Origin of the sequence: Micromonospora sp. MH99, from assembly GCF_021442385.1 — a bacterium.
In the GTDB taxonomy this organism is placed as follows: Bacteria; Actinomycetota; Actinomycetes; order Mycobacteriales; family Micromonosporaceae; genus Micromonospora.
On record NZ_MUZA01000035.1, the window covers coordinates 1 to 56,690 of the forward strand.

53 protein-coding genes, 1 other RNA gene and 1 pseudogene (1 of these 55 running past the window's edge) are annotated in these 56,690 nt (G+C 71.0%); 35 read left to right on the top strand and 20 right to left on the bottom strand.

Translation table 11 applies throughout. From position 1 onward, the window contains the following. Both B0E54_RS18820 and B0E54_RS18825 read left to right on the top strand, forming a co-directional pair. Positions 1 to 2,302 (top strand): DEAD/DEAH box helicase (locus B0E54_RS18820; protein ID WP_234586349.1); only part of this gene is annotated, 2,302 nt, incomplete at its 5' end. Next, entirely contained in the window at positions 2,302 to 3,216 is a 915-nt protein-coding gene (locus B0E54_RS18825; protein WP_234586365.1) for an SWIM zinc finger family protein, read from the top strand. The genes B0E54_RS18820 and B0E54_RS18825, both read left to right, overlap by 1 nt. Positions 3,217 to 3,220: 4 nt before the next feature. Here B0E54_RS18825 and B0E54_RS18830 read toward each other — a convergent pair whose 3' ends face one another. Next, the gene (locus tag B0E54_RS18830; RefSeq protein WP_234586377.1) at positions 3,221 to 3,478 is read right to left on the bottom strand and encodes a DUF3040 domain-containing protein; all 258 of its coding nucleotides are present in this window, start codon (positions 3,476 to 3,478) and stop codon (positions 3,221 to 3,223) included. A gap of 430 nt (positions 3,479 to 3,908) precedes the next feature. Here B0E54_RS18830 and B0E54_RS18835 point away from each other — a divergent pair, with 430 nt between their 5' ends. From B0E54_RS18835 to B0E54_RS18855, 5 genes are read left to right on the top strand one after another with little or no spacing between them, the layout of a single operon-like run. Further along, positions 3,909 to 6,035, top strand: a complete 2,127-nt coding sequence (locus tag B0E54_RS18835) for a DUF1800 domain-containing protein (RefSeq protein ID WP_234586380.1) — start codon at positions 3,909 to 3,911, stop codon at positions 6,033 to 6,035. 8 nt (positions 6,036 to 6,043) lie between these two features. After that, entirely contained in the window at positions 6,044 to 7,426 is a 1,383-nt protein-coding gene (locus B0E54_RS18840) for a DUF1501 domain-containing protein (protein ID WP_234586382.1), read from the top strand. Next, positions 7,423 to 8,844, top strand: a complete 1,422-nt coding sequence (locus tag B0E54_RS18845; protein WP_234586397.1) for a ferric reductase-like transmembrane domain-containing protein — start codon at positions 7,423 to 7,425, stop codon at positions 8,842 to 8,844. Before B0E54_RS18840 ends, B0E54_RS18845 begins: the two co-directional genes overlap by 4 nt. Positions 8,845 to 8,855: 11 nt before the next feature. Then, positions 8,856 to 9,470: an FMN-binding protein gene (locus B0E54_RS18850; RefSeq protein ID WP_234586447.1), complete on the top strand. Its 615-nt coding sequence runs from the start codon at positions 8,856 to 8,858 to the stop codon at positions 9,468 to 9,470. A gap of 49 nt (positions 9,471 to 9,519) precedes the next feature. Further along, positions 9,520 to 10,242 carry an FAD:protein FMN transferase gene (locus B0E54_RS18855; protein ID WP_234586546.1) on the top strand — a complete coding sequence of 241 codons (723 nt, stop codon included), beginning with the start codon at positions 9,520 to 9,522 and terminating at the stop codon, positions 10,240 to 10,242. A 384-nt stretch (positions 10,243 to 10,626) separates the two neighbouring features. Here the strand turns inward: B0E54_RS18855 and B0E54_RS18860 are convergent, their stop codons facing one another. After that, entirely contained in the window at positions 10,627 to 11,298 is a 672-nt protein-coding gene (locus B0E54_RS18860) for a bifunctional DNA primase/polymerase (RefSeq protein WP_234586548.1), read from the bottom strand. A 249-nt stretch (positions 11,299 to 11,547) separates the two neighbouring features. On the opposite strand from B0E54_RS18860, the gene B0E54_RS18865 reads away from it, so the two are divergent. The 7 genes from B0E54_RS18865 to mctP all read left to right on the top strand — a co-directional run bounded on the left by B0E54_RS18865 (position 11,548) and on the right by mctP (position 18,336). Then, positions 11,548 to 12,777, top strand: a complete 1,230-nt coding sequence (locus B0E54_RS18865) for a helix-turn-helix domain-containing protein (protein ID WP_234586449.1) — start codon at positions 11,548 to 11,550, stop codon at positions 12,775 to 12,777. A gap of 16 nt (positions 12,778 to 12,793) precedes the next feature. Next, positions 12,794 to 13,366, top strand: coding sequence for a flavoprotein (locus tag B0E54_RS18870; RefSeq protein ID WP_234586453.1), 573 nt, complete (start codon positions 12,794 to 12,796; stop codon positions 13,364 to 13,366). 130 nt (positions 13,367 to 13,496) lie between these two features. After that, positions 13,497 to 14,333 carry a Nif3-like dinuclear metal center hexameric protein gene (locus tag B0E54_RS18875; protein ID WP_234586550.1) on the top strand — a complete coding sequence of 279 codons (837 nt, stop codon included), beginning with the start codon at positions 13,497 to 13,499 and terminating at the stop codon, positions 14,331 to 14,333. Next, a complete protein-coding gene (locus B0E54_RS18880) occupies positions 14,323 to 15,060 on the top strand; it encodes a zinc ribbon domain-containing protein (protein ID WP_234586455.1) in 738 nt (245 codons plus the stop codon). The genes B0E54_RS18875 and B0E54_RS18880 overlap by 11 nt, the downstream gene beginning before the upstream one ends. 3 nt (positions 15,061 to 15,063) lie before the next feature. Continuing rightward, positions 15,064 to 16,224: a bifunctional RNase H/acid phosphatase gene (locus B0E54_RS18885; protein ID WP_234586457.1), complete on the top strand. Its 1,161-nt coding sequence runs from the start codon at positions 15,064 to 15,066 to the stop codon at positions 16,222 to 16,224. Between the two features lie 220 nt (positions 16,225 to 16,444). Next, positions 16,445 to 16,687 carry a DUF3311 domain-containing protein gene (locus B0E54_RS18890; protein WP_234586459.1) on the top strand — a complete coding sequence of 81 codons (243 nt, stop codon included), beginning with the start codon at positions 16,445 to 16,447 and terminating at the stop codon, positions 16,685 to 16,687. Beyond that, complete coding sequence (gene mctP, locus B0E54_RS18895; RefSeq protein ID WP_234586461.1) at positions 16,687 to 18,336, top strand: monocarboxylate uptake permease MctP; 1,650 nt, start codon at positions 16,687 to 16,689, stop codon at positions 18,334 to 18,336. The genes B0E54_RS18890 and mctP overlap by 1 nt, the downstream gene beginning before the upstream one ends. A gap of 83 nt (positions 18,337 to 18,419) precedes the next feature. Here mctP and B0E54_RS18900 read toward each other — a convergent pair whose 3' ends face one another. Continuing rightward, complete coding sequence (locus tag B0E54_RS18900) at positions 18,420 to 18,962, bottom strand: TetR/AcrR family transcriptional regulator (protein WP_234586463.1); 543 nt, start codon at positions 18,960 to 18,962, stop codon at positions 18,420 to 18,422. 86 nt (positions 18,963 to 19,048) lie between these two features. Between B0E54_RS18900 and B0E54_RS18905 the strand changes: the two are divergent. After that, positions 19,049 to 19,938: pseudogene (locus B0E54_RS18905) on the top strand (NmrA/HSCARG family protein). Between the two features lie 202 nt (positions 19,939 to 20,140). Here the strand turns inward: B0E54_RS18905 and B0E54_RS18910 are convergent. After that, positions 20,141 to 20,602: a MarR family winged helix-turn-helix transcriptional regulator gene (locus B0E54_RS18910; protein ID WP_234586465.1), complete on the bottom strand. Its 462-nt coding sequence runs from the start codon at positions 20,600 to 20,602 to the stop codon at positions 20,141 to 20,143. 54 nt (positions 20,603 to 20,656) lie between these two features. Here B0E54_RS18910 and B0E54_RS18915 point away from each other — a divergent pair, with 54 nt between their 5' ends. Further along, complete coding sequence (locus B0E54_RS18915; RefSeq protein ID WP_234586467.1) at positions 20,657 to 21,889, top strand: MFS transporter; 1,233 nt, start codon at positions 20,657 to 20,659, stop codon at positions 21,887 to 21,889. Between the two features lie 125 nt (positions 21,890 to 22,014). Here the strand turns inward: B0E54_RS18915 and B0E54_RS18920 are convergent, their stop codons facing one another. Next, entirely contained in the window at positions 22,015 to 22,776 is a 762-nt protein-coding gene (locus tag B0E54_RS18920) for a sulfite exporter TauE/SafE family protein (protein WP_234586469.1), read from the bottom strand. Between the two features lie 127 nt (positions 22,777 to 22,903). On the opposite strand from B0E54_RS18920, the gene rnpB reads away from it, so the two are divergent. Continuing rightward, positions 22,904 to 23,319, top strand: an RNA gene (gene rnpB, locus B0E54_RS18925) — RNase P RNA component class A. A 254-nt stretch (positions 23,320 to 23,573) separates the two neighbouring features. Here rnpB and B0E54_RS18930 read toward each other — a convergent pair. The 4 genes from B0E54_RS18930 to B0E54_RS18940 all read right to left on the bottom strand — a co-directional run bounded on the left by B0E54_RS18930 (position 23,574) and on the right by B0E54_RS18940 (position 28,930). Further along, the gene (locus B0E54_RS18930) at positions 23,574 to 27,191 is read right to left on the bottom strand and encodes a P-loop NTPase fold protein (RefSeq protein ID WP_234586472.1); all 3,618 of its coding nucleotides are present in this window, start codon (positions 27,189 to 27,191) and stop codon (positions 23,574 to 23,576) included. A 387-nt stretch (positions 27,192 to 27,578) separates the two neighbouring features. Continuing rightward, a complete protein-coding gene (locus B0E54_RS32925; RefSeq protein ID WP_374109290.1) occupies positions 27,579 to 27,761 on the bottom strand; it encodes a glyoxalase superfamily protein in 183 nt (60 codons plus the stop codon). 184 nt (positions 27,762 to 27,945) lie between these two features. After that, complete coding sequence (locus tag B0E54_RS18935) at positions 27,946 to 28,137, bottom strand: DUF397 domain-containing protein (RefSeq protein ID WP_234586474.1); 192 nt, start codon at positions 28,135 to 28,137, stop codon at positions 27,946 to 27,948. Continuing rightward, a complete protein-coding gene (locus B0E54_RS18940; protein ID WP_234586476.1) occupies positions 28,124 to 28,930 on the bottom strand; it encodes a helix-turn-helix transcriptional regulator in 807 nt (268 codons plus the stop codon). The genes B0E54_RS18935 and B0E54_RS18940 overlap by 14 nt, the downstream gene beginning before the upstream one ends. Positions 28,931 to 29,172: 242 nt before the next feature. Between B0E54_RS18940 and B0E54_RS18945 the strand changes: the two genes are divergently transcribed. From B0E54_RS18945 to B0E54_RS18960, 4 genes are all read left to right on the top strand, one after another. Next, on the top strand, positions 29,173 to 29,454 hold the full coding sequence (locus B0E54_RS18945) for a hypothetical protein (protein ID WP_234586478.1): 282 nt from the start codon (positions 29,173 to 29,175) through the stop codon (positions 29,452 to 29,454). After that, a complete protein-coding gene (locus tag B0E54_RS18950; protein WP_234586480.1) occupies positions 29,451 to 29,726 on the top strand; it encodes a hypothetical protein in 276 nt (91 codons plus the stop codon). The genes B0E54_RS18945 and B0E54_RS18950 overlap by 4 nt, the downstream gene beginning before the upstream one ends. Positions 29,727 to 29,809: 83 nt before the next feature. Next, positions 29,810 to 30,166 carry a hypothetical protein gene (locus B0E54_RS18955; RefSeq protein ID WP_234586483.1) on the top strand — a complete coding sequence of 119 codons (357 nt, stop codon included), beginning with the start codon at positions 29,810 to 29,812 and terminating at the stop codon, positions 30,164 to 30,166. After that, positions 30,163 to 30,615, top strand: a complete 453-nt coding sequence (locus B0E54_RS18960; RefSeq protein WP_234586485.1) for a MerR family transcriptional regulator — start codon at positions 30,163 to 30,165, stop codon at positions 30,613 to 30,615. The genes B0E54_RS18955 and B0E54_RS18960 overlap by 4 nt, the downstream gene beginning before the upstream one ends. A 65-nt stretch (positions 30,616 to 30,680) precedes the next feature. On the opposite strand, the gene B0E54_RS18965 is transcribed toward B0E54_RS18960, so the two are convergent. Then, complete coding sequence (locus tag B0E54_RS18965) at positions 30,681 to 33,473, bottom strand: TIM-barrel domain-containing protein (protein ID WP_234586489.1); 2,793 nt, start codon at positions 33,471 to 33,473, stop codon at positions 30,681 to 30,683. Between the two features lie 290 nt (positions 33,474 to 33,763). Beyond that, positions 33,764 to 34,621, bottom strand: a complete 858-nt coding sequence (locus B0E54_RS18970; protein ID WP_234586491.1) for an expansin EXLX1 family cellulose-binding protein — start codon at positions 34,619 to 34,621, stop codon at positions 33,764 to 33,766. A gap of 390 nt (positions 34,622 to 35,011) precedes the next feature. Between B0E54_RS18970 and B0E54_RS18975 the strand changes: the two genes are divergently transcribed. Next, entirely contained in the window at positions 35,012 to 36,238 is a 1,227-nt protein-coding gene (locus B0E54_RS18975; protein ID WP_234586493.1) for an epoxide hydrolase family protein, read from the top strand. After that, positions 36,239 to 37,180, top strand: coding sequence for a redoxin family protein (locus tag B0E54_RS18980; protein WP_234586495.1), 942 nt, complete (start codon positions 36,239 to 36,241; stop codon positions 37,178 to 37,180). It begins immediately after the preceding gene. Here the strand turns inward: B0E54_RS18980 and B0E54_RS18985 are convergent. Continuing rightward, entirely contained in the window at positions 37,167 to 38,051 is an 885-nt protein-coding gene (locus B0E54_RS18985; RefSeq protein WP_234586498.1) for a transglutaminase domain-containing protein, read from the bottom strand. The genes B0E54_RS18980 and B0E54_RS18985 overlap by 14 nt on opposite strands. 65 nt (positions 38,052 to 38,116) lie before the next feature. On the opposite strand from B0E54_RS18985, the gene B0E54_RS18990 reads away from it, so the two are divergent. Further along, a complete protein-coding gene (locus B0E54_RS18990) occupies positions 38,117 to 38,704 on the top strand; it encodes an N-acetyltransferase (RefSeq protein ID WP_234586501.1) in 588 nt (195 codons plus the stop codon). Between the two features lie 74 nt (positions 38,705 to 38,778). Here B0E54_RS18990 and B0E54_RS18995 read toward each other — a convergent pair whose 3' ends face one another. Further along, entirely contained in the window at positions 38,779 to 39,369 is a 591-nt protein-coding gene (locus B0E54_RS18995) for a GrpB family protein (protein WP_234586504.1), read from the bottom strand. 143 nt (positions 39,370 to 39,512) lie between these two features. On the opposite strand from B0E54_RS18995, the gene B0E54_RS19000 reads away from it, so the two are divergent. Continuing rightward, positions 39,513 to 40,379, top strand: coding sequence for an AraC family transcriptional regulator (locus B0E54_RS19000; protein ID WP_234586506.1), 867 nt, complete (start codon positions 39,513 to 39,515; stop codon positions 40,377 to 40,379). A gap of 9 nt (positions 40,380 to 40,388) precedes the next feature. Here the strand turns inward: B0E54_RS19000 and B0E54_RS19005 are convergent, their stop codons facing one another. Next, on the bottom strand, positions 40,389 to 40,886 hold the full coding sequence (locus tag B0E54_RS19005; protein ID WP_234586509.1) for an NUDIX domain-containing protein: 498 nt from the start codon (positions 40,884 to 40,886) through the stop codon (positions 40,389 to 40,391). 250 nt (positions 40,887 to 41,136) lie between these two features. On the opposite strand from B0E54_RS19005, the gene B0E54_RS19010 reads away from it, so the two are divergent. The 4 genes from B0E54_RS19010 to npdG all read left to right on the top strand — a co-directional run bounded on the left by B0E54_RS19010 (position 41,137) and on the right by npdG (position 44,802). Then, complete coding sequence (locus tag B0E54_RS19010) at positions 41,137 to 41,340, top strand: hypothetical protein (protein ID WP_234586511.1); 204 nt, start codon at positions 41,137 to 41,139, stop codon at positions 41,338 to 41,340. 83 nt (positions 41,341 to 41,423) lie between these two features. After that, positions 41,424 to 42,353 carry a histone gene (locus B0E54_RS19015; RefSeq protein ID WP_234586513.1) on the top strand — a complete coding sequence of 310 codons (930 nt, stop codon included), beginning with the start codon at positions 41,424 to 41,426 and terminating at the stop codon, positions 42,351 to 42,353. 86 nt (positions 42,354 to 42,439) lie between these two features. Beyond that, positions 42,440 to 43,870, top strand: a complete 1,431-nt coding sequence (locus B0E54_RS19020) for an RNB domain-containing ribonuclease (protein WP_234586515.1) — start codon at positions 42,440 to 42,442, stop codon at positions 43,868 to 43,870. A 233-nt stretch (positions 43,871 to 44,103) separates the two neighbouring features. Continuing rightward, the gene (gene npdG, locus B0E54_RS19025) at positions 44,104 to 44,802 is read left to right on the top strand and encodes an NADPH-dependent F420 reductase (RefSeq protein WP_234586517.1); all 699 of its coding nucleotides are present in this window, start codon (positions 44,104 to 44,106) and stop codon (positions 44,800 to 44,802) included. Between the two features lie 45 nt (positions 44,803 to 44,847). On the opposite strand, the gene B0E54_RS19030 is transcribed toward npdG, so the two are convergent. From B0E54_RS19030 to B0E54_RS19045, 4 genes are all read right to left on the bottom strand, one after another. After that, positions 44,848 to 45,225 carry a hypothetical protein gene (locus B0E54_RS19030; protein WP_234586519.1) on the bottom strand — a complete coding sequence of 126 codons (378 nt, stop codon included), beginning with the start codon at positions 45,223 to 45,225 and terminating at the stop codon, positions 44,848 to 44,850. A 212-nt stretch (positions 45,226 to 45,437) separates the two neighbouring features. Continuing rightward, positions 45,438 to 46,688 carry an HNH endonuclease signature motif containing protein gene (locus B0E54_RS19035; RefSeq protein ID WP_234586521.1) on the bottom strand — a complete coding sequence of 417 codons (1,251 nt, stop codon included), beginning with the start codon at positions 46,686 to 46,688 and terminating at the stop codon, positions 45,438 to 45,440. 73 nt (positions 46,689 to 46,761) lie between these two features. Beyond that, the gene (gene panB / locus B0E54_RS19040) at positions 46,762 to 47,607 is read right to left on the bottom strand and encodes a 3-methyl-2-oxobutanoate hydroxymethyltransferase (protein ID WP_234586523.1); all 846 of its coding nucleotides are present in this window, start codon (positions 47,605 to 47,607) and stop codon (positions 46,762 to 46,764) included. 175 nt (positions 47,608 to 47,782) lie between these two features. Beyond that, positions 47,783 to 49,540 (bottom strand): NAD+ synthase, encoded by a 1,758-nt coding sequence (locus B0E54_RS19045; RefSeq protein ID WP_234586525.1) that lies wholly within the window; start codon positions 49,538 to 49,540, stop codon positions 47,783 to 47,785. A gap of 239 nt (positions 49,541 to 49,779) precedes the next feature. Between B0E54_RS19045 and glnA the strand changes: the two genes are divergently transcribed. The 4 genes from glnA (at position 49,780) to B0E54_RS19065 (ending at position 52,954) form a co-directional block, all read left to right on the top strand. Beyond that, positions 49,780 to 51,129, top strand: a complete 1,350-nt coding sequence (gene glnA / locus B0E54_RS19050) for a type I glutamate--ammonia ligase (protein WP_007463316.1) — start codon at positions 49,780 to 49,782, stop codon at positions 51,127 to 51,129. Between the two features lie 87 nt (positions 51,130 to 51,216). Further along, positions 51,217 to 51,642 (top strand): DUF350 domain-containing protein, encoded by a 426-nt coding sequence (locus B0E54_RS19055; RefSeq protein ID WP_234586527.1) that lies wholly within the window; start codon positions 51,217 to 51,219, stop codon positions 51,640 to 51,642. 114 nt (positions 51,643 to 51,756) lie between these two features. Beyond that, positions 51,757 to 52,449, top strand: coding sequence for a YafY family protein (locus tag B0E54_RS19060; protein ID WP_234586530.1), 693 nt, complete (start codon positions 51,757 to 51,759; stop codon positions 52,447 to 52,449). 127 nt (positions 52,450 to 52,576) lie between these two features. Beyond that, on the top strand, positions 52,577 to 52,954 hold the full coding sequence (locus tag B0E54_RS19065; RefSeq protein WP_234586532.1) for a VOC family protein: 378 nt from the start codon (positions 52,577 to 52,579) through the stop codon (positions 52,952 to 52,954). 227 nt (positions 52,955 to 53,181) lie between these two features. Here the strand turns inward: B0E54_RS19065 and B0E54_RS19070 are convergent, their stop codons facing one another. After that, complete coding sequence (locus B0E54_RS19070) at positions 53,182 to 53,658, bottom strand: hypothetical protein (protein WP_234586536.1); 477 nt, start codon at positions 53,656 to 53,658, stop codon at positions 53,182 to 53,184. A gap of 202 nt (positions 53,659 to 53,860) precedes the next feature. Between B0E54_RS19070 and B0E54_RS19075 the strand changes: the two genes are divergently transcribed. Beyond that, on the top strand, positions 53,861 to 54,751 hold the full coding sequence (locus tag B0E54_RS19075) for a virginiamycin B lyase (RefSeq protein WP_234586538.1): 891 nt from the start codon (positions 53,861 to 53,863) through the stop codon (positions 54,749 to 54,751). A 107-nt stretch (positions 54,752 to 54,858) separates the two neighbouring features. Here the strand turns inward: B0E54_RS19075 and B0E54_RS19080 are convergent, their stop codons facing one another. Continuing rightward, complete coding sequence (locus B0E54_RS19080) at positions 54,859 to 55,794, bottom strand: LD-carboxypeptidase (RefSeq protein WP_234586540.1); 936 nt, start codon at positions 55,792 to 55,794, stop codon at positions 54,859 to 54,861. 163 nt (positions 55,795 to 55,957) lie between these two features. Here B0E54_RS19080 and B0E54_RS19085 point away from each other — a divergent pair, with 163 nt between their 5' ends. Next, positions 55,958 to 56,690, top strand: partial view of a type 1 glutamine amidotransferase gene (locus B0E54_RS19085; RefSeq protein ID WP_234586542.1) — the 5' portion only. It continues 35 nt past the right edge of the window; 733 of the gene's 768 nt are visible here — the first part of the coding sequence; it begins with the start codon at positions 55,958 to 55,960; its stop codon lies off the right edge, out of view.

Below are 56,690 nucleotides of genomic sequence, written 5' to 3' on the forward strand. Positions count from 1 at the left end.
TGCGCTGCCCGAGGGTGCCGCGACGGAAGGCGGCGATGCGCTGGCCGCGGGCGGCGCGACGGAAGGCGGCCGTCGTCCTGGCGAGCCGGTCGGCAGCGGCCCGGCCGGGTCGGCGGAGGCCAGCGAGGACGCGCCGGCCGTCGGCGCACGGTGGCGGCTGGAGTTCGGGTTGCAGGCGGCCGACGAGCCGGGGCTGCACATCGACGCCGGGGAGGTCTGGCGGTCGCACACGCTCGACGGTCTCGCCGACTGTACGGCCAGCCCGCAGGAGACCCTGCTCGCGGAGCTGGGCCGCGCCAGCCGGCTCTGGCCCGACCTGGACGCCGCGCTGCGCACCGCAGCGCCCGAGGCGATGGAGTTGGACGTCGAGGGCGCGCACCGGTTCCTCAGCGAGGGGGCCCCGGTGCTGCACGCCGCCGGTTTCGGGGTGCTGCTGCCGTCGTGGTGGCGGCGTCCGTCGGCGCGGCTCGGCGCTCGGCTGCGCGCCCGCAGCCGGACCGCGCCCGGCACGGTGGCCAGCACCGAGGCCGGAGTCGGTTTGGACGCGCTCGTCGACTACCGCTGGGAGGTCGCGCTCGGCGATCAGCCGCTGTCCGCCGACGAGCTGGCCGCGCTGGCGGAGCTGAAGACCCCGCTGGTACGGCTGCGTGGCCGGTGGGTGGAGCTGGACCCGGGTCGCCTCGCGGCCGGTCTGCGTCTGCTGCGCTCGGCCGGCGAGCTGACCGTCGCCGACCTGTTGCGCCTCGGACTCGCCGACGGCGACGACACCGAGGCGCTGCCGGTGCTGGAGGTGACCGCCGACGGGGCGTTGGGCGACCTGCTCGCCGGTGCTGTCGAACGCCGGCTCACCCCGCTCGACCCGCCGCCGGGCTTTCAGGGGACCTTGCGGCCGTACCAGCGGCGTGGACTGGCCTGGCTGGCGTTCCTGCGGTCGCTGGGCCTGGGCGGCGTGCTCGCCGACGACATGGGGCTGGGCAAGACCGTGCAGTTGCTGGCGCTGCTCGCCGGGGACCCGCCGGACGCCGGGCCGACCCTGCTCGTCTGTCCGATGTCGCTGGTCGGCAACTGGCAGCGGGAGGCCGCGAAGTTCACGCCCGGGCTGCGGGTGCACGTACACCATGGGGCGGAGCGGGCGCGGGGGGCGGAGTTCACGACTGCCGCGCACGACGCGGACCTGGTCCTCACCACCTACTCGGTGGCCGCGCGCGACGCCGTCGACCTGGCCGGCATCGACTGGCACCGGGTGGTGGTGGACGAGGCGCAGGCGATCAAGAACGCGTCGACCCGGCAGGCCGAGGCGGTCCGGGCGCTGCCGGCCCGGCAGCGGGTGGCGGTGACCGGTACGCCTGTGGAGAACCGGCTCGCCGACCTCTGGTCGATCATGCAGTTCGCCAATCCGGGGCTGCTCGGCCCGGCCGCGACGTTCCGCAAGCGGTTCGCCGAGCCGATCGAGCGGCACGGCGACGCCGAGGCCGCCGAGCGGCTGCGCCGGATCACCGGCCCGTTCGTGCTGCGCCGGCTCAAGACCGACTCGTCGATCATCTCGGACCTGCCGGAGAAGCTGGAGATGGAGGTGCTCTGCAACCTCACGGCCGAGCAGGCCGCCCTGTACCGGGTGGTGGTCGACGACATGCTGGCCCGGATCGAGACCAGCGACGGCATCGAGCGACGCGGGCTGGTGCTGGCCACCATGACCCGGCTCAAGCAGGTCTGCAACCACCCCGCCCAACTGCTGCGCGACGGCTCGGCGCTGGAGGGCCGCTCCGGAAAGCTGGCCCGGCTGACCGAGATCCTGGAGGAGGTGCTGGCGGCGGGGGAGCGGGCGCTGCTGTTCACCCAGTACGCGGAGTTCGGCGCGATGTTGCGCGGTCACCTGTCCGCGCGGTTCGGCCGGGAGGTGCTGTTCCTGCACGGTGGGCTCGGCAAGGCCGAACGGGACGCCCTGGTGCAGCGCTTCCAGTCGGCCGACGGGCCGCCGCTGTTCGTCCTGTCCCTCAAGGCCGGTGGCACCGGGCTCACCCTGACCGCCGCCAACCACGTGGTGCACGTGGACCGGTGGTGGAACCCGGCGGTCGAGGACCAGGCCACCGACCGGGCGTTCCGGATCGGGCAGCGCCGGCGGGTGCAGGTCCGCAAGTTCGTCTGCGCCGGCACCGTGGAGGAGAAGGTCGCCGCGATGATCGCCGACAAGCGCGCCCTCGCCGAGCGGGTGGTGGGCACCGGCGAGCAGTGGATCACCGAGCTGTCCACGGGTCAGCTGCGGGAGCTGTTCGCCCTGGAAGCCGGGGCGGTGGTGGAGTAGTGAGCACCGACCGGTTCGCCGACTACGGGCGACCGCGCAAGGTCGACGGCGGGCTGCGGGCGCGCAGCGCCAAGGGCGCGATCGGGCGGTCCTGGTGGTCCCGACGCTTCCTGGAGGTGCTGGAGTCGTTCGCTCTCGGCACCCGGCTGACCCGCGGCCGGTCGTACGCGCGGGCGGGCCAGGTGCTCCGGCTCGACATCGCGCCGGGCCGGGTCACCGCCCAGGTGCAGGGTTCCCGGCCCCGGCCGTACGAGGTGTCCATCGCGCTGGCGGCGTTCCCGGCCGAACTCTGGACCCGGATCGAGGACGAGTTGGCCGGGCAGGCGTTCTTCAGCGCCCGCCTGCTCGCCGGGGACCTGCCCGACGAGCTGGAGGAGCTGTTCGTGGCGGCGGGCGCCCCGCTCTTCCCGGCCGCCGTCGACGAGCTGACCCAGCGCTGCAACTGCCCCGACTTCGCGGTGCCGTGCAAGCACCTCGCGGCCACGTTCTATCTGCTCGCCGAGGCGTTCGACGCGGACCCGTTCGAGCTGCTGCACTGGCGTGGTCGCTCGCGGGCGGACCTGCTCGACCGGTTGCGCGCCCGGCGGGCCGAGGCCACCGGCACTGCGGTGTCGCCCGCGCCGACCGCCACCCGTGACAAGGACGGGTCCACATCGGACGAGGCTCCGTCCGTAGTGGACGCCCTGCCGCCGGTCGGTGCGGCCCGGGCGCTCGCCGGGCTGACGGTCACCCCCCTCGCGGAGGCGGCAGACCGCTTCTGGGCGTCGCCGGTGCCGCTGCCCGACCGGCCACCCCGGCTGGCTACCGGGCCGGATCTCCTGCTGCGCCAGCTCGGTCCGCCGGCCCCGGCCATCGGAGGGCCGGGCCTGCTGGAGCGGCTACGTCGCGCGTACCGGGCGTTCGGCCCGGGGTGAGCTGTCACGTCCAGCGGCGGCGGAACCGCCACATGATCGCCGCGTTGGCCACCAGCACCACCGCGCAGATCGCGCCGGCCAGCCGGCCGGCGAACACGGCCATCGCCGGGAGCGACGCCCACAGCACGATGGTCAACAACATCAGGTAGCGGCCCCTGCGGGCTCGGACCCGGTGGTCCAGCCGGGCGAAGAAGGCCGGGTCACTCTCCCGGAGCTGACGGGTGATCTGGTCGAACCTGCGCTGATCCTCTTTACTGAGCATGGCGCTGCCTTCCCCTCACGCGTTCAGCGGTTCGGCGGCATACCCGCTGCGGCGGCGGCTCACGCTCGCCCGCTCCTCCTACTTTTCCCAGCGTGAGGACACCTCACGTCCGGCTTAGCCGAACCTTAAGTTTGCCTGTGGTGGTGAACGGCGCGGAACGTGTCGCGTACGGCGGTGTGGTCCGATCCGTACCCGGCTGCCGCACGTCCGCCCTGCTGGGAAGGTCCGAGCCCGGCCCGGGTCGCCGGCCCGCCCCGAAGGCTGTGGTGAGGGCTGTCTTAAGTGCCCTCACCGGCGTGTTGCGCTCACCTTGAAGGCACCTGAGCGCTTGGTTACCTTGCCGTAGCAACCCCCTCAGGCAACAGTCGCCGCACCTGCCGCACCCGCTCGGTCGCAGCTTCCGGCGCTCATCAGAAATCGGGATTGGTACATGGCCGACCAGAATGTGCCACCACGTCGACCGCGGGACGACCGCGGCTGGGACGGACGCCAGCACCACACCTCGGACAGCTACGGCGACCCCACCGCGTCCGCGTCGTACGGATACGACTCGCCCCACCCCTACCAGGGCGGCTACCCGGCGCAGGGCGACCCGCGCGAGCAGTACGGCGACGGGTACGCGCACGCCGGACAACCCGCCCCCGCCCCGCGTGGGCCGCAGTGGGTCGGCCCGGAGGGTCTGGGCCGTCCGGCCCCGGCGCGTCCGGCCGGCGCCGGACTGCCCACCCTGGACGATGACGACGAGCCGGGCCGCAAGGTCGGCCGGCGCAAGGCCATTGTCGCGATCGGTGGCACCGCCGCCGTCGTGGCCGGTGGCGCGGCGCTCGCCATGACTCCGCAATTCCGCAGCCTCTTCGGTGACGAGGCGGCTGCGGACGCGACGGGCAGCACGGTGACCGACGGGACCGCGGCGCGGCCCAGCGGCCAGCAGCCCAGCACGGTGCGTACCTACACCGAGCAGAACGAGAGCTACATGGGCTCCCGGGCCGGCGAGGCGCTGAAGAAGAACGCGCCGACCGGCGGCCGGACCTTCTCCGGCCCGGCGGCTGCCGCCGCGGAGACCAAGGTGACCGTCAAGACGGTGCTCGCCAAGGACCCGATCCTGCACCTGGCCCGGCGGGCCACCTTCGGCGCGACGCCCGCCGTGGTCGCCGACATCAAGCGCCAGGGCATCGACGCGTGGATCCGCGGGCAGCTCGACCCGGACAAGATCGAGCCGAGCAAGGCCGAGCTGAAGCTCGCCGAGCTGCCCACCCAGACGCTCTCCGTCCAGCAGTTGCGCGACCAGCGCGACAAGCTCAACGACCAGGGCGCCCAGCCGGAGCGCGAGGTCGTCGACGCCACCCTGGCCCGGCAGATCTGGTCGAAGCGCCAGCTGTTCGAGGTGATGGTCGACTTCTGGAACGACTTCCTGCACGTCGCCGCCGACTTCGACGGCGGCGAGGTGTACCGCACGTCGTTCGACAAGGACGTGGTGCGCAAGCACGCGCTGGGCAGCTACCCCGAGATGCTGGTCGCGGCGAACAAGCACCCCGCGCTGCTGATCTACCTGAACCAGAAGGACTCCCGCAAGGACGCGATCAACGAGAACCTCGCCCGGGAGAACCTGGAGCTGTACTCGGTAGGCGTCGACGGTGGCTACACCGAGAAGGACGTTCGCCAGGCCGCCATGCTGCAGACCGGCCGTGGCGTCGACGACAAGGGCCAGTACGTCCTGCGCGTCAACCAGCACTACATGGGCAAGGTGAAGGTCCTCGGCTTCACCCACGCCAACACGTTCAGCATCAAGGACGTCAACAACCCGACGGCCAAGGAGATCGCCGCCGTGGACGCGGCGATCGACAAGTACATCACCTACATCGCGCTGCACCCCTCGACCGCGAAGTACGTGGCGCAGAGCCTCGCGACCCGGTTCGTCTCGGACACCCCGCCGAAGTCCCTCGTGGACCGGCTGGCCAAGTCGTACACCAGCAACAACGGCATGATCAAGCCGGTGCTGATGACGCTGTTCAGCTCGTCGGAGTTCTGGGCGGCGGTGGGTCAGAAGGTGCGCCGGCCGATGGAGTACCTGGTCGGCACGTACCGCGCCCTGGGTGTCTCGCCGGAGGCGTCGGCGAAGAACGACAACGGCGACAACAAGCGCACCCCGTTCGCCCGGGGCCTGCGGCAGATCCACGACAAGCTGCGCGAGCTGGGTCAGTACCCGATGGGCCAGCCCACCCCGGACGGCTACCCCGACGTCTACGTCGCGTGGACCTCGGCCGGCACGATGGTCAACGGCTGGAACGAGGCCGGCGAGATCGTGGCGGGCTACCGCACCGTCTTCACGTACACGGCGCCGGAGAAGCTGGTCGCCAAGCCGCCGGCCACCGCCGGGGCGTACGTGGACGCGCTCTCGATGCGACTGGTCAACCAGAAGCTGAGCACCCGGGAGAAGAACCTGATCCTCGGCGTGGCCGGCGTGCCGGCGACCGCCAAGGTCGATGCCACGTTCAACGGGGCCATCACCGCCGTCGCGCGGGCGATCCTCGCGTCCCCCCAGCACCACCTCCGGTGAGGCACCCGATGGAGAAGACTGTGTACAACTCTTTCCCCCTGCACCCCGAATGCCCCGACCTGGGGCGGCTGGCCGACAACCCGGCCGAGGCGCTGCTGCGCGCGGAGGCCGACCTGGTCGCCGCCGAGAACGCGGCCGAGGCCGACCGCTACCGCACGCTTGAGGACCTGGAGGAGGCCCAGCAGGACGGCCGCGGCGTCACCCGGCGGACGTTCGTCGCCGGTGCGGCGGCGACCGCCACCGCCCTGGCCACCGCCCAGTTCGTCACCACCTCGGCGTCGTTCGCGGCGACCAAGACCGGCACCCTGATCCACGTCTTCCTCTACGGCGGGCTGGACGGGCTGAGCCTTGTCGCGCCGGACAACGACCCGGTGCTCGCCAAGGGTCGCCCCGAGCTGTTGCTCGGCAACGACTCGCTGGCCCTGTCCCGTGGCTTCAAGCTGACCAGCGCGTTCAAGCCGCTGGAGCAGTACCTCAAGGCCGGTCAGCTCGGCTTCATCCCGGCGGTCTCCGACGAGCGGCTGTCCCGCAGCCACTTCCAGGCCGCGGACGCCTGCAACCTGGGCGGCCTGCCCAACGAGACCGGCGGCCGGGGCTGGCTGGACGGACTGGTCGACAACCTCGGCAAGGGCACCGCGTTCCGCAGCGTCGGCATCGGCAGCACGCTGCCCCGCTCGCTGGTCGGCAACAACGGCGCGCTCTCGCTGAACAACGTCGGCTCGCTGCGGCTCAACGGCGACGACAAGTTCCGGGCCGCCACCGAGAAGGCCATCAAGGGGCTCTTCACCGGGATCAACCACCCGGTCGAGGAGGCCGTGCAGGAGGGCATGGGCGCGCTGGCCACGGCGCAGAAGCTCGCCGCCAAGCCGTACCAGCCCGCCGCGGGCGTCAAGTACGAGGGCGTCGGCAACGCGTTCCAGCAGCTCGCCCAGTTGATCAAGGGCGGCGCCAACGTCCGGGTCGCCACCGTCGGCATGGGCGGCTACGACACCCACGAGAACCAGGGCACCCAGGCGGGCGGTCAGCTGCACCGCCGGCTGGGCGAGCTGGCCAGCGCGATGGCCGCCTTCTTCACCGACCTCGGCCCGCAGGCCGCCGACGTGACGATCATGGTGTCCAGCGAGTTCGGCCGCCGGGTCGGCTCCAACAAGGGCGGCACGGACCACGGCCACGGAGGCGTGATCACCGTGCTCTCCGGCAAGAAGCTGGCCGGCTCGCTGCTGGGCACCTGGAACGGCCTGGACAAGCTGGACTCCGGCGACGTGCCGGAATACAACAACATGTTCAACGTGTACGGCTCCCTGGCGCAGGGCCGCTTCGGGCTCACCAACGCCGAGGTGCAGAAGGTGTTCCCCCGCATGAAGTACGCACCGATGAAGTTGTACGCGTGACGCATTCGCACACCCACGCCGCCGGCCGCCGCACCGGGACGACCTCGTCCCGGCACGGCGGCCGGTCGGCTGCGCCCGTACCCCCGCAGATCCCGGCGCGGCGCGGACCCGGCGGCCGGCGGCTGCTGGCCGCGCTGCTCCTGGTCGGGCTGCTCGCCAGCGTGCTGCCCTGGTGGCTGGGCACTCCCGCCGGCTCGCTGCGGACCACCGCGGCCACCGTCACCGCCGCCGGCCGGATCACCGGCCTGATCGCCGGCTACCTGCTCCTCGTGCAGGTGCTCATGATGAGCCGGCTGTCGGTGCTGGAGCGGTGGATCGGCGGCGAGCAGCTCGCCCGCTGGCACCGCGACATCGGCGCGACGCTGCTGGTAGCCGTGCTGTCGCACCTGTCGCTGATCCTCGTCGGGTACGCCGACCTGCGGAACCAGTCGGTCCTGGCCGAGGTGGGCACGCTGCTGGGCGACTACGAGGACATGCTCTCGGCCTTCGTCGCCACCGGCATCATGCTCGTGGTCGGCTTCAGCAGCGTCCGGGCGATCCGTCGGGCGCTGCCCTACGAGGTGTGGCACCTGCTGCACCGGTCGAGTTATCTGGTGCTGCTGCTCGGTTACGGGCACCAGTTCACCCACGGCGCGCAGCTCTACAAGCCGGGACCGGTGCGGACCGGCTGGATCGCGCTCTACCTGCTGGTGGTCGCCGCCCTGCTCTGGGGCCGGGTGATCGCGCCACTGGCGTTCAACCTGCGCTACCGGCTGCGGGTCGCCGACGTGGTCGCGGAGAGCCCGGACACCATCTCCATCTACCTCACCGGGGAGCGGCTGGGCCGCCTGGAGATGCTCGGCGGGCAGTACTTCCGCTGGCGCTTCCTCACCCCCGGCTGCTGGTGGCAGTCGCACCCCTTCTCCGTCTCGGCCGCCGCCAACGGCCGCTGGCTGCGACTCACCGTCAAGGTCGTCGGCCGGCACACCGCCGACCTGCGCGACCTGGAACCGGGGACCCGGGTGTGGGCGCACGGCCCGTCGGGCACCTTCACCGCCGCGCACCGGGTGCGCGAGCGGGCGCTGCTGATCGCCGGTGGCAGCGGCATCACGCCCATCCGGGCCATGCTGGAGGAGCTACCGCCGGGCGCCGCCCTGATCTACCGGGCCCGTACGCCTGCCGACGTGCTGCTCAGCCGGGAGCTGGACTGGCTGGCCCAGGAACGCGACACGTCGATCTGGTACGTCATCGGCTCCCGCGACGACCCCGGCCCCCGCCAGCTGATGAGCCCGGACGGGCTGCGCCAACTGGTGCCCGACGTGGCCCGGCGCGACGTCTATCTCTGTGGGCCTCCCGGGCTGGTCGAGCAGTCGGTGCGCGCGCTGCGCCGCGCCGGCGTGCCCCGCCGGCAGATCCACCTGGCCACCTTCGAGCTGTAGGAAGGCATCGCATGCGTCGCGCGTTGTTCGCGATCACCGGACTGGCTGCCAGCACGACCGCTCTGGTGGTGCTCAAGGGCTCGCCCGGCGCCACCCAGGTCGCCCAGAACCTGCCGACCGCGCAGCCGGTCAACCCCTCCGGGCCGGGCGTCGACCCGAGCGCCGACCCGGCCGCTCCCGCCGCCGACCCGACGGGCGCGGCTCCGAAGCCGTCTGGGACCGCCGACGCGCCCACGTCGCCCAAGCCCACCAAGAGCAGCACCACCCGGCCGTCGGGCACGAAGACCACCGCGAAGGCCCCGACCGCGCCGAAGACCACCACCAAGGCGCCCCAGTCGACCACCCGCCGGGTCACCGGGCCGACTGTGGACACGGCCGAGGACTACGGGTACGTGCAGGTGCAGATCGTGGTCTCCGGCAACAAGATCATCGACGCGGTGACGTTGTCGTTGCCCAGTGGCGGCGAGTCCGACATCCACAGCGGCGACGTAAGGAACAAGTACAACGGCACCGGTGGAGAGGTGGTGCAGAAGCAGAGCGCCAACCTGAACACCGTCTCCGGCGCCACCGCCACCAGCAACGCGTACAAGCAGTCGCTGCGGGCCGCGATCGAGCAGGCGTTCTGACGTGCCGCCCGCGCTGACCCGACCCGGGCTGTGCCGGGTCGAACAGATCATGGGTACGACGATCACCCTGGACCTCGCCGACGACCTGCCGCCCGCGCGCCTGCGGGAGCTGGCCGATGACGTCTTCGCCTGGATGCGCGAGGTGGACGGCCGCTTCAGCACGTACAAACCCGACAGCGAGGTGTGCCGCTTCGACCGGGGCGAGGTGCTGCTCTCCGAGGCGTCGGCGGACCTGCGCTTCGTGCTGGAGGCGTGCGCCGACCTGTGGGGCGCCACCGACGGCTTCTTCGACGCGTACGCCACCGGGCGGCTCGACCCGTCCGGGTTCGTGAAGGGCTGGGCGGCGCAGGTCGCCTCCGACCGGCTGCTCGCCGCCGGCGCGGCGAACCACTGCGTCAACGCCGGCGGCGACGTGCGCGTCCGCGGCTTCTCGCCGACGGGGGAGCCGTGGCGGATCGGCATCCGGCATCCCTGGGACGCGATGGCGACGTGTATGGTGCTCGCCGGCACCGACCTGGCCGTGGCCACCTCCGGGGTCTACGAGCGGGGTCGGCACGTGCTGGACCCCCGGCGGGGAGCGCCGGCCGGCGGGCTGCGCTCGGTGACAGTGGTCGGCAGCGATCTCGGCGTCGCCGACGCCTACGCCACCGCCGCCCTGGCCATGGGGGCGGCGGGGATCGGCTGGCTGGACCGTCTGACGGACCACACACACGCGGTCGTCACCGACGACGCCCGCCAGTTCCACTCCACCGCGCTTCCCCTGACGGTCTAGACCCCCGCGCCCGTGTCCGCGATCTTGCAGTTTCTGTCGCTGCTTCGTCGCCTTTTGACAGGGTTTGCCGCGACACAAAGTGCAAGATCGGCGGCGTGGGGTGGGTGGGGGTGGGGTCTAGCGCAGTGGGCGATGGGTGCCGGCGGGGCGGGTGCCGGTGGGGCGGGGCCGCCCGGGGCGCGAGCCGGCCGGGCGGGTGCCCGCCCAGCGGTGCCGCCGGTGGCTGCGACGGGGCGGTTCGGTGCCGCCGGGATACGGCGATCTGTCGTGCGTGGACATCGTTCCCCCGTTCGTGGCGCGCGTTCGCGCTGTCACCTGCTCAACGAGCACCGGCCGCTCGGCGACGCTGTCGGTCACCGGATCGAATCGTCGGCCGGGGCCGGATCACCTGCCCCGGCGGGGCAGGGGCAGGTGACCCGGGAGCAGGTCGGGGGCGAGCGTCACCCCGCTGGCCAGCAGCGCCTCGATCAGGGTGTTCTGCACCAGGTAGGAGTCCGGGAGTTGCCAGCGGGCCTGCTCCGGGGCGACCGCCCAGCGGACGGTCCCCTCGGGCAGCCGGGTGGGTGGCGCCGGGATCCACGAGCCCGGCCCGTGCCGCACGACGTGGAAGCAGTGCTCCAACTCCGGTCGGAGCGCGTCGCCGGGGCGGACCAGGAACATCCACCTGCCGGTGGGCGTGACCAGCACGGGTCCGCGTACGCCGGTGCCGGCCGGGTGGACCTGCACGGCGTCGAGCACGTGCCGGCCGAGGTGGGCGGGCACCTCCAGCACGTCGAAGGTCCGTCCGGTGGGCAGCAGCACGCCGTGCGGGCGGGTGCGCCACCAGGTGGCCACCCGGGCCGGGTCGGTGGTGGCGGCCAACTCCCAGTTCTCCAGGGCGGGGTGGCAGCCCACCGTGGGGCAGCCGGCCCGACCGCACACGAACCGGCTGCGGGCGAGGCACGCGCCGGGGGTCACCTCCCAGCCGTGTACGGCGTACCGGATGGCGACCCGGCGCAACCGGACGCGTTCCAGCGGCGACAGTTCGGCGACGCGCGGTACGACGTTCCCCCACATGTGTGCCATCTCCCCTCGTCGGGCCCGGCGAACGCCAGGTCGCATGTCGAGCACCGTCACTGCCGTAACCCACGATCGTTGAGGTTGACGAACGGCTCGTGCAACTTGCACGAAAAGTACGAGGACTGGCTGTCCGGCTGACGTACAGACTGTGCGACCAGCGAAAACTGCAAGACGAACGATGGATCGCCGCACCCGCGGACATCGCCGGCACCCGATGGGTGGAGGCGGCAGGGGAGGGATGGGGAGATGGACGAGCTACCCATTGGACGGCGAGTGGCCTACTGGCGTGGGCGACGCAAGATGTCGCAGCAGGTCTTCGCCGACCGCCTGGGCAAGTCGAAGAGCTGGGTGGACAAGGTCGAGCGGGGCGTTCGCCGGCTGGACAAGTTCTCCGTCCTCTACGAGATCGCCGACATCCTGCAGATGGACGTGCAACTGCTGCTGGGCCGTGACCCGGAGCGGCGTACCGACGCGCTGAACTGCATCGACCAGGTCGAGGTGCAGGAGATCCGGGCGGCCCTGGAGCGGTACGACTCGATGAGCGCCTACTTCGACGCCGTGCCGTACCCGCCTCCGCTGGACGACATGCGCAAGGCCGTCAACCACGCCTGGCTCACCTACCAGTACGGCCGCTACGGAATGCTCACCCGGGCGCTGCCCAAGCTGCTGCGCGACGCTCAGGCGGCCGACGCCGCCTACGGGGGAGCGCAGGCGCCGGAGGCGGCCCACCTGCTCGGGCAGGTCTACCAGATCGCCTCGTCGGTGCTGCGCAAGCTCGGCGAGTGCGAGCTGGCCTGGCTGGCCGCCGACCGGTCGATGGCGGTGGCCCAGCGGGCCGACGACCCGCTGCTGGCCGGCATCGCCACCACCCGGGTCTGCAACGCCCTGGTCGCCATGGGTCGGGCCCGGCCGGCTCTGGAGCTGAACGTCCAGATCGCCAACCGGTTGGCTCCGGGCGGCAGCAACGAGGTCTCCCCGGCCCGGCTGTCCGTCTACGGGATGCTGCTGTTGCAGGGGGCCATGGCGGCGTCGCGGATCGGCGACTCGGCAAGCGTCGACGACCTGATCAACTGTGCGCAGGAGGCCGCCACCCTGCTCGGCGGCGACTACAACCACTACTGGACCTCGTTCGGCCCGACGAACGTCGAGTTGCACCGGGCCGCTGCCGCCGTCGAGCTGGGTGACGGGGGCCGCGCGGTGGAGGTGCACCAGGTACGCATCGTGGAGCCCGCGTTCAACGCGCTGCTGCCCGAGCGCCGCGCCCACCACCTGCTCGACATCGCCCGGGGGTACGCCCAGATCGGCGACGTGGCGAACGCCGGCGAGATGCTGCTGCTCGGCGATCGGCTCGCGCCGTCGGAGATCCGCTGCCGGCCGATCGCCCACGAGGTGATGTCGGACGTCCTTCGTCGCACACGTGGTGCGCCGCCTTCTCCGATTGCGGAGTTGGCTGAGCACATGGGAGTAGGGGTATGAGCGCGGAGCCGGCGTGATGACCGGCGCACCACACACCAGCGAGCACCGTGCGGTGCTCTACGTCATCGCCTGCGGTTCGCCGCTGGCCCGCCACGTCGGCCGTCTGGTGGAGCTGGCCCAGTCGGACGACTGGGACGTCTGCGTGGTCACCACGCCGGACGGCGCCAAGTTCGTCGACCAGCCGGCCCTGGTCCGGCAGACCGGCCACCCGGTGCGGACGCACTACAAGAATCCCGGCGACCCGGACGTGCTGCCGCCGGCCGACGCCATGATCGTCTGCCCGGCAACCGTCAACACGGTCAACAAGTGGGCCGCCGGCATCGCCGACACCCTCGCTCTCGGGCTGCTCGTCGAGGCGCAGGGCAAGGGCATCCCCATCGTCGCGGTGCCGTACACCAACGTCGCGATGGCCGCCCACCCGGCGTTCCGGGCCGGCGTGGCCCGGCTGGCCGACTGGGGCGTCACGGTGCTCTTCGGTGATCATGTCGTCGCCCTGCACCCACCCGGGACGGGTGAGCAGCACCTGCACGCGTTCCCCTGGCAGATGCCACTGGCCGCGCTGCGGACCGTCGCGTACCGGGCCGCCTGAGCGCCCGGCGGTCGCCTTCCCCGGGTCGACGGACCGGCGCGGCCGGGCCGGGCGTCGCCGCCCGACGGTCCCCGCGCCGGTAAGCTGGCCCGCCGTGAGCATCAGCGCATCCACCCCCACGGTGGCGGACGTGGTCGCCGAGTTGGAACGGCGGTACCCGCCGAGCTGGGCCGAGGAGTGGGACCGCGTCGGCCTGGTGCTCGGCGAGCCGACCGCCCCGGTCCGCCGGGTGCTCTGCGTGGTCGACGTGGTGCCCGAGACGGTCGCCGAGGCGCTGGCCGTCGGCGCGGACATGATCGTCGCGCACCACCCGCTGCTGCTGCGGGGTGTCTCCTCGGTCGCGGCGACGACAGTCAAGGGGCGGATCGTCCACCAGCTGATCCGGGCCGGCGTGGCGCTGTACGCGGCGCACACCAACGCCGACGTCGCGTCCCCCGGCGTCTCCGACGCCCTCGCCGCCCGGTTCGGCCTGACCGGGCTGCGCCCGTTGCAGCGGCCGGCGACCGGCTCCGCCGCCGAGGGCGACGACCGGGGCATCGGCCGGATCGGGGAGTTGCCCCGCCCGATGACCCTCGCCGAGCTGACCCGGCACGCCGCCGCCGTGCTCCCCGTCACGGCCTGGGGAGTTCGCGCCGCGGGGGATCCCGGGCGTATGGTTCGTACCCTCGCCGTCAGCGGTGGGTCGGGGGACAGCTTCCTCGGCGCCGCGACCGCCGCCGGGGTGGACGCGTATCTCACCTCCGACCTGCGGCACCATCCGGCCAGCGAGCACCTCGCCGCCGATGGTCCCGCCCTGATCGACGCCGCCCACTGGGCGACCGAACGACCGTGGCTGGACGACCTGGCCGCCCTCCTGCGAGAGGCGCCGGGCGTCGAGACGCTGGTGTCCGACCTGGACACCGACCCGTGGACCGTGCACGCCGCCGCACCCGTTGTGGACGACAAGGAGCCCGACCGTGAAGGCTGACCCCCAGGTCCAGCGCCGCCTGCTCGACCTTCAGGCGATCGACACCAACCTCGCCCAGCTCGCGCACCGCCGCCGCTCGCTGCCGGAGCGCGCCGAACTGGAGGCGCTGGCCCGGGAGCTGTCGTCGCTGGAGGACGAGCGGGTACGCGCCCAGGTCGCGGTCGACGACCTGGACCGGGACATCGCCCGCCTGGAGAAGGACGTCGAGCAGGTGCGGGCCCGCAAGGAGAAGGACCAGAACCGGCTCGCCGCCGGCACCGGCCCGGCCCGGGAGCTGGAGGCGCTCCAGCACGAGCTGACCTCGCTCAACCGGCGCCAGGGTGACCTGGAGGACGCCGAGCTGGAGCTGATGGAGCAGCGGGAGACCGCGCAGGGCGTGCTGGACGGCGTGGAGCAGCGGCTGGCCGACACCCGCGAGAAGCGGGCCACGACCGAGCAGCGCCGCGACGACGCGCTGGCCGAGATCGCCAAGGAGGAGGAGTTCAAGCGGGGGGCCCGGCAGCCGCTCGCGGCCGACCTCCCGGCCGAGCTGGTCACCCTCTACGACAAGATCCGCGAGGACACCGGGTTGGGCGCGGCACTGCTCACCGCGGGTCGCTGCGGCGGCTGCCGGCTGGACCTCTCCGGCGCCGACCTGGCGCGCATCCGCAAGGCGGCCCCGGACGACGTGGTCCGCTGCGAGGACTGCCGACGGATCATGGTCCGTACCAACGAGTCGGGCCTGTAGGTCATGGCGCCGCGCGTGGTCGTCGTCGAGGCCGACGGCGGGTCCCGGGGCAACCCGGGACCGGCCGGCTACGGCGCGGTGGTGCGCGACCCGGAGACCGGCGAGGTGCTCGCCGAGCGCTCCGAGTCGCTGGGTACGGCGACCAACAACGTCGCCGAGTACCAGGGCCTGATCGCCGGTCTGCGGGCCGCCGCCGAGCTGGACGCCGCCGAGGTGGACGTCCGGATGGACTCCAAGCTGGTGGTCGAGCAGATGTGCGGCCGGTGGCAGATCAAGCACCCGGGCCTGCGGCCGCTCGCCGCCCAGGCGGCCACGCTTGTGGGCCGCTTCGACGCGGTCCGCTTCACCTGGATCCCCCGCGAGCAGAACCGGCACGCCGACGCGCTGGCCAACGCCGCCATGGACGCCGCCGCCGGCCGACCCACCCCCCCGCCGGCCTCCCTCGGCGCACCGGCCTCGGCCAGCGCCCCGGCCGGGGGCGCCGCGACGGGCAGCGACCCGGCCACCGCGCCGGCCTCCTGGGAGCCCCGCCCGAGCTTCACCGCCACCCGCCTGATCCTCGTGCGGCACGGCGAGACCGCGTACACCGAGCAGGGTCGCTACTCCGGCCGCGGCGACGTGCCGCTCTCCGATCGCGGCCGGGCCCAGGCCGCCGCCACCGGCGCCCGGGTGGCCGCGCTGGCCCCGTCCGTCGCGGCCGTGCTCAGCTCACCCCTGTCCCGGTGTACGGCCACCGCCGCGGCGATCGCCGAGGCGCTCGGTGACGTGCCGGTCCGCACCGAGGCCGACCTGATCGAGTGCGACTTCGGGCAGTGGGAGGGGCGCACCTTCGCCGAGGTACGCCAGCAGTGGCCGGGGGAGATGGACGCCTGGCTCGCCTCACCGCGGATCGCCCCGCCGGGCGGCGAGTCGTTCACCCACGTGGCCGAACGCGTCCACCGGGTCGTCGGCGCGCTGCCGGCGGCGTACCCCGGGGAGACCGTGGTGGTCGTCTCGCACGTCTCGCCGATCAAGCTGGCGCTGCGCGACGCCCTCGCGGCCAGCGACGCCTTCCTGCACCGGCTCTTCCTGGACGCGGCCGGCATCTCGGTGCTCGACCTGTGGCCCGACGGCGGCATCGCGGTCCGCACGGTCAACGACACCGCGCACCTGCCCGCCGCCTGAGCCGCGCCCCTGCGGCGTCCGTCGCACCTCGCTGCACCGCCTGAGCTGTGGCCCTCGGGTGCCCGCTGCACCTCGTCCGCCGGCGGAACTGTCGCGCCGTTCGGCGCAGCCGGTGCGCCGTTCGGCGCAGAGCCGTCCGCGCTCTGATCGTGACGGCGGTCACAGAGTCGTAGCCTCCGGCCGTTACATCGAGTGCCACGACTCCCCGGAGGTGTGTCAGATGGCTGCACCGGAACCGGAGGCGCCCACCACGGCGCGATCCCGGGCGAAGGATCACAGCCCTTGGAACTGGTTGCTCTTTCTCCCCATCGTGGTGCCGCTGATCCCGGTGTTCTTCAACGGTGACGCGCCCCGGATCTTCGGGTTTCCGCGCTACTACTGGCTGCAACTGGCCTGGATCCTGCTCGGCGTCTCCACGACCACGCTGGTCTACCAGATGACGAAGAAGCGGGGTGAGCACTGATGTGGCGGGACCATCTCACCGAGATCATCGTCTTCTCGCTGCTGTTCCTGCTGGTCAGCGCGATGGGCTTCGTGGCCGCGCGGTGGCGGCGGCCGACGGACATGGCGCACCTCGACGAGTGGGGCCTGGGCGGGCGCAGCTTCGGCGGCTGGATCACCTGGTTCCTGGTCGGCGGCGACCTCTACACCGCGTACACCTTCGTGGCGGTGCCGGCGCTGATGTTCGGCGCCGGCGCGGCCGGGTTCTTCGCGGTGCCGTACACGATCGTCGTGTATCCGCTGGTCTTCCTGGTGCTGATCCGGCTCTGGTCGGTCTCGCACCGGCACGGCTTCGTCACCCCTGCCGACTTCGTCCGGACGCGGTTCGACTCGCCGGTGCTGGCGCTGCTGATCGCGATCACCGGCATCGTGGCCACGATGCCCTACATCGCGCTGCAACTGGTGGGCATCGAGGCGGTCCTCAAGACGATGGGCGTCACGGGTGACAGCGCCCTCGCCCGGCACCTGCCGATCATCATCGCGTTCGCCATCCTGGCGGCGTACACCTACCAGTCGGGGCTGCGCGCACCGGCGCTGATCGCGTTCGTCAAGGACAGCCTGATCTACATCGTGATCCTGGTGGCGGTCATCTACCTGCCGTACAAGCTCGGCGGTTGGGGTGACATCTTCGACGCGGCGGACGCGAAGTTTCAGGCGTCACCGAACCCGAACGACGGCATCCTGCTCAATGGCAACAACCAGTTGCAGTACGTCACGTTGGCGTTCGGCTCGGCGCTGGCGCTGTTCCTCTACCCGCACAGCATCACCGGTGTGCTGGCCAGCCGGAACCGGGACGTGATCAAGCGCAACATGTCGGCGCTGCCGGCGTACAGCCTGCTGCTCGGCCTGATCGCGTTGCTCGGCTACATGGCCATCGCGGCCGGGGTGAAGCCGCTGCCGGGAGCGTCGGCGGGCAGCGTCGACAACAACACGATCGTGCCGCTGCTGTTCGACCAGCAGTTCCCGGACTGGTTCGCCGGGGTCGCGTACGCCGCCATCGGCATCGGCGCGCTGGTGCCGGCGGCGATCATGTCGATCGCCGCGGCGAACCTGTTCACCCGCAACATCTACAAGGAGTACCTGAAGCGGGACGCCACCGCCGCGCAGGAGGCGAACGTCTCGAAGATCACCTCGCTGGTGGTCAAGGTCGGGGCCGTGGCCTGCATCGTGTTCCTCGACCCGCAGTTCTCGATCGACCTCCAGCTCATCGGTGGCGTGATCATCCTGCAGACGCTGCCGGCCGTGGCGCTGGGCCTCTACACCCGCTGGTTCCACCGGACCGCCCTGATCGTCGGCTGGGTCGCCGGCATGGGGCTCGGCATGTGGATGCTCTACCAGGTGGCCAGCCCCACCCGGAAGCACTTCGGCGGGTCCGCGTTCCCGCTGGAGAAGTTCGGCTTCGACACGCCCAAGACGATCTACGTGGGCATCGTGGCGGTGCTGGTCAACCTGGCGGTCGCCGCCCTGCTGACGCTGATCCTGCGGGCCGTCAAGGCACCCGAGGGAGTCGACGGCACCACGCCGGACGACTACTTCGCCGACGAGGGCGACCCCCGCATCACCCCCGGCGTCGACCGCGACGCCGACCCGGCCCGCGAACCGGTCGCCTGACCCGCCCCCCCCGGGCGAGCGCAGCCGCCCCGGCAGACCGTCGCGTCGGTCTACCGGGGCGGCTGCGCTTTCGCGGCGTACGGCTACGGTCGGCTCGCGGAGCCGATCCCCCGCAGGGCAAGGGTCAGCAGCTGTTCCGCCTTGGCCGCGCCCATTGGTTGCGCAGCCAGCGAGATGCCGTTGGCGAGGATCATCAGGTCGGCCATGGTGATGTCGGGCCGTACCGAACCCTCGACGACGGCTCGGCGCAGCAGTGGTTCACCGGCGGCGACGAGCGTCGCGCCGCAGGCGTCGGTCTGCTCGACGGGCTCGTTCAGGAGCGAATCCGCGAGGCCGCGGGTTGTCGTGGCGTACGCGGTGACCTCGTGCAACCAGGTCGTCAGCGCGTCGAGGGCGTCCGGTGCGGCGAGCAGGTCGCCGGCACGCGTTGCCAGGTTGTGCACACAGCCGCGGAAGACCGCCTGGAGCAGCGACCACCGGGTGGGGAAGTGCCGGTGCAGGGTCGCCGATCCCACCCCGGCGGATCGGGCGATCTCCTCCAGTGAGGCGTACGCGCCGTCGCGGGCGATCGCCTCGGCGGCCGCCGTGACGATGAGGTCGTAGTTGCGCTGCGCGTCCGCTCTCATGGTCCGCCTTGCAGAAGTGGGGTAGTCCCCCATATCGTAGCCGACGAGAAGTGGGGGACCACCCCGCTTGTTTCTCGGGAGGCATCATGGCCGTTCTCGTCATCGGCGCGACGGGCAAGCAGGGCGGGGCCACGGCCCGAGCGCTGCTCGATCGGGGCGTCGACGTTCGTGCCCTGGTCCGTGATCTGGGCGCCGACAGCGCCCAGGCGCTGCGGAATCGGGGCGCCGAGCTGGTCAAGGGGGACCTGGACGACACCGAGTCGCTGCTCGCCGCGGCGGACGGAATGGACGGCCTCTTCTCCATCCCGTATCCCGATGTGACGGACCTGCAGGGCAACGCCGAGGTGACCCGCGGCCGCAACGTCGTCGAGGCTGCGCGCCGCGCCGGTGTGTCGCACGTCGTGCACAGCAGCGTCTCGGGTGCCGGCGAGTTCCACCGCAACCAGCCCGGCTGGGCCGAGGGTCGGTGGGACAGGCACTACTGGGAGAGCAAGGCGGCCATCGACGAGATGTGCGCTCTGGTGGCTTCGCGCACTGGACCGTCCTCAAGCCCTCGACCTTCATGGAGAACCTCGTCGGCTGGTCCTACCTCTTCGGCGACTGGTCCAGCGGCACGATCATCACCGGCTTCGCCGCGGACACCCGGCTTCCGTGGATCGCCGTCGACGACATCGGGGAGGCCGCGGCGACCGCGTTCGCCAACCCGGAGAAGTTCGACGGCCTGGATGTCGAACTCGCCGGTGACCTGCTCACCATGACCGACGTCGCGGCCATTCTGAGTGAGGTCACCGGGCGCACGATCACCGCGCCCGTGCTCACCCCGCAGCAGGCCGTCGAGCGTGGCCTGCTGCCCGCCATGGTCAACGCTGTCGAGCAGATCAACGAGAACGGCAGCCCCGCCCGCCCGGAGATGACCCGGGCACTCGGCCTGCCCGCCACGGACTTCCGCACGTGGGCGCGGCGGACGTTCTCCTGAAACCCGGTCCCGTGCCAGGCGTGGGCTTCCGCGCCGGGCGGGCCCGGCGGCTTCACCGCAAGATCGTGCTCGATCGTGGTTGTAGTGGTGTTGGCCGCGCAGGAGGCCACTACAACCAGGATCTTGCGCGATCTTGGCGGGGAAGGGCTTTTCGCGCGACTGGATGGCGCGGTGAGCCAGACCACGACACCGCCACGCGGGGTCAGCGGGTGCGGTTGCGGTTCACCAGGGCCTGGTTGAGGCGGCCCAGCAGGGTTGCCAGGGAGGCCCGGTCCTCGGCGCTCCAGTCGGCCAGCATGTCGCCGTAGAGCCGGGTGCGGGCGGACTGCACGGCGGCCATCCGCTGTAGGCCGGCCGGGGTGGGGGAGATGACCGTGCCCCGGCCGTCCGTCGGGTCGGGGGTACGGGTGATCAGGCCGTCCCGTTGGAGCGCGGACACCTGCCGGGTGACGGTGGAGCCGTCCAGGTTGAGTCGGGCGGCGAGCGCTGAGACGTTCTGTGGGCCGGCGTCGGCCAGGTGGCGCAGGATGACGTACGCCGCGCGGTCGAGCACCCGGTGCTCGGCGGTGCCGGTGGCCCGCCGGGTGGCCTCGCCGAAGCGCATCAACAGGGCCACCTCGGTCTCGATCCGGCCGAGGGTGCTCGCGTCTTGGTCGTCGCTCATAGCTGTATGATACAGAATAAGTACCTGTACGATACAGCTAATTGAGGAGTCGGAGTGGATCGGCGTTCCGAACCGAACCGCAGTGCCATCTACGCCACCACGCTGGTGGCCTTTCTCGCCATCGCCGGCATCGCCGTCGTCGACCCGATCCTGCCGGCCATCGGCGAGGCGATCGGCGTTACCGCCTGGCAGGTCGAGCTGCTGTTCACCGCGTACATCGCGGTGATGGCCATCGGCATGATCCCGGCCACGCTGGCCAGCGGCCGGTTCGGCTTCAAGCCGGTGCTGATCACCGGCGTCTCCGTGGTGGGCCTCGCCGCGATCCTCGCCTCGTTCAGCGACAACATCGTGCAGCTCTCCGTGCTGCGGGGCGTCTGGGGGCTGGGCAACGCGATGTTCTTCGCCACCGCCATGGTCGTGCTGGTCAACCTGGCCGTCGACCGGGAATGGGTGGTCGGCCTCTTCGAGACCGCCCTGGGTCTCGGCTTCGCCGTCGGACCGCTGATCGGTGGCCTGCTCGGCCAGGTCAGCTGGCGGCTGCCGTTCTTCGTCTGCGGCGTCTTCATGGTCCTCGCCCTCGGCGTGGCCTCCCGCAAACTCCGCGAACCCGCCAACCGGCAGGCCCCGGTACGCGTCGGCCAGATCTTCGCCACCTACCGCCGACCGGCGTTCATCGCCCTCTGCGCGGTGACCGCCGCGTACAACTTCGTGTTCTTCGTGGTGCTCGGCTACACGCCGCTCTTCCTCGGTCTGGACATCGTCCCGCTGGGGCTCGCGTTCACCGGCTGGGGTCTCGGCCTGGCCACCGGCATCCTGGTGATCGGTCACCGGCTGGCCCACCGCATCGGCGCGGTGCAGACCGTAGGCGTGGCCATCGCCGGTCTGCTGGTCTGCATGGTCCTCTTCGCCACCTCCACCAGCACCACCGAGGCGATCGTGGTGCTCGTGCTCGCCGGCCTCTGCATGGGCCTGGCCAACGCCAACCTCACCGACCTGGCGCTCGGCCTCGGCTCCAGCGACCGGCGCGTCGCCACCGGCGCGTTCAACCTGGTCCGCTGGGGTGCCGCCGCGCCCGCGCCAATCATCTCCGGCAAGCTCGCCGAGCAGTCGCTGTCGCTGCCGTTCTGGGTCGGCTTCGGGGTGCTCGCCGTCGGCGTGCTGGTCTACCTGGCCTTCGCGCACGTCATGGCCGCCGGCTACGGCGAGCGGGTGCTGTGGTCCCGCTGGAACCGCAGCGCCGCGAGCGCCGAGAACACCGCCGAGGAACCGGTGGGCGAGGCGTACTGACGGGGCCTGCCGCCGCTGGTCCGCTGGACCGCCCAAGATCCGCGCACGTTCGGGGAAACTGCTGCCTCCGGGCTCACTGAGGCAGCACCATCCCGGAAGTTGCGCGGATCTTGGCTTGCCGCCGCTCAGTTCAGGGCACGCCAGAGCAGGTAGAGGCCGATAGTCGTACCGAACACCACGATCAGCGTCTTGAGCACCACCGGCGGCAGCCGGCGGACCAGCCGGGCGCCCGCGTACCCCCCGATCAGCGTGGCCGGCGCGACCACCGCGACCGCCGCCCAGTTCACCGGGCCGAACAGGGCGAACACCACAAGCGTCGTGAGGCCCACCAACGCGGAGAGCAGATTCTTGATGGCGCTCACCCGCGCCAGCGTCGCGTCCAGCACCAGGGCCAGGCCGGCGACCAGCATCACCCCGAGCGCCGCGCCGAAGTATCCGCCGTACACCGCGCCGAGCGCGACCATCGTCTGCACCGCGATCGTCCGCCGCCGTGGCGACAGGGCGCGAGGGTGACCGACCAGCCGGCGCAGCGGGGCCTGGAAGGCCAGGACCGCTGTCGCGCCGAGCACCAAAAATGGTACGACCAGCTCGAACGCGCGAGCCGGGGTGGCCAGCAACAGCAGCGCCCCGACGATCGTGCCCACGATTGTGGTGGGCACCAGCGTGGCCAGCGCCCGAGGGCGCGGCAGGTCCTGCCGGCTGCCCGCCACACTCGCCACGTACCCGGGGAACACCGCGACAGAGTTGCTCACGTTTGCCGGCACCGGCGGCAACCCGATCGCGATCAGCGCCGGGAAGGTGATCAGTGAACCGCCACCGGCCACCGCGTTGACAGTGCCAGCGGCGAGACCGGCGGCGAGCAGCAGCGCGGCGTGGGAGAGATCCATAGACCCACGAGGCTAGCTGTCCCCTTCTGAGCTGGCGTCGCCGGATCGTCCATGAGCTGCGCGATCTTGCCCGGGCGGGGCGGCAATACCGGCCGCACGCTCGTCGTTAGGATGGGAGCGCGACGGACGAGTCGACCGGGCGGTCGCGTCGGCGGGCTCCGGCCCGCCGCCGAGGAACGTCCGGACTCCACAGGGCAGGGTGGTTGTTAACGGCAACCCGGGGCGACCCGCGGGACAGTGCCACAGAAAACAGACCGCCGACCCCAACGGGGACGGTAAGGGTGAAACGGTGGGGTAAGAGCCCACCAGCACCCCGGGTGACCGGGGTGGCTCGGTAAACCCCACCCGGAGCAAGGCCAAGCAAGGGCCGTCACCGCAAGATGACGACCCGGCGCAGACGCTTGAGGGCTGCCCGCCCGATGTCTGCGGGTAGGCCGCTGGAGCCTGCCGGCAACGGCAGGCCGAGATGGATGGCCGCCGCCGGCGCAAGCCCTTCGGGGTACGCGCCGCGCACAGAATCCGGCGTACAGGTCGACTCGTCCGTCGCCCACTAAACCAGAGCCTCGGTCATGGCTGTAGGCTGGACGATCATTGGTGCCACCTCGTCCCTCAACGCACCTCGTCTCGGTTGAGCCGCGCTGCACGAGCCTACGACTTGATACAGGCAGTTGGCAGCGTCTCCGCTTGGACAAAGCGACGACCCAGGGTGGCTAAAACGTCAGGCTCCAGCAGTACTTCACGGTGATCCACTCCTGCTCAAGGTGCACCGGTACGACGACCGGGGGCGGAAGATTCGGTCAGCGCCCGAGTAGCTTTGTGAGGGCGCTCTTCTTGGCCACCGTAAGCAGGCCTTGGTCAGCGAGGTCCTTCGCTAAGGACTTCGACAAGGCCTTGTTGTGTTGTTTGACCCCTGCCATGAAACCTTCGCGCAATGAAAGCGTGTGACCATAGCCCGCACCTCCAGCCCATACGACGACTCTGGCCGCAGACCGCAGATCGCCGGCGACGTTTCGGGCCAATAGGTCTTCGGCCAGCTCGCTGGCGGCTTTCCTGACTTGGGTGGATACACCGGGATCGGGGGACACCCGAGCTCCTAACAGGAGTTCGATCTGCTCAGTCCTTTCGGCTTCACGAGTCTTGCTCTTGACGACAGTACGGGCATATTCGACAGCCGCAGCTCCGATTCCGGCTTGTCCGGCCGCCTGCAGTAGTGCGGCCGTGCCGTTCGTCTCGGCGACGGCCACCCAGATCCGGGTGCGGTCGTCGGTGCTCAGACCAACACAGTAGCGACTAAGGGTAAGGGGTGTGATGGCTACCTTGCCGATCAGAGAACGAACCTCGTTAGGAGCGGGCGAAAGCGCGAACCAGGCGTCAGTGATTAGCGTGGTCTGCTCTGCCTCAGGGATGCGCGCGACCTCGGCCGCCGCTGGGGCGATACCGCCAAAGACTGCTCTTACACCGAGCTTGAGCCGCAGGGTGGCTGCCTCTTCGCCATCGCCCGGCTTGTATTCGTCGATGCGAGCAGACAACGAACGAGCGGCGGCTGCTGGGAGCAGCGCACACAGCTTCACCCAGTTCGTCGTCACTGATGACGGCAGCGGAATCGTCTCCGGCACTAGCGCTAGGTCATCTACCAAGGGCTTCGCCAGCCGCGCTTCGGTTTCAGGCGTGAACAAGGCTGCAGCTATCCCGAACAGTGCTTCTTTGCGCGCCCATAGTAGCGAGGCTGCCTCGTCGTCATTAGCGGCCCCCTCCCATCCCATTGAGGACAACGTCTGCGTCAGCACTTCGGCTACCTTTTCGACGTCCATCGCAGACAGGTCATGAACCTTGGCTGCCAGTAGCGGCAACAGCGACAGAGTGTCGGGGTGTACAGCGGCCCCAAGAGAGGGCACGAGCGTGGAGGTGAACACCTCGGCAGCAAGCGCTGCAACTTCGGTGTCGTCCGTGGTTGGGATGCTTGGGAGCATGGCGGACCAGGCGGCGGTGTCTTCCATGGGGTAGTCGCGCAGGCCAAGCAGCGCGTGTCGGGCGCGCAGGACTGGAGAGCCCATCGTGGCCACGTGCTTATCCGCGTTGTCTAGAGCCCACTGACGGAGCGGAGCGCACGCGGTCGTGGACTGTGCCAACGCGAAGATTGACGACAGTAGCCTCTCGCCGTCGGGACGGGACGTGGCGGCGTCTACCAGGTCCTCGAGTCGCTGGACACCCTTGCCGGTGTATTCGGGCTTCGACGCCGGCCGGGCACGCCCGGGCGGAACCGGTGCTGGCTCGGACGTTTCGAGGTCGTTCAAGGTGTCGAGCACAAGGTCTTGTACCCGATGCCAGAGGGTCTCCGCGCTTTCGATGGGGGCCGTGCTCAGTGCTGTCAGCAACGGCTGCGGGAGGTCGCTGAACCAGTCGGCGAGCATCTCGACCAAGACCAGTGACGCATCGCCTTCCATATGCGGTAGGAGCAGCGCAAGCCTGCCGAGGAGGTCTTCTGGATCGGACTCTCGCCGAAGGCCGTCGAGGGTGTCTTTGACTGCGTCAGAGGCGCCCGACCAGCAACCAACTAGGAGAGCGCCTGGCAGGGAGTCCCTCGAGAGGGTCCTTGCCTTCAGAGCTGCGATGAGCGACGGTGCAGCCTCGCGAGCGATGACCTCGCCGTAGTCCGGGTCGACGCGTTCGATGAGCTTGCACGCGGCCTCGTAAGCGAAGACCCGGCCCGGCCCGGTCGTGTTGTCACCCTCAGTAACCAGAAGTGGGATGGCGATCACCAACGTCGACGATTCCTGGGCTTCGAACTCGGCGACCACCTGGTCGGGGGCGGTATCAGTTGCGAAGTCGATGACATCACCGAGGCGTGGGTCCCCTAGGGTTTGATGGCCCGCTGCGCCTTGGAGATAAAAGAGGTCAGGACGCGGGTCGCCGATCCCTGCGGCGGCAACCTTGGCTAGGTATGTGCCAAGATGGCGCCGTAAGGTTTCATTCGCCTGTTCAACCTGGCCCGACCGTCCCTCGGCCGCATCGGCTAGCAACTCGCCTGCTGGAGCCTCTTCCCCAGCGTCGGGGACACGCTTTGCAGGATCTGGCTCTATCGAAAGTCGCCGAACGGCGTCGTGCGCTTCGTCCGTCTGAGCACCCTCGTCTCCCCTCAAATACGCGAGGAGCCGCGGGATGCGTCGCATCTCGTCAGCAACGACGGGAAATTCTGTCTGCAGCACAGTTAGCACAGCTAACTCATGTGCTCGATCCAGCCAGGGAATTGCTCGCGCCTCGGCGATGCGCACGGTGGTCGCGTAGTTGTTAAGGAGTACCTTGACCCGCCGAGGACTTCGGACGTGGACTGGAATGAGAGCGAAGATGGCGATCTCGTAGGCCTGCTGGCTCCTGGTTCGCAACTCCTCCCAGATGCCGCCGCGTGCGTCGGCTAGATCGCGGGCGAACTTGGTCAGGGCGCGGGACCGCAGCGGCGGAAGCGCGATCTGGTGTTGGAAGATCTTGTCGAGGAATGCGCCTGGTGTTGAATAATACGGCTCGTCTTCGCGGACAGGCTTGGCCTGTGGAAGCTTCCGCAGGGCTCTTTCGAGTACCTCCCTATCGGCTGCCACGATGAATGCGCAAGCGTCCTGATCAAGGAAGGTCTTGAGGTCGATCAGGGTCGCCACGACGTCCTCAGGAGCACATCGATCGAGCTCATCGATGAAGACCACGAGCCGCTCGGGCCTGCCGGAGAGAACCTTCTTCACAAGGTTATGGAATCTCTTAGCGAACTGGTCGGCCCCGACTGGTGCGGGCTTCTTCCTGGTAGTTACGGCACCCTCAAACGCCTTGGGCCCAACCAAGACCGCCACTAGGGCCAGACCGAAAACCGTCCCGGCCTGAGGCAGGAGAGCTTTGACGGTGGCTTGGAAGTTGTCGTCCGTGAACGCCTCGGCGGCTGCGGCTTGTAAGACGACCCATAACGTGGCGACGACGGCGGCTAGCACGATACCAGCCAGCAAGGAATGCCAGTTCTCCTTCACCCATTTCGGAATGCTTAGGTGCGTCTGAGTCTGCTCTTGATGGAGGCCGTCGTCGAATTCTTCCTCCTTGCCCAAGCCGAGATCATCGGATATAGAGTCGATGAAGTTTCGCTTGAGATCTTGACCGCCATACTTCCAGGCGTCGTAGCGTGCAACCCGCACCTTCTTGCCGGCTACAGCACTCAGGTGCTTTGCAATCATCGAGTAGACACTGGACTTACCCGAACCCCAAGGCCCAAAGAGAGCAATGTTAACTGGCGACTGCGCCTTCAGCGCGATCTCGGCAACGGCCTTGGCGATGGCTTCGTGTTCAAGAAGGTCTCTGTAATCCTCGCCGAGACGATTGTCTGGAATTAAATCTTCACTTCGCACCACCTCCGCAGGTAGTGCTGTTCGTCTTCCGAACATGCGCGACCCTTCTGCGCCGCAGGGAACGCTAGACGGCGGCCACCGTTTGACATGCGAGGTGGGGCCGGGCGGGCGCGACGCAACCATGCCGTGAACATCTGTCTGCTGCGGACACACGTGAGATCTTGGTCGCAGCGTGCCATAGCGTAGACCCTGGACAACGAGTCAGCTATGTCTGGCGGTGTCCAGGAGCGATTAGTGCTTCGTTGGCCGTCCACGATCGGCCCTCGGCGGGCCCGGGGCCTGGTTCTCCTCGACCCACCCGCAGCCGGCACGCCGGCATGCGCTGACCTTCGGTTAAAGGGAACTCCCGGTGAAGGTCGTCACGTCTGTTGACGTTCGGGCCTCGACCGATACCCTATCCGGCCTCGGCCTCGGCCGTTAATGTCAACGACTGATGTCACGTCGTCGCTGCTGCATTCGGCCGGGCCGGATCGGAGTACCGCTGGCGACGGGCTCGCCTATATGTGTGTCCCCGGTGTGCTCCGACAGATGGATGTCGACATCGCCGAGGGCGATGCTCACGTAGAGGGGCAAGTCAGAGGCGAACCGGTGCTCCCACTGCTTCACGAACCAAGGCCGGCGTCCAGGTCGCGGCGGTGTTCGCGTCCGCTGTCCGGAGGACAGGCGCAAGGCGTTCGGTCATCCAGAACGTCTGGCACCGAGTCGCGATGAGTGGGCCGGTCCGATCATCGGACGTGCCCTCAGCGCTGCCTCGCACCGGCCGGCCATCGGGCTCTGCGTCCGGCGTCTATCACGGCCGCTCAATGACCTGAGCGACGAACGCCCGCCAAGCCGACGGACCGAAGGTCAGGGCCGGGCCGGCAGGGTCCTTGCTGTCTCGCACACCGACGACACCGGGCAGATTGCTTGCCACCTCGACGCAGTTCCCGCCGCTCGCGCCGCTGCGGGTGGACTTGCGCCACCGGGCGTTACTGAGGTCCATGATGGCTCTCAACTTCCTTCAGCAGGTCGATGGACTGCCGGCGCGGTAGAGCCTCGTTGCGGACGCTCTCCCACCGTGCCTGAAGCGTAGCCACATCATCGTCCTTGTCGATGACGTCACCGCCAAGCTGGTTTTCGAGGTGGCCTACCCATCCGCCCTCCTTGGAGCGGGCAAGCGCGAACGGTCCGGATAGCCCGATGTGCAGGCCGCTGGCGGCCGGTACGACGTGGACGTGAACGTGTGGAAGCTCGGCCATCGCGATGAGATGGGCGATCTGCTGAGCCATGATTCCGCCGAGATCATTACCAGTACGCCGTATCGCGCCTTCGTCCAGCACGGCGACGAACTGCGGCCGGTGCTCTCCGGTGAGGATCGCCTGCCGGCTCATGCGCGCCCGCACGCGCTGCTCAACCTCGTCGTCGGTGAGGCTTTCGTCTGTCCGCAGGACGGTGCGGGCGTAGTGCTCTACCTGTAGTAGGCCGGGAATCAGGTTGGGCTCGAAGTAGCGAAGCTGTGTCGCTTCGCGCTCAGCGTCGAGCCAGGGCAGGAACCACGACGGTGCGCCAAATTTCGTCGCCAAGCGCTCGAAGAGCCCGCCATTTTTCAGCGCCCGATCGGTGCCCTTGATGAAGTCCATCGTCAGTGCTCGGGTGCCGCTCTCCACGGCGCTGACATGCGAAGCGCTGAAACCCGCAGCCCGGCCGAACGACTCCTGCGTAATCCGGGACGCTCCACGAGCACGGCGGATCTCGCTCACGATGAAGTCCGCGAGGGGACTTGGCACGTCAGCCATTCAACGCTCCTCAAATCGGAGATCGACTACCCGAGGTGCCACATCCCGGGGTCCTGTCCGCCAGCTCCGGCCCGGACACCTGGAACGCCTTCCGAGCGTAGCGACATGGGCAGCAGAGTGTCACCAGGCGGCGCGGCCGGTAGGGACCACGAGACCCGGCGGTCGCGTTCGTAGCGGGGCCGCTCCCAACGGGCGAGCACTCACGGGAGTGGCCCCTTCCCAACCGCACCAAGGGGCAGACCATGCCCGACAACAAGCCCGAGAAGGTTGGGAAGATGAAGGCCGGGGACGTGATTCACCTGACCACCGCGGCGAGCGTGCAGTTCCTGCGCCCGATCTTCGTACGCGTCATCCGCGAGTTGCCCGAGCGGCACACGTACGACGGGTGGGTCTGGATCGAGGGCTACCAGCTCAACGCGGCGGGCGACGCGGTGGCGCGGCGCGAGTTGTACGTGCGGCGGGCGGGCGTACGGATGCAGAGCCTGCCAGCCGAACGCCGACGGGTTTCGGTGCGGGTCGGATGATCGCGCGCCCACGCCCGCACCTGCCGATGCGTCCGGCTTGGCTGTGCCGTAACTGCGCCGCGCCCTGGCCGTGCGGACCGGCTCAGCTCGCGCTCGCGGCCGAGTTCTACGGTCATTCCATCGCGCTGGCGTTCTACCTCGCCGCGTCGATGCAGGAGGCGATCCAGGACGCGTACGGCTTGGGGCTGCGTCCGAACCCGGCGGCGATGCACGCCAGGTTCCTCGGGTGGTTGTCCCTGGCCCGACGGCCTCGCCGGTCCGGTCGAGTCTGAGGTCCTGTGCGTGCCGGCGATGGTGGCCCAGTCAGGCAGTCGGGCTTGCATCCGATACCCAGGTACGGGCTTACCGTCGAGGTATGAGTGATCGCCACATCACTACTGACGACGCCTGGGTGCCGGATGCCTGCACCCTCCCGACGGCCGAGCGGCCGCTGCGGCTCGCCGAGTGGGATCGGTTCTTCACCGGCGCGGTGCGGGGCATCGACCGGCTGTCGGCGCGGCATCTGCGGTTGCAGCTCGACGGTGCCGCGCGGGTCGAGGAGGTGGCGCGGGACCTGACGGCCAGGGAGTCATCCTGCTGCTCGTTCTTCACCTTCGGCCTCTCCCGGCCGGACCCCGACTCGCTCTCGCTGGACGTCCTCGTGCCGCCGGCCCACGTCGACGTGCTCAACGCCCTCGCCGAGCGGGCCCGGTCTCCGCGGACCCGGAGTTGACCGGGTCGGGCCTGCGCAGCGGTCAACTGGCCGACGCGGCAGGGGTCAACCAGCAGACGCTGCGCTACTACGAGCGGCGGGGCCTGCTCGACCCGCCGCAGCGTTCGCCGGGCGGGCACCGGCTCTACCCGGCCGAGACGGTCACCCTGCTGCGCGTCATCAAGACCGCGCAGCGCCTGGGCTTCACCCTCGACGAGGTGGCGGACCTGCTCGACGCTGGCAGACACCGGCACCGGGGTCGATCCGACACCGGCCTCCAGGCGCGAGCGAGGGAAAAACTTGTCGAGATCGAGCAGAGGCTGGCGGACCTGACGGTCATCCGTGACACCCTGCGGGACGCCATCTCGGCCGGCTGCGACGACCTGGTCACCTGCGCCGCAAACACCTGCTGCCCCCTGCCCTTCGCGGAACTGGCGGAGCAACGTCAAGAGGGGAGCCGCGCCCGCTGAGTCCAGCCAGGCGACGAACCGGCCGGGTGGGTTGCCCCACCCGGCCGGTGTTTTCGAACGCCGTCTCAGTGCTTCTTGAACACCGGCATGGTGTCCAGGGTGGTGGTGATGTTCTGCGTGGTGCCGCCCCGGTACGTCTTGCCGGTGAAGATGTCGGTCCAGGTGTTGCCCGGCGGGAACCACACCGACGTCGTGGCGGTGGTGCCCGGCGTCGTCACCGGTGCCACCAGGTAGTCCGGGCCGTAGAGGTACTGCGAGCCGGCGGTGGCGTACGCGCCCTGCTCGTTCGGGTACGCCAGGTACATCGAGCGGACGATCGGCGTACCCGTGCGGGTGGCCTCCTTGGCGGCGGCGTAGGTGTACGGCTGCAGTTCCTTGCGCAGGTTCAGGAACTTCTTGGCCGACGCGTTGGCCGCCGGGCCGTACTGCCAGGGCAGCCGGTCACTGTGGTTCGAGTGCAGCCTGTCGATCGGCTGGAACGTGCCGAACTGCACCCACCGGGCGTAGAGGTCGTCGGGCAGCTTGGTGCTGCCCGGTTCGGTGCCCGGCTCCTGCAGGCCACCCGTGTGCCCGCCGATGTCGTGGCTGACCGCGGCCAGCCCGGTCGCGGCCGACTCGCCCGGCGTGTAGCCGACCTCCATCTGCAGCGTCGACCAGTCACTGGTGGTGTCGCCGGTGAAGTGCAGCGTGGTGCGCTTGTCGGCCCACGGGCCGGTCGCCACCGGGGTCGGGCTGCCGTAGCCGCCGGCCTGCAACGAGCCGTACGCCCGGGAGAAGGCGAAGCCGGTCTTGTCGGCGTACTGCTGGTTGATCCACGCGTCGGCGGTCACCCCGGCGAGGGAGGACTTCGTGTTGTCGCAGCACCAGTCCAGCCACCAGAGGTCCGGGCCCTTGCTGCCCTTGGGCAGCATCTCGTCGTGCAGTTGCAGGTACGCCTTGAGCTGGTCCGGGTCGCCGAAGTCGAACGCGTAGCAGTCGGGGCCGCCGTTGCAGCCGACGCGCTGGAGCTTGCCCTTCGCGGTGGCCTGCGCCTGGGCGAACTTCGGGTCCGAGCCGAGGATGCTCGGGTGGATGTTGATGCCGGTGTGCAGGCCCTGCCTCTTCGCCCAGTCGAAGAACGCCTTCGGGTCGGGGATCCGGGTGGGGTCGATGCTCCAGCCGTTCCACTTGTCCGGCGCCTTGATGTCGGTGTCGAGGACAAGCACATCCATGGGTACGCCCTCGGCCTTGGCCCGGGCCACCAAGTTCTGGAACTCGGTGGCGGTGCGGTCGTAGTACTCGGAGTACCACACCCCGTACGCCCACTTCGGCAGCAGCTTCGTGGGCCCGGTCAGGGTGGCCAGGTCCTTCAGGGCCCGGGTGAAGTCCTGCCCGTACGCGAAGACGTAGCCGTCCTGCTCCGCGGCGGGTCGGGGCTTGGTGGTGCGCAGGGCCGAGGTCGAGTCGTCGAGGAGGTACCAGCCGTCCTGGTAGAGCAGGCCCGGGGCGGTGAGCGCGGAACCGGTCACGCCGTCCAGGCCCCGGCGGTAGCCGCCGAGCGGCGCGTGCGGGGCGAGCAGCGGGGCGTCCTTGCTCGTGACGGCGACCGTGTCGACGTTGACGTTGCAACTGGCGTCCGTGGGGCACCCCAGCGTCACCGTGTTGGTGCCACGGTCGAGGTGGACCGGGACGGAAACGGTGTTCCAGTAGTCCCAGCCGCTGGTCGGCGGAAGGGTCGCCGTGACCGCCGCCGTCCCGGCCGTGACCGACATGGTGCGCGCCTGGCTCGGCTGGGCGCCGGCCTGGCCGTTGGCGTAGCGGATCTGCACCTGGTAGTCACCCGGGGACGGAACATCAGTCACGGTGAGCGCGACGGCGGCCGTGGTGCTTTCCAGGCCGGCAAGGAATCCCGTACCGGAAGCGCCGTTGTGGTCGTTCGCAGGCCGCGCGCCGCCGGTCAGGGCGCCGGTCTCGGCCTCGCCGAGGGTGCCGAAGCGCAGGGGCTGCGGCTGGGGTGCGGCCGGCGCCGGGAACGGATCACCCGGGTTGACCACCGCGAGGCTGTCGACGTTCACGTTGCCGGAGTCGGTGGGACCCCGTACGACGCTGATCTCGTGCCGACCCGCGGTGAGGTCGACAGGCACGCTGGCCAGGCCCCAGGTGTCCCAGTTCGCGGTGGGCGGCAGCGTCAGCGTACGGCCGGCGTCGCCGTCGACCGTGACCGTCAGGGTGCGGGCCACGTTCTGGCCGTCGCCGCCGGTGCTGTTGGCGTAGCGGACCGAAAGTTGCTTCGCGCCGCCTGCCGGCGCGTCGAGCGCGAACGTGGCCGAGTCGCCGGACGAGGCGAAACCTGCCGCGAAGCCGCGCCCGGTGTATCCCCGGTGGTCGGTGGCCACGCCGGGACCGTTCAGCTGTAGTGACTCGGCCTCGCAGAGCGTGCCGAACGCGCACGCCGGAGCGGTGTGGCCGGCCCAGGGCTGGCCCTGCACGACCTGCTTGCCGGTCTTGAGCCGCACCGTCAGGTTGTCGGCGGTGAACGCGCCCGAGCCGACCTGGTAGCGCAGCGTCATCTCACCTGTGTCGATGGTGAGCCAGCCGTTGTCGACGTGCTTGGTGAACCGCGTACGGGGGAAGTCGTCGCGCCCGATGGCGTTGAACGTGGCGGCGTCGGTGAACCTGCCGTCCTTCTGGTACTCGGTGCGGATCAGGGTCGGGGACAGCACCTCGAACCGAGCGTTACCCGACCGTACGGCTGTGTCCTGGCCCTTGTTGGGCCTGGCCTGCGCCGGCCCGGCCGGAGCGAGCGCCAGCCCCGTGATGAGAATGCCGGCCGCGGCGGCTGCCGTCGCGCGGCGACGCGGTGAGTTCCGATAGAGCAAGATGCGCTCCTCGTCTCATATGGAGGTAATGAGTCGATGACAACGCTGTCACTCGCCGGAAACACATGTCAACGGCCCTCGGAGGGTGTCGCTTCTCTCTTTCCCGCACCGCCCAGGCATGACCAGCAGCTCGCCTCGACGCCGCACCTGTGCCGCGTGCCGACGCCCGGGATGATCCACTCCAGGTCGGCGATCCGGGGCCATCGGGCCGCTCGGATGCCGCCACATCGGCGATCCGGAGTGGATCACGCCGCGCCGCACGCCGCGCCGCAGACGCGGGCCGACGCCGGTCAGCAGTGGGCGGCGGCGAGTGGGGCTGCGCCGGCCAGGGCCTCGACGGTCGTCGTCGGCGCGGCTGACTCCGCCACCGGCGTCGACGAGAGCGAGGGCGAGGGCGAAAGCGAGGGCGAGGGCGACGGCGGGACGGCGGCGACCAGGGAGGCCGTGCTGCGTTGGACCTGCTTCGGCGTCATGCGGATGCCCGTGGCGGTGCTCTGGTGGCCGTACACGTCGGTGACCCTGATCGTGTACGGCCCGGGGCCGATCCCGTCCTTGACGGTCCAGTAGTTGTCGACCTGGCGGGCCGCCTTGCGGAATCCGCCGCTCGACCCCTTCGCCTCGACCGAGCGCAGCGGGTTGCCGTGGTTGCCGACCTGCACGGCGAACCACCACTGCGATGCGCCGCCCTTGATCCGGAAGGTGAGGCCACCGTCGAGCGGGGGGTCCACCACCGCCCGGTACGTCACAGGCGCGATGCCCTGCGCCCGGTCGGCGATCCTGGCGAACGCCTCGTCGGAGAGGTCGATCTTGCTGGATCCGCACCCGCCGCACTGGTCCATGACCAGCACCCGGACCGTGCCCTTCGGGCCGCTGACGTCCAGGTAACTGCCGCAGGCTGCCGCGCCGGCGTACTGCGCGGCGCCGAGGGCCACGTAGAGCCGGTCCGCGGGAGGGCCCGGGAAGGAGCAGGTGCCGCCCGAGCGGCCCGCGTCGTAGAAGCTCGCAGTTCCCCTGTGGACGGTGGTGCCCGCGGGCGGCGCCGCGCAGGCCGGGGTGGCGCCGCCGCGTACGGCGAGGGTGATGCCGAGTACGGCGGCCAGAGCGGCGATCCCGGTGCCGGCTAACCAGTGCCGGACCCGCCGCTTCAACCGGGGCGTGCCGTTGTCGCCGGCCGGGGTGGCGTTCTCCGGATCGTGCCTGGTGCTGCCGTCACGGCGGCTGATGTTGCCGCACCGAGCTACGACAGCGCAAAGCCGTGGGACGGACCATCACTCGCTGGCCCGGCAAGGGTGCAGTGCGTGCGGGCGATCGGGAGGTTCGCGTCGGACAGGTCGCGAAGGCCCCGGCGCACTTCGCCTGCCGCAGGCGGACTGATCGCGGCCGTCTGCCGGTATGGCCACGACGCCCGTCGGCGTCGTTCTACGCTCCGAGATATGGCGGCGGCGTGCCCTTCTCGAAATCGGCGCACAAGTCCGGGCAGTGCCCTCACCGCATGATTCCCCTCGCGAGGCGCGAACTCAGACAGAGAGGAAGCACGCATGGCGGTCAAGACGAAGACACGTCCCGGCACCACGGAGATCCGCCCGTTCACGGTGGAAATCCCCCAGGCCGACCTGGACGACCTGAAACGACGGATCGCGGCAACGCGGTGGCCGGAAAAGGAAATCGTCGACGACCAGTCGCAGGGCGTGCCACTCGCGACGATCCAGGCCGTCGCGCGGTACTGGGAAGATGAGTACGACTGGCGCAAGGTCGAATCACGGCTGAACGCCCTACCGCAGTTCATGACCACCATCGACGGGGTGGACATCCACTTCATCCACGTGCGTTCGAAGCACGAGGACGCTCTTCCGCTCATCGTCACGCACGGGTGGCCCGGATCGGTGATCGAGCAGTTGAAGATCATTGAACCGCTCACCGACCCCACCGCCCACGGCGGCAGCGCGTCGGACGCCTTCCACCTGGTGATCCCGTCGCTGCCCGGCCACGGCTTCTCGGGCAAGCCCACCTCGACAGGCTGGAACCCGCAGAAGATCGCGACCGCCTGGACCGAGCTGATGACGCGTCTCGGCTACGACCGGTTCGTGGCCCAGGGCGGCGACTGGGGCGCGGTGATCGTGGACCAGATGGGCCTCCAGGCGCCTCCGGAACTGCTCGGCATCCACACCAACATGCCCGGCGCGATTCCGCCCGAGATCGACCTGCTGTTCCAGGGCGACACCACCGGCGCGAACAACGCCATGGGCTCGCTGCCCTCCGGCCTGTCCGACGACGAGATGCGTGCCGCCGAGGAAGCCAACTACGTCTGGAAGCACGTCGCGTACGCCCTCATGATGGCGACGCGGCCGCAGACGCTCACCGCGCTGGCGGACTCTCCGGTCGGCCTGGCGTCGTTCCTGCTCGACCACGACGCGAAGAGCCTGGCCCTGATCGCGCAGGTCTTCGAGGGCGCCCAGGCGGGCCTGACCCGCGATGACATCCTGGACAACATCTCGCTCTACTGGCTGACGAACACCGCGATCTCGGCGTCCCGCCTTTACGCGGAGAACAAGCTCTCGTTCTTCGCCGCCAAGGGCGTCAACGTGCCGGTGGCGGTGAGCGTCTTCCCCGACGAGCTGTACGAGGCCCCGCAGAGTTGGGCGGAGCAGGCGTACCCGAACCTCATCTACTACAACAAGCTCGACGTGGGCGGGCACTTCGCGGCCTGGGAGCAGCCGAAGATCTTCTCCGAGGAGCTTCGCACCGCCTTCCGGTCGCTGCGCTAGATGGCCGTGCACCTGCCCCCGTTCAACGGGGCGGTCGAGTGGCTCAACTCCGAGCCACTCGACCCCGCCGACCTGCGCGGGCGCGTCGTCCTGGTGAACTTCTGGACGCTCACCTGCATCAACTGGCTGCGTCAGGAGCCGTACGTCCGGGCCTGGTCGCAGGCCTACCGCGACGACGGCCTCGTCGTCGTCGGGGTGCACACGCCGGAGTTCAGCTTCGAGCACCAGGTCGACTGGGTGCGCCGGGCGGTCGCGGCGCGCTCGATCGACTACCCGGTCGCGGTCGACAACGACTACGCGATCTGGCGTGCCTTCGCCAACCAGTACTGGCCGGCGCTGTACTTCGTCGACACCGACGGGGTCATCCGCGACGAGCACTTCGGTGAGGGGCGCTACGAGCAGTCCGAGCGGGTTCTCCAGCAACTGCTCGGCGTCGAGCGGGACCCCGTACCCGTCAACGGGCTCGGCCCGGAGGCGGAGGCCGACTGGGACAGTCTGCGGACGCCCGAGACGTACCTCGGGTTCAGTCGCGGCGAACACTTCGCGTCGCCGAACGGCCCCGCGCTCGACGAACGCCGCGCCTACGACCTCCCCGAGAGCCTGGCCCTCAACCAGTGGGCCCTGTCGGGCGAGTGGACGATCGGGTCGGAGAACGTCGCGGTCGGCCGGGCCGGCGGCAGCATCGCCTTCCGGTTCCACGCCCGGGACGCGCATCTCGTGCTGGCCCCCGGGACGGGACGGTCGATCCCGTTCCGGGTGCTCCTCGACGGCGAGGCCCCCGGCCCGTCCCACGGCGTCGACGTCGACGAGGACGGCAACGGCGTGCTGGCGGACGGCCGCCTCTACCAGCTCGTCCGCCAGGACGGCGCGGTCCGCGAGCGGACCCTGGAGGTCACGTTCGGCGAACCCGGCGCCGAGGCGTACGCCTTCACCTTCGGCTGACGCGCAGATCGACAGTGCTCACCGCGTTGGAGACCGGTGAGAAGCTGCGTACCCGAGCGCCGGGACGCAGACGGCTGTCGGTGGCGTACCGGTCGGCGAGCGCCTGCTCCGCGGCCTCGTCGCCGTCGTCTGCCTTGAGCAGCAGCGCGGCGATCTCGTCGGCGAGCGTGACGTCGGCGTCGGCGAGGTCGTCGGTCATCGCGCCGAAGCTGTCCCACAGCAGCAGCTCGTCCTTGCGCCGATGGGCCAGCTCGTGCAGGACGTAGTCGTAGATGAACCAGGCACCGTGGACCGGCAGGTCGGGGGCCACGCCGTAGACGTCGGGATCGATCGCCCCGGCCCGGTACGCCGACCAGACCCGCGCCGCCGAGTCGAAGAGCCCCGCCGTCGGATCGATGTCGTAGCCGTCGAACCGCCAGTCGCCGGCCGGGTCGACCTCCGGGTCGGCCCAGATCCAGCGGTGGCCGTTCCAGTACTCCACCAGCACGTGATCGTGGTGCCAGCCGGGCGTGAAGTAGGAGGCGAAGCCGACCCGGCTGCGGCTCGGGACGCCGTGCTGACGCAGCAGCGCGACCGAGAGCAGCGTGTGGTCCCGGCAGCAGCCGGCCACCCGGTCGACGGCCGGGCGCTCGGTGCGCAGGGGCAGGGCAGAGCGGGACTGGTCGGTGTCGAGAATGCGCTCCACCCAGCGGCTGTTCACCTCCTCCAGCCGGTCGCCGGGCAACTCGACGCCGCCGGCCCGGTAGTGGACGATCACGTTGCGGGCGGTCGCCGCCACGGTGGCGATGTCGGCGGGCACGGCGTCGAGCAGAGCGGCATGCCGGCCCGGGTCGCTGTACGGGGAGTGCTTGCGGTAGCTGTCGACGTCCATGAGGCGAGTCTTCGTCCTGCCACGGTGTCAGGGTCAAGGCGCTTTTCCGGCTAGTGTCGACTGCTGTGACAGCGCCCGAGATCACCATCGCCACCCCAGCCGACCGCGATGCGGTGGTCGGTTCACTGGTCGCCGCGTTCGTCAAGGATCCCATCCTGCGGTTCCTGTTCCCCGACGAGGAGACCTACCCGCGCCACGCCGCCACCTTCTTCGGGGACCTCTTCGACAAGCGGGTGCACCGGTCGTCGATCTGGATGACAGGTGGCGGTGCGTCCGTCGCCATCTGGGAGCCCCCGGCCGAGCCCTCGACCGGATCCCCGGCGGCCGGGCACGGATCGCCTGCGGAGGCGCGATACCCCGCTGACGTGCGGGCCCGCGTCCAGGGCTACGACGAGGCCGTGCACGCGGCCCTGCCGACGTACCCGTTCTGGTATCTCGGTGTCCTCGGCACCCACCCGCACAGCGCCGGACGTGGCTGGGGCCGCGCGGTCATGCGGGCCGGGCTGGCCCGCGCCGCCGCCGACGGCCTGCCGGCGATCCTGGAGACCAGCAACCCGGCCAACGTCGAGCTGTACCGCCGCGCCGGCTGGGAGGCACTGGGTTCGCTGCCCGAGCCCGTGCCGACCTGGATCATGCAACAGTCGCCCCGCTGAGAGCCGCCCGCGCCAGCCACCTCGGCCCGCGGTCCCGGACCGCCTGCTGGCAGTCGTGCATTCGCCGGCTGACCTCAGTCGGCGAAGATGCGTGCGTAGATCTCGTCGATGACGTCGTTCTTCGCCAGGCTGTAGTCACGGGGTCGGTGCGCGGTGTCCCGCGCGAGGCGCCGCTTGGTAGCGCCGTAGAGCTCCCGGTCGTGCGGGTGCGAGCGCAGCCAGTCGCGGAAGAGCCGGTGCCGGACGGGTTCGGGCGCACCCTGTGGCCAGACGTGCAGGTTGACGTCCTCGGCGGGGCTGAGCAGCATCCGGTGCCCGTGCCACCAGGGTTCCCGCAGGACGAGCCGGTAACCGAGCCGGACCAGGGCGGGGAGATAGGTGGCCTCCTCGGCAGCGTCCGCGATGACCAGGTCGATGTCGATGACGGGCTTGGCCGCGAGCCCCGGCACCGCCGTGGACCCGACGTGTTCCACCTCGATGATCAGAGCTCCCAGCGCCTCGGTGAGCGACGACCGGACGGCGGTGAACCGCTGCGCCCAGGCCGGGTCGTGCTCCTTGATGACGACGGAGTCCCACGTCCGCGGCGGCTCGCTGACCAGTCCGGCGTCCACCTGTTCGGGGGTGCCGTGGAAGCGCTGCATGACGTCCTGCGGATACTCGGCCACGTCAACCTCCTCGAGAAGCAAAGTCCGCCAGGCTACGACACGGCGATCGGTTCCGGCTGACCCGACCGATGCGGGCACCGGATGTCGGGTGGGCCACCTGGCCTGCCGCCTAGCGTTGCTGCTCGTAAGGGAAGGAGGCCCGGGTGCTGGAGCGGCTCAACGAGGCCATGGCGCACATCGAGCGGCACCTCGACCAGCAGATCGAGGTGGCCGACCTGGCCCGGATCGCGCTGACGTCGGAGTACCACTTCCGGCGGCTGTTCTCCGCGCTGGCCGGCATGCCGCTGTCGGAGTACATCCGTCGGCGTCGGCTCACCGTCGCCGGGGCGGACGTGCTGGCGGGGGAGCGGACGTTGCTCGACGTCGCCGTGCGCCACGGCTACGGATCGGCCGAGGCGTTCGCCCGGGCGTTCCACGCCGTGCACGGCGTGGGGCCGGGAGAAGCTCGGCGTACGCAGGCAGCGCTGCGCGCCCAGCCCCGGATGTCCTTCCGACTCACCGTGGAAGGGAGTGGCAGCATGGAGTACCGCATCGTCACGAAGGACGCGTTCGCGCTGGTGGGGCGCAAGGCCCGCGTCCCGCTGGTGCACGAGGGGATGAACCCGGCGATCGTCGCGTTCATCCGCAGCATCGACGCGGAGACGACCGCCCGGATCGAGGCGCTCTCCGATCAGGAGCCGACCGGGATCGTCAACGTCAGCGACAACCTCGCCGACGGTCGGGCCGAGGGCAGCGAGTTGGACTACTGGCACGGGGCGGTCACCGGCGCCACGCCACCGCAGGACCTGGACGCGCTGCCGGTGGCGGCCGGAACGTGGGCCGTGTTCACCACCTCCGGAGCGTTTCCACAGGCCGTGCAGTACCTGTGGCGGGACGTCTTCACCCAGTGGTTCCCGTCCAACCCGTACCGCAGCCGGCCGGGACCGGAGATCTCCCGGGTCCGGGTGTCGGCGGACGGGACCACGGCGGACGCCGAGCTGTGGATCCCCGTCGAACGGGTCGCGTCCTGACGGGGCGGCTCAGTCGGGGACGTCGTCCCAGGTCGTACCGGGCGGCAGGTAGCCGGCCGACTGATTCTCGCGCAGCGCGTAGGCGAGGACCAGCAGCGCGTGCTTGTCCAACTCGGGCAGCCGATCCACGTCGAACCACCGCACGGCCAGCGACTCGTCGTCGTTGACCCGGGCGGTGCCGGCCACGACCCGGCAGACGAAGCCCAGGTTCAGGTATTCGCAGTGGTCCCCGTTGGGGTAGGTGTGCGGGTGCGAGACGGCACTGGACAGGCGTACCGGCGTCACGTCCAGGCCCGTCTCCTCCCGTACCTCCCGGACGAGCGCCGTGGCCGGCTGCTCGCCCGGCTCCACGAAACCGCTGATCACCGACCACCGTCCGTCGTCAGAGCGCTGGCCCAGCAGCAGCTCGCCGGCGTCGTTGCGGATCACCGCGCTGACGCTGGGCAGCCACAGCAGGTCGTGACCGACGTGTTTGCGCATCCCCACGATGTAGTCCGGTACCGCCATCGGGCGATCATAGGCCGCGCGTGGGCGGCCGCCGCCGTCCCGTCGACGCCGCGTCGCGCTCAGCCCGACCAGGCGACGGTACGACGACAGCGCGCGTACTCCCCCGGCTTTTTCGCGTGGCCAGTGCCCCCACCTGCACTTCTTTCGGTGTTTTCGCCCGCAGCGCGGTAAGCGTCTCTACTGTGGAGAGGGTTCGGCGACTTGTGTGATCCGGTGGCGGTCAGCCGGTTCGCGGTGCACAGTGATTGCCATGAGCGACAGCGAACGTAAAGGGCAGTTCTACTGGTGCACGCGGCATCACCGGGTCGAGACGGACGCCGACGTGTGTCCGGCGAAGCACGTCCTCGGCCCGTACGACTCGGCGGCCGACGCGGAGAACGCCCTGCAGCGAGTGCAGGAGCGGAACGAGGCGTGGGAGGCCGAGGACGCCCGTTGGGCCGGGGAGGACAGGTAGACGGCGCGGGACGGCCCGCGTCGCGGTAGTTCGTGCTCCGCGAGGACGCACGCGAGAGCACGTCCCCCGAGGAGGGAACCACGATGGCCGAAGCACAGCAGGCCACCACCCGTCCGACAGTCCGGCGCACCACCGCGAAGAAGACCGCAGCGGCGGAACGCAACACGGCGGCGAGCCGGACCACCCCCGTACGCAAGTCCACCACGGCCGCCGCGAAGGCGCCGGCCCGCAAGGCGGCCGGCGGCGCGGGGCGTGCCCCGGCCGGGAAGACCACCACGGCGGCGAAGAAGGCCCCGGCGAAGAAGGCCGCGACCAAGACCACCGCGAGTAAGGCCGCCCCCACCAGGACGACCGCCACCACCGCCAAGACCGCGGCGGCGAAGAAGACCGCAGCGGCGAAGAAGGCCACGACCCGGACCAGCGCGGCGGCCAGGAAGGCGCCGGCCAAGAAGGCGTCGGCCGGCACCTCGCCCGCCACCCGCAAGACGACCACCGCCGCGAAGCGGACCTCGACGTCCCCGGCGCGCAAGAGCACCACCGCCGCGAGCAGGACGACGGGTACGGCGAAGAAGACGACAAGCGCCGCGAAGAAGACGACAGGCGCCGCGAAGAAGACCACGGCGTCGGCGGCGAAGAGGACCACCGCCGCCGCGAAGGCGCCCGCGCGCAAGGTCGCGACCAAGGCGTCCACGGCGAAGAAGACGGCAGCCAAGAAGGCCCCGGCGAAGAAGACGGCGGCGAAGAAGGCCCCCGCGAAGAAGACGGCGGCGAAGAAGACCGCTTCCACCCGCCCGAGCGGCGGCGCCCGCAACGCCCCGGCGAAGAAAGCGACCGGCACCTCGTCGACCACCGCCCGCAAGGCCGCGGCGAAGAAGGCTCCGGCGAAGAAGACCACCGCTGCCAAGGCTCCGGCCCGCAAGGTGACCGCCCGCAAGTCACCCGCCCGTCCGGTCGCCGCACGAGCCACCACCCCCCGGGGTACGCGCAGCACCGCCCGGAAGGCGACCGGCTGAGCGCACGGCAGCCTCGACTCGACACCGACGGAGATCTCGGCCGGTCACCGGAAGCGGATCACCGGCGGCGCTGTCAGGATTGACCCGTGGTCATCCGACGCGTACTCGCGCCCCGCATCGACTTCGGCGCGCTGCGCCGCGAACTCGGCCTGCCCGAGGGCTTCCCGGCGGACGCCCAACGGGAGGCCGACGCGGCGGCTGCCGCGCCGCCCCGGCCGTCCGTCGACCGCACCGACGTACCGTTCGTCACTGTCGACCCGGCCACCTCGCGTGACCTGGACCAGGCGATGCACCTGGCCCGCCGGCCGGGCGGCGGCTACCGCGTGCGGTACGCGATCGCGGACGTCGCCGCGCACGTCGACCCGGGCGGCGCGCTCGAGGAGGAGACCTGGCGGCGCGGGCAGACGGTCTACCTGCCGGACGGCAACGTGCCGCTGCACCCGGTGACGCTCAGCGAGGGCGCGGCCAGTCTGCTGCCCGACGACGACCGGGCGGCCGTGGTGTGGACCATCGACCTGGACGCCGACGGCGGCACCGTGGCCGTCGAGTTGGAGCGCGCCCTGGTGCGCAGCCGGGCGAAGCTCGACTACACCGGGGTGCAGGCCGCCGCCGACGCCGGTCGGCTGCCCGAGCCGATCGCGCTGCTGCCCGAGATCGGCGAGCGGCTGACCGCCCGGGGGCTGCGCCGGGGCGCCATCAACCTGCCGCTGCCCGAGCAGGACGTGGAGCCCGACGGCGACGGCTGGCGGCTGGTGCTGCGCGGGCCGGTGCCGATGGAGGAGCACAACGCGCAGATCTCGCTGCTGACCGGGATGGCCGCCGCCGACATCATGCTGGCCGGCGGGGTGGGCCTGCTGCGGACGATGCCACCGCCGAAGCCGGAGCCGGTGCAACGCCTGCGGGCGGCCGCCGCCCCGCTGGGCGTGCACTGGCCGGACGGCGCGGGCCCCGGTGAGGTGATCGCCGGCCTGGACGCCGCGCAGCCGCGTTCCGCCGCGTTCATCGACCAGGCGGCAGAGCTGATGCGTGGCGCCGCGTACACCGCCTTCGACGGCGCCCGGCCGGAGCAGCCGGAGCACGGCGGGGTGGCCGCCGCGTACGCCCATGTCACGGCGCCGTTGCGGCGCCTCGCCGACCGGTACGCCACCGAGGTCTGCCTGGCCCTGCACGCGGGCCGCGAGGTGCCCGACTGGGCCCGCGCGGCGCTGCCCCGGCTGCCCGAGGTGATGGCCAGCACCGACCGGACCGCCTCGGCGGCCACCCGCGGCGCCGTCGAACTCACCGAGGCGGTGCTGCTGGAACACCGGGTGGGTGAGACCTTCGACGCGGCGGTGCTCGACGTGGACGCCCCACCCAACGGCAAGTCCCGACCCCGCCCGCCCGGCGGAACGGTGGCCCTGGACGCCCCACCGGTCCGCGGCCGCTGCCTCGGTGCGCTGCCGCTCGGCGAACGGGTCCGGGTCCGCCTGGTCACCGCCGACCCGGCGGCCCGCACGGTGCTGTTCGAGCTGGCCTGAACCGGCTGTTCCGGGCGTGCCCTGTCGGCTGGTCCTGGCAGGCTTCGTCGACGTTGCTGCGGGGCTGTGTCGGGGCTCGTCTGGCTGGGCCGTGCCGGCTTGTTCCTGGGCGGCCGTGCCGGCGGGTCTGGCTGACCACGCCGGCGGGGCTTCGTCGGCGGGCGGTCGGGTAGCGGGGATTGTCACAGCGGCCAGCGCTGCTGACGGACCGGGCGGTTTGCGAGGATGAGCCCATGGCATACGACGCGAGCACGCTGCCCGACGTGTCCGGGCTGACGGTCGGCATCATCGGCGGCACCGGCGATCAGGGCCGTGGCCTCGCCTACCGGCTCGCCCGGGCCGGGCAGACGGTGCTGATCGGCTCCCGATCGGCGGAGCGGGCCGCCGAGTCCGCCGCCGAGATCGCCGCTCTGCCCCGGATGCCTGCCGACGTCCGCATCACCGGCGCGGCCAACGACGAGGTGGCCCGTCGCAGCGACGTCGTGATCATCGCGGTCCCGTGGGACGGGCACGCCGCCACCGTCGCCGCCCTCGCCGAGCCGCTGGCCGGCACGATCGTCGTCGACTGCGTCAACCCGCTGGGCTTCGACAAGCAGGGCCCGTACGCCCTCACCGTCGACGAGGGCAGCGCCGTCCAGCAGGCCGCCGCGCTGCTGCCCGACTCCCGCGTCTGCGCCGCGTTCAACCACGTCAGCGCGCCGCTGCTGGCCGACCCCGAGGTCGACCGGATCGACCTCGACGTGCTGATCTGCACCGAAGACCGGGAGCTCGTCGACATCGTCGGCGCGCTCGCCGCCCGGATCCCCGGGATGCGCGGCATCTACGCCGGCCGGCTGCGCAACGCCCACCAGATCGAGGCGTTCACCGCGAATCTGATCGCCATCAACAAGCGCTACAAGGCGCACGCCGGCATCCGCGTCACCGACCTCTGACAGCTTCTGACACAACGGCTCGGTTCTGGGCGTGCCTTCGCCCGATCAGCGTCGGGGCATCCCGCCGTGTGGACTGTTGAGGATGAGCGGCACGCTGTCCGGCGCCAGATGCGGGTGGCCCTCGACGTGTTCCAGGTGGACGTGGCCGCCGTCGTCCATGGCGGCCACGTCCCGTAGTAGATCGGCGAGGAACGACCGGCTCTCCGCGCCGCCGCGGACGGTCAGATAGCCGCGATCATCGACACCGACGGCAACGGGACCCTGCGTCACCTCGACGACGACACCGCGCAGGTGTCGCGGATGCGCGGGCTGCGCGAGGCTCTGCTCGCCCCCTCCCGCCACCAGGTCGGCGAGGCGACAGAGATCGGCCCGATCGGCGGTGATGTCGACGCCTTCGCCGACCGAGTAGTAGTCAAGCTCCACCCCGCGACAGTAGGCACCGCTCGCGAGGCGTGTGTTCCCCTCCGGCCGCGCCGCACGCTCGGCCCCGGGATGGGGTTGCCCGACCACCGAGCGCGGCCGGTCCAGGGATGGTTGCCCGACCACCGACCACCGAGCACGCGGCCGACCCCGGGATGGTTGCCCGACCACCGAGCACGCGGCCGGCCCAGGAATGTGGGGTCGCCTCGGTGTGGTCACGTCCTCCGGTGGTAGTGGTTGCGGCGGGGGACCTGTTCGGGGTCGAGCCAGGCGGGTGGGATGAAGTCGGGGTGGCCGTCGTTGCCGGGGCGGATGGTCCAGTCGCCGTGGTGGATGTGTCGGTGGTGGTGGCCGCAGAGCAGGACGGCGTTGGTCAGGCTGGTGTTGCCGCCGTCGGCCCAGTGGTGGATGTGGTGGGCGTCGCACCAGCGGGGTGGGCGGTCGCAGCCGGGGAAGGCGCAGCCGCGGTCGCGGAGCACGAGTGCTCGTCGGAGTGGGCCGGTGATGAGGCGGCGTTGTCGGCCGACGTCGAGGGTCTGGCCGGTGCTGCCGAGGACGGCGGGCAGGATGGCGGCGTCGCAGGCGAGGCGCCGCACGGTCTCCGGGGCGAGGTCGAAACCGGTGTCCAACGTGCCTGCGCCGAGCTGCCGGCCGAGGTTGTCGTAGCTGGTGGTGACGACGAGCTGCGCGGGCTCGCCGCCGTGTACGGGTAGCTCGCCGGTACGCAGGCTGAGTCGGCACAGGTCGGCGAGCGCGTCGTGGCGGCGTTGGCCGGGGGAGCGTTGGTCGTCGGGGCCGGTGGGCGCGGTCAGGGGGTCGATGGCCGCGCGGAGCAGGCCGGCGGTCTCGGTGTCGAGGGTGCCGGTGAGGCGCAGGCGGCCGTCGGTGAGGGTGGAGATGGTGACGTGGCGGTCGCGGGCGGCTCGACGATCCTCGGCGTCGAGGGCGGCCTGGGCGGCTCGGTCGGCGACGTCGGGTGCGACGTGATCGAGGATGCGGGTGCCGAGTTTGCGCAGCAGGGTCGGGTCGAACTGCCCGGCCCACTCGACCAGCAGGCCGACCGCCTTGTCGGCGGCCGCGCTGCCGGCGGCGCTCTCGACTGTGGTGACGGTGTCGGCGATGACCCGGGCCTGGTCGAGGGTGATGTCGGCGTCGGCCAGCGCCTGTCGTACACCGGGGTTGCCGGCGTCGAGGGTGGTGGCCAGGTCGACGAGGCGGCGGGCGGTGGGAACGGTGAGGTGCAGGCGCTCGCGCAGCCACACCGCCGTGGAGGACGCGCCCTGCGCGATGGGCGTGCCGCGACAGTCGAGCTCGCGGATCAGGGCCAGCTTGATGGCGGCGAGGCGCTGCTCGATGCGGTGCGCGGCGTCGAGCGCAGCGATCAGGCCCTGCTCGGGCAGAGCCCAGGCGGCCGAGTCGGCGCAGGCCGTGACCGTGGCCTCTGCCTGCGCCAACCCCTCCATCATGACCCGAGACTAGAACACCTGTACGACACTTTCAGTTGTCATGATCGATTGATTCGTCACGGTCCGGACCGCTCTAGAAGGTGTGTTCGGCAGTCGGGAACTCGCCGCCACGGACCTCGTCGGCGAAACGGCGGGTGGCGTCGGTGAGGACGTCGGCCATCTCGGCGTAGCGCTTCACGAAGCGCGGGGCCTTGCCGGTGCGCAGGCCGGCCATGTCCTGCCAGACCAGCACCTGGGCGTCGGTGTCCGGGCCGGCGCCGATGCCGACAGTGGGGATCGCCAGTTCGTGGGTGATCTGCTTGGCCACCTCACCCGGCACCATCTCCAGCACCACCGCGAACGCGCCGGCCTCAGCCACCGCCCGCGCGTCGGCCAGCACCTCGTCGGCCGTGTCGCCCCGGCCCTGCACGCGGTAGCCGCCCAGGGTGTGCTCACTCTGCGGGGTGAAGCCGATGTGCGCCATCACCGGGATGCCGGCACCGACGATCGCGGCGATCTGCGCGGCGCAGCGTCGGCCGCCCTCCAGCTTCACCGCGTGGCAGCCGCCCTCCTTCATGAACCGGACGGCGGTGCGCAGCGCCTGGGTCGGGCCCTCCTCGTACGAGCCGAAGGGCAGGTCACCCACGACGAGGGCCTGCCGGGTCGAGCGCACCACGGCCCGTACCAGCGGGAGCAGGTCGTCGGCGGTCACCGGCAGGGTGGTCTCGTAGCCGAACACGTTGTTCGCGGCCGAGTCGCCGACCAGCAGCACCGGCACGCCGGCCCGGTCGAAGATCCCCGCCGTGTACTGGTCGTACGAGGTGAGCATCGGCCACCGCTCGCCACGCTCCTTGGCGGCGATCAGGTCGCGGGTGCGGACCCGACGGGTGGCCGGTCCGCCGTACAGCGCGGTCACCTCGTTCGGAGTGGACTCGGTCATGACTGTCTCCTTCCTCGAGGCCGCCTGCGCGGTCCCCGGGTTCCGTCGCGATCGTCGCACCGCCAGGCCCGGCGACGGCAGAGCCCAGTGGAAGATGTCACTCACGACCGCCGCGCACCGGGCCCGCCGCACCGCGCCGGGCCGGGTCCGGTGAACCCGACCCGGGTGTACGAGGTCAGCCGTGCTCGCGCCACCGGTTGGTGATCGGCAGTCGACGGTCGCGGCCGAACGCCTTCATGGAGATCTTCGTGCCGGGCGCCGACTGGCGTCGCTTGTACTCGGCGGTATCCACCAGCCGCAGCACCTTGTCGACCACGGCCGGGTCGTGGCCCGACTCGACCAGCCCGTCGCGGCCCAGGTCGCCGTCGACGTAACCGATCAGGATCGGGTCCAGTACGTCGTAGTCGGGCAGGGAGTCGCTGTCCAGCTGCCCCGGGCTCAACTCGGCGCTCGGCGGCTTACCGATCGAGTTCTCCGGGATCGGTGCGGTGTCACCACGGCGGGCCGCGTCCGCGTTGCGCCACTTGGCCAGCCGCCAGACCAGCGTCTTCCAGACATCCTTGATCGGGTTGAAGCCGCCCACCGAGTCGCCGTACAGGGTGGAGTAGCCGACCGCCAGCTCGCTCTTGTTGCCGGTGGTGAGCACCAGGTGGCCCTCCTGGTTCGACAGCGCCATCAGGATGACGCCACGTACCCGGGCCTGGAGGTTCTCCACGGCGATGCCGGACAGCGACAGGTTGGCCAGGAAGGCGTCCACCATCGGCTGGATCGGCTCGACGCGGTAGTCCAGCCCGGTGCGCTTGGCCAGGTCGGCGGCGTCCTCACGGGAGTGCTCGGAGGAGTGCTGGCTGGGCAGCGACACCCCGACCACCCGGTCGGGGCCGAGCGCGTCGACGGCGAGGGCGGCCACCACCGCCGAGTCGATGCCACCGGAGAGGCCGAGCACCACCGACGCGAACCGGTTCTTGTTGACGTAGTCGCGCAGGCCGAGCACCAGCGCGTGCCACACCTCGGCCTCGTCGGCCACCGGCTCGATCAGCCCGCCGGCGGCGGCCGGGCCGGGCGGCGCGGGCGGGATCACGTCCAGCGTGTGATGAGCCACCCGCATGCCGTCCGCGACGTTCTGGCTGCCCGGGGCCGTGGTCGCGGCCGGCAGCTCGACGTCGTGCACGAGCAGGTGCTCGACGAACTGCGGGGCGCGGGTGAGCAGTTCGCCGTCCGGGGCGACGATCATCGAGTCGCCCTCGAAGACCAGCTCGTCCTGGCCGCCGATCATGTTGACGTACGCGATGACGGCGTTCGCCTCGGCGGCCCGGCGGCGAACCAGCGGCAGCCGGATGTCGTCCTTGTTCAGCTCGTACGGCGAACCGTTGATGTTGACCACCAGGCCGACGCCTGCCTGCCGGGCGGCGGCGAACGGCCCGCCGGCCTGCCACAGGTCCTCGCAGATGGTCAGCGCGACGTCCACCCCGCCGATCCGCACCACTGTCAGCTGGTCGCCCGAGACGAAGTAGCGGTCCTCGTCGAAGACGCCGTAGTTGGGCAGGTGGTGCTTGAAGTAGCGGGCGACCACAGTGCCCCGGTGCAGCAGCGCGGCGGCGTTGCGGGCACCCCTGCCCGGTTCGGCGTCCCCGCTGACCTGCGGCGGCCCGTCGGCGTCCAGGTAGCCGACGACGACCGGGAGGTCACCGAGACCGTCCTCGGCCAGGTCGGCGGCGAGCCGCTCGATGGCGGCCTGGGACGCGGCGACGAAGGAACGCCGAAAGACCAGATCCTCGACCGGGTAGCCGGTCAGCATCATCTCCGGAAAGAGCACGAGCTGGGCGCCGGCGTCGGCGGCCTGGCGGGTCCAGCTGCGGACCAGGTCGGCATTGCCGGCGAGGTCGCCGACGCTCGGGTTGACCTGGGACAGGGCGAGACGCAGGGTGGGCATGTCCTCATCTTGCCCCAGCATGGCCGGAGCAATCCGCACCGTCGGACGAGACGGCGGCCACGCGTGAGCGGCCGTGACCGACCAGGCCGGATCGGTACCGCTCGGCGGGCGGGACACGAGGGGACGGACGGCGGCGGTTCGCGTAACGTCTGCGTAACCAGGCCCGGGAACACTGGGCGGTCAGGTCGGGTACACCCCGACCAAGGCGGACAAAAAGAGTGTCGCGAGGGGTTGGGGAAGTGGACCGTCAGCAGGAGTTCGTCCTCCGTACGCTGGAAGAGCGGGACATCCGGTTCGTCCGGCTGTGGTTCACGGACGTGCTGGGCACGCTCAAGAGCGTCTCGGTGGCGCCCGCGGAGCTGGAAGCGGCCTTCGAGGAGGGCATCGGCTTCGACGGCTCGGCCATCGAAGGCTTCGCCCGGGTCTTCGAATCGGACATGGTGGCCATGCCCGACCCGACCACGTTCCAGGTCTTCCCGTTCGAGGGCGGGGTCAGCGGCGAGAGCGCCCGGATGTTCTGCGACATCCTGCTGCCCGACGGCGGCCCCTCCTGGGCCGACCCGCGGCACGTGCTGCGCCGCGCGCTGTCCAAGGCGGCCGAGAAGGGCTTCACCTTCTACACCCACCCCGAGATCGAGTTCTTCCTGCTGGAGAACGGCCCGCAGGACGGCTCGGTGCCCACCCCGGTGGACACCGGCGGCTACTTCGAGCACACCACCCACGCGGTGGCCCGCGACTTCCGCCGCCAGGGCGTGCTGGCGCTGGAGCGGATCGGCATCTCGGTGGAGTTCAGCCACCACGAGGTCGCCCCCGGCCAGCAGGAGATCGACCTGCGCTACGCCGACGCGCTGACCACCGCCGACAACATCATGACCTTCCGGCACGTGGTGAAGGAGGTCGCGCTCTCCACCGGCGTGCAGGCCAGCTTCATGCCGAAGCCGTTCACCGACCAGCCGGGCAGCGGCATGCACACCCACCTGTCGCTGTTCGAGGGCGAGCGCAACGCCTTCCACGACGGTGGCGACCCGATGAAGCTCTCCAAGGTGGCGAAGTCCTTCATCGCCGGCCTGCTGGTGCACGCCCGGGAGTACACGGCGGTCACCAACCAGTGGGTCAACTCGTACAAGCGGCTCTTCCCGCAGGCCCTGCCCGACCGGATCACCGAGAGCCCGGCGTACGTCTGCTGGGGTCACCTGAACCGGTCCGCGCTGGTCCGCGTCCCGGCGTACGGCAAGCCGAACTCCGCCCGCGTCGAGGTCCGGTCGCTGGACTCGGCGACCAACCCGTACCTCGCCTTCGCGGTGCTGCTCGGCGCGGGCCTGAAGGGCATCGAGGAGGGGTACGAGCTGCCGCCGGGCGCCGAGGACGACGTCTGGTCGCTCAGCAGCGCCGAGCGCCGCGCCATGGGATACGAGGCGCTGCCGGAGAACCTGGCCGAGGCGATCGACGTGATGGCCGAATCCGAACTGGTCGCCGAGGTGCTCGGCGAGCACGTCTTCGACTTCTTCCTGCGCAACAAGCGGGCCGAGTGGGAGCAGTACCGCCGCGAGGTCACCCCGTACGAGCGGCAGCGCTACCTGGCGCTGTAGTCGCGGGGCTGACGCGGTGGCGCGCTGCCGCTATCGTCTCGATCACCGCGCCGGTACCCCTCCGGGCGGAGAGTCGGGAGGCAGTCGGTGCTGGAGGATCTGCTCAGCGGTGCCTGGCAGAGCGTCGTGTTCGGGATCGTCGGCGTCGGGCTGATGGCTGCCGGGTTCGGGCTCGTCGACCTGCTGACCCCGGGACGGTTGCGGGAGCTGATCTGGGTCGAGCGCAACGCCAACGCGGGGTTGCTGCTCGCCGCCAACCAGCTCGGCATCGCCGGCATCGTCTTCACGGCGATCCTGACCAGCTACAGCGACTTCGGCCGGGGGCTGGCCTCCACCGTGCTCTTCGGGCTCGTCGGGCTGGCCATCATGGCGCTGGCCTTCTTCGTGCTCGACCTGCTCACCCCGGGCAAGCTCGGTGAGGTCATCTGCTCGTCCGAGCCGCACCCCGCGGCCCGGGTCAGCGCCGCCACGCACTTCGGCGCGGCGCTGATCGTCTGCGCCTGCATCGCCTGAGGCCGGTGGCCGGTGGCCTGAGGCCGGTGGTTTGAGCGCGGTGTTCTGAGCGGGGCCGCTCGAGCCTGCCGCGTCCGGGGTCGGTCGTCGTACCCCGGCCGTAGCGTGCCGGGCATGAACCGCACGGACCGGCTCTACGCCCTGGTCGAGGAGCTGCGCGCGGTGTCGCCCCGGCCCCGCAGCGCCCGCTGGCTCGCCGCCCACTTCGAGGTGAGCAGCCGGACCATCGAGCGGGACATCGGCGCGCTCCAGGAGGCCGGGGTGCCGATCTGGGCCGAGCCCGGGCGCACCGGCGGCTACGTCCTGGATCGCAGCCGCACCCTGCCGCCGGTCAACCTGACCCCGGCCGAGGCGGTGGCGATGGCCGTCGCGCTGCACCGGCTCGCCGGCACCCCGTTCGCCGGGCCGGGCGCCACCGCGCTGCGCAAGCTGGTGGCGGTGCTGCCGGCCGCCGACGCCGCCGAGGCACACCGCCTCGCCGGCCGGGTGCACCTGATCGGCGACGGGCCGGCCACGCCCGTCCCGGCCACCGTCGCCGACGCGGTCACCGCGCGGCGGGTGCTGCGCATCCGGTACGCCGACCGCGCCGGCGTCGACTCGGTGCGCGACGTCGAACCGCTGGGCTACCTCGGCAACCCCCGACACTGGTATCTGCTCGCCTGGTGCCGCATGCGCGACGAGCTGCGCTGCTTCCGTACCGACCGGATCGGGGACGTCCGGGCGCTGCCCGAGGTGGTGGTCCGGGAGCTGCGCCTGACGGATCTCGACATCCCCCGGGAACGGGTCCGGCCGCTGAGCCTGGTCTGAGGCGGGTCCTTCACACACCGATATCCGTCGGGTGATCCGGAAACACCGACAGGACGGTGTCGCGGACGGCCTCGAAACTGCTCTGGACGACGGCGAACCGCCGTCCCGGCAACTCTGGAGGCAGCACGTGTCCACGACGCCCATCACCTGGTTCGAGATCGGCACCGACCGGCCGGAGGAGGCCGAACGCTTCTACGGCGAGCTGTTCGGCTGGACCTTCGAAGAGCAGGGCGCGGGTAGCGGCGGGTCCTATCGGGTGACGGGTGCCGGCGGTGACACCGGAATCGGCGGGGCCATCCGGGCGACCGACGGGACGTCCCCGAACTACGCGGTGTTCTACGCCGAGGTCGACGACGTCGCGGAGACCTGCCGGCGAGCCGAAGCCGCCGGCGCGAAGGTGCTGATGCCCGCACGGACCGCACCCAGCGGTCTCACGCTCGCCCACCTGCTCGACCCGGCGGGAAATCGCCTCGGCGTGTTCGCACCCCCGCCCAGCAAGGGCTGAGCCGCGCGGATCCCCGCGCGCCGGGGGCCGACGTCGGTCCCGCCAGCAAGGGCTGAGGCGCGCGGATCTCGCGCGCTGGCGGGCCGACGTCGGTCCCACGCGCATGATCGACTCCAGGTCGCCGATGTGGCGGTGTCCGGGTGCGAGGGACGCCGCCACATCGGCGAAACGGGGTGGATCACGCCGGACCACCCCAGCCCGGGGTGGTCGGAGGCCGACCCGTCGGGCTACTTGCCCGGCGTACCTGCGGGAGCGCCGTGGCCGGCCGGCCCGCGGTCACCGCCGCCCGGCCCACGGTGGCCGCCGGGGCCGGGGAAGACGCCGGCCTCGACGGCCTTGGTGATGGCGTCGGCCTGCTCCTGGGTGAGCTTGCCGTCCTTGACCGCCTGGTCCAGCCGCTCCTTGAGCGCGGCCTGCCGGTCCTCGGCGGACGGGCGTGCCGGACGGTCGGCGGGCCGGTGCTGCTCGCGGACCTTCTCCAGTGCGGCGGTCACCTTGTCGGTGGGGACTCCCAGCTCCTTGGCGAGCGCCTCGGCGAACTCACCCTGCCGGTCGGCCTTCGCTCCGGGGGCGGGGGCGGTGCTGGCGGTCGGGGTCGGGGTGTCCGCGGCGAACGCGATCGTCGGGGCGGCGATCCCCACGCCGAGGACGCCCGCGGTGGCCAGGCCGGCCAGCAGGTGCTTCCTACGGATGGTGCGGGACATGCTGTCCTCCAGAAGGTCGGTGATGCGGCAATGTCGTCACCGACAGTGACGGGCGTTCCTGGGCGCGACCCATGGCGACCCTGTCAGCCAGCTGACAATCGAGCAGCGGGCTGCCGATCGAGGCGGCGCTCGGTGAAATCGGTTGTGTCGTCGTTGGTCCGGCGGTCAGGGTGGGTGGTCGCCAACGGAGGGACACCGCACGATGACCGTCGACATTCGGGAGATTCCGCTCGCCGGGTCGGACTCCGGCCCGTACGGCATCACGGTTGGGCCCGACGGCGCGTTGTGGCTGACGCTGGTCCAGGCCGGCGGGATCGCCCGCCTGGGGTCCGACGGCGAGGTCCGGACGTACCCGCTGGAGCCGGCCGGCGGCCGCCCGTTGATCATCACGGCGGGTCCGGACGGCGCGCTCTGGTTCACCCGCTCCGGGGACGACCGGATCGGTCGGCTCAGCGTCGACGGCGAGCAGCGCACGATCGCCCTGCCGGCCGGCACCGGGCCGGGCGGCATCGCGGCCGGGCACGATGGTGCCCTCTGGTACGCGGGCATGACCTCCGACGCGATCGGCCGGGTGGACACCGACGGGACGGTAACCGCGTTACCGCTGCCGGTGACCGGTGGGTTCGCCTCGATGATCACCGCTGGCGCGGACGACGCCCTCTGGTTCACCCTCAACCGGGCGAACGCGATCGGCCGGATCGACCTCGACGGCCGGATCACACTGCACCCCTTGCCCACCCCGGACGCCGGACCGGTCGGCCTCGCGCTCGGCGCGGACGGGGCCATCTGGTTCGTGGAGATCGCGGCCGGTCAGCTCGGCCGGGTCACCCCGGACGGCGAGGTGACCGAGATCCCGTTACCGGACCGGAGCGCCCGGCCGCACGCCATCGTGGCCGACCCGGCGGGCGGCGCGTGGTTCACCGAGTGGGGCGCGAACCGGATCGGGCACATCGGTCCCACCGGCCGGATCGAGAGCTACGACCTGCCCACCCCGCGCTCGGAACCCCACGGCATCACCCGGACCTCCGACGGAGTCTGGGCAGCCCTGGAGATCGGCGCAGTAGCCCACCTGACCCCGAACCCCATCCCCTGACCCGCCCCTGACCCCGGTGATCAAGAGGTTCGCGTCACGATCCGGCCCGGAAATGACCCAAACCTCTTGATCACCGCCGGGAAAGGGGTGCGGGAGGGTGGGTGGGGTTAGCGGACGGCGGGGGAGACCGTGAGGGTTCCGGTGTCGGTGTCCAGGGTTGCGGTGGTGCCTACCGGGACAGTCAGCTGGTCGGGGCCGTGGCCGATGGGGAGGCCGCCGAGGATCGGTACGCCCAGGTCGCCGAGGCGTTCGGTGAGGACGTCGACGATCGTGGTCTCCCAGCCGTCCCCGCATTCGGTGAACTGCCCGATCGCCACACCGGCCAGCCCGTCCAGCGCGCCGGCGCGGCGCAGGTGGGTGAGCATCCGGTCGACCTTGTACGGGGGTTCCTGCACGTCCTCGATCAACAGCACGGCACCGGTCAGATCGGGCAGGTCCGCAGTGCCGACCGACGCGGCGATCAGGCACAGGTTGCCGCCCAGCAGGGTGCCGGTGGCGCGACCCGGCACCCGTGCGCCGAAGGTCTCCTCGGTGGGCACCGCCTCGACGGTCACCGGCTCGGTGGTCATCAGCGCCGCGTGCAGGGACTCGGCGGAGCGCAGCGACGTGCGCTCGTCCCGCCAGGCGGCCCCCGGGCCGTGCACCCCGGCCAGCCGGGCGCCCCGCCACAGGGCGAGCTGCAACGCGGTGATGTCCGAGAAGCCGGCCACCACCTTCGGGTCGCGGCGGACGGCGGCCATGTCGATGGCGTCCACGATCCGCTGTGCGCCGTACCCGCCCCGCGTGCAGATCACGCCGCGCACCTGCGGGTCGGCGAACGCCGCGTTCAGGTCGGCGGCGCGCAGGTCGTCGGTGCCGGCGAGGTAGCCGTGGCGGGCGTACGCGTTGGGCGCCGGCACCGGCCGCAGGCCCCACCCGGTGAGCAACTCCATCCCCCGGGCGACCCGCTCCGGCGAGGTCGGCCCGGACGGTGACACCAGCAGCACCGTGTCCCCGGGGCGCAGGACGGGCGGGCGGACGACAGCCGAATCCTCGTTGATCACAATCGCAGAGCCTAACGACACCGCGGAGCCCGACGAGCGGCGAACTCCGGCCGTCGACGCCGACGCCCGCGCCGGCCGCCAAACCCGTGCCGGGAGGGGCATCCGAACGACGGGGGCCGTGGCGGGGCGTGGCGCTGTGCGACGTACCGGCTAGCCTCGACGCGTGGCAACCGCGCTGGTGATCGAGAACGACCCGACGGACGACGCACGCCGGTTGGGTGAGTGGCTGACCGAGGCTGGGCTGGAGCTGTGGGTGGTCCGCCCGCACGCCGGCGACGAGCTCCCCGCCGACCTGGAGGGGTACGCGGCGCTGGTGGTGCTCGGCGGCGACCAGCAGGCGTACCCGCTGCCGGACGGCTCACCCGGCGCACACTGGTTCCCGGCGGTGGAGGGCCTGCTGCGCAAGGCGGTCCGCTACCGGGTGCCGACGCTGGCCGTCTGCCTGGGAGCGCAGCTGCTCGCCACCGCGCACGCCGGTCTGGTCGAGCGGAGCCCGTCCGGGCCGGAGATCGGCCCCGGCGTGGTCGGCCGGCGCGACGCCGCCGAGGGCGACCCGCTGTTCCGGTACGTGCCGCTGATCCCGGACGTACTCCAGTGGCACTCCGACGAGATCACCGAGCTGCCTCGGGGCGCCACCCTGCTGGCGGCCTCCACCCGGTACCCGCACCAGGCGTTCCGGCTCGGCGACCGGGCCTGGGGGCTGCAGTTCCACATCGAGTGCGACACCGCGATGATCGCCGACTGGGCCACCGACTCGGCCCAGCTCGCGGAGCTGGGCTACGACCCGGAGCTGGTCGTGGCTGCCTGCGACTCGGTGATGGTGGACGTCGAGGAGGTCTGGCAGCCGTTCGCCGCCCGGTTCGCGGCGCTGGCCCTCGGCGAGTTGGACGACAGCA

Coding starts and splice junctions, on each gene's coding strand:
- B0E54_RS18830 (WP_234586377.1), bottom strand. CDS start 3,478: ATGCTCAGTAAAGAGGATCAGCGCAGGTTCGACCAGATCACCCGTCAG.
- B0E54_RS18835 (WP_234586380.1), top strand. CDS start 3,909: ATGGCCGACCAGAATGTGCCACCACGTCGACCGCGGGACGACCGCGGC.
- B0E54_RS18840 (WP_234586382.1), top strand. CDS start 6,044: ATGGAGAAGACTGTGTACAACTCTTTCCCCCTGCACCCCGAATGCCCC.
- B0E54_RS18850 (WP_234586447.1), top strand. CDS start 8,856: ATGCGTCGCGCGTTGTTCGCGATCACCGGACTGGCTGCCAGCACGACC.
- B0E54_RS18855 (WP_234586546.1), top strand. CDS start 9,520: ATGGGTACGACGATCACCCTGGACCTCGCCGACGACCTGCCGCCCGCG.
- B0E54_RS18860 (WP_234586548.1), bottom strand. CDS start 11,298: ATGTGGGGGAACGTCGTACCGCGCGTCGCCGAACTGTCGCCGCTGGAA.
- B0E54_RS18865 (WP_234586449.1), top strand. CDS start 11,548: ATGGACGAGCTACCCATTGGACGGCGAGTGGCCTACTGGCGTGGGCGA.
- B0E54_RS18870 (WP_234586453.1), top strand. CDS start 12,794: ATGACCGGCGCACCACACACCAGCGAGCACCGTGCGGTGCTCTACGTC.
- B0E54_RS18885 (WP_234586457.1), top strand. CDS start 15,064: ATGGCGCCGCGCGTGGTCGTCGTCGAGGCCGACGGCGGGTCCCGGGGC.
- B0E54_RS18890 (WP_234586459.1), top strand. CDS start 16,445: ATGGCTGCACCGGAACCGGAGGCGCCCACCACGGCGCGATCCCGGGCG.
- mctP (WP_234586461.1), top strand. CDS start 16,687: ATGTGGCGGGACCATCTCACCGAGATCATCGTCTTCTCGCTGCTGTTC.
- B0E54_RS18900 (WP_234586463.1), bottom strand. CDS start 18,962: ATGAGAGCGGACGCGCAGCGCAACTACGACCTCATCGTCACGGCGGCC.
- B0E54_RS18910 (WP_234586465.1), bottom strand. CDS start 20,602: ATGAGCGACGACCAAGACGCGAGCACCCTCGGCCGGATCGAGACCGAG.
- B0E54_RS18920 (WP_234586469.1), bottom strand. CDS start 22,776: ATGGATCTCTCCCACGCCGCGCTGCTGCTCGCCGCCGGTCTCGCCGCT.
- B0E54_RS18930 (WP_234586472.1), bottom strand. CDS start 27,191: ATGTTCGGAAGACGAACAGCACTACCTGCGGAGGTGGTGCGAAGTGAA.
- B0E54_RS18935 (WP_234586474.1), bottom strand. CDS start 28,137: ATGGACCTCAGTAACGCCCGGTGGCGCAAGTCCACCCGCAGCGGCGCG.
- B0E54_RS18940 (WP_234586476.1), bottom strand. CDS start 28,930: ATGGCTGACGTGCCAAGTCCCCTCGCGGACTTCATCGTGAGCGAGATC.
- B0E54_RS18945 (WP_234586478.1), top strand. CDS start 29,173: ATGCCCGACAACAAGCCCGAGAAGGTTGGGAAGATGAAGGCCGGGGAC.
- B0E54_RS18950 (WP_234586480.1), top strand. CDS start 29,451: ATGATCGCGCGCCCACGCCCGCACCTGCCGATGCGTCCGGCTTGGCTG.
- B0E54_RS18955 (WP_234586483.1), top strand. CDS start 29,810: ATGAGTGATCGCCACATCACTACTGACGACGCCTGGGTGCCGGATGCC.
- B0E54_RS18975 (WP_234586493.1), top strand. CDS start 35,012: ATGGCGGTCAAGACGAAGACACGTCCCGGCACCACGGAGATCCGCCCG.
- B0E54_RS18980 (WP_234586495.1), top strand. CDS start 36,239: ATGGCCGTGCACCTGCCCCCGTTCAACGGGGCGGTCGAGTGGCTCAAC.
- B0E54_RS18985 (WP_234586498.1), bottom strand. CDS start 38,051: ATGGACGTCGACAGCTACCGCAAGCACTCCCCGTACAGCGACCCGGGC.
- B0E54_RS19005 (WP_234586509.1), bottom strand. CDS start 40,886: ATGGCGGTACCGGACTACATCGTGGGGATGCGCAAACACGTCGGTCAC.
- B0E54_RS19010 (WP_234586511.1), top strand. CDS start 41,137: ATGAGCGACAGCGAACGTAAAGGGCAGTTCTACTGGTGCACGCGGCAT.
- B0E54_RS19015 (WP_234586513.1), top strand. CDS start 41,424: ATGGCCGAAGCACAGCAGGCCACCACCCGTCCGACAGTCCGGCGCACC.
- npdG (WP_234586517.1), top strand. CDS start 44,104: ATGGCATACGACGCGAGCACGCTGCCCGACGTGTCCGGGCTGACGGTC.
- B0E54_RS19035 (WP_234586521.1), bottom strand. CDS start 46,688: ATGATGGAGGGGTTGGCGCAGGCAGAGGCCACGGTCACGGCCTGCGCC.
- panB (WP_234586523.1), bottom strand. CDS start 47,607: ATGACCGAGTCCACTCCGAACGAGGTGACCGCGCTGTACGGCGGACCG.
- B0E54_RS19045 (WP_234586525.1), bottom strand. CDS start 49,540: ATGCCCACCCTGCGTCTCGCCCTGTCCCAGGTCAACCCGAGCGTCGGC.
- B0E54_RS19060 (WP_234586530.1), top strand. CDS start 51,757: ATGAACCGCACGGACCGGCTCTACGCCCTGGTCGAGGAGCTGCGCGCG.
- B0E54_RS19070 (WP_234586536.1), bottom strand. CDS start 53,658: ATGTCCCGCACCATCCGTAGGAAGCACCTGCTGGCCGGCCTGGCCACC.
- B0E54_RS19075 (WP_234586538.1), top strand. CDS start 53,861: ATGACCGTCGACATTCGGGAGATTCCGCTCGCCGGGTCGGACTCCGGC.